This window comes from Halobacillus locisalis, assembly GCF_013694105.1.
GTDB classification, from domain to species: domain Bacteria; phylum Bacillota; class Bacilli; order Bacillales; family Halobacillaceae; genus Halobacillus; species Halobacillus locisalis.
The window spans coordinates 1-57,324 of record NZ_JACEFG010000002.1; the positions used below are offsets into that span (position 1 = coordinate 1).

At 44.8% G+C, this 57,324-nt stretch carries 58 protein-coding genes, 2 tRNA genes, 1 rRNA gene, 1 other RNA gene, 1 pseudogene and 1 other annotated feature (1 of these 64 only partly in view); of the genes and pseudogenes, 21 read left to right on the top strand and 42 right to left on the bottom strand.

The features are described 5' to 3' along the window. From H0266_RS07240 to tadA, 8 genes are all read right to left on the bottom strand, one after another. A 16S ribosomal RNA gene (locus H0266_RS07240) occupies window positions 1-82 on the bottom strand; the annotation flags it as partial. Between the two features lie 402 nt (window positions 83-484). Then, window positions 485-748 carry a pro-sigmaK processing inhibitor BofA family protein gene (locus tag H0266_RS07245; RefSeq protein WP_181471752.1) on the bottom strand — a complete coding sequence of 88 codons (264 nt, stop codon included), beginning with the start codon at window positions 746-748 and terminating at the stop codon, window positions 485-487. A 70-nt stretch (window positions 749-818) separates the two neighbouring features. Further along, window positions 819-1,037, bottom strand: a complete 219-nt coding sequence (locus tag H0266_RS07250; RefSeq protein ID WP_181471753.1) for a YaaL family protein — start codon at window positions 1,035-1,037, stop codon at window positions 819-821. 15 nt (window positions 1,038-1,052) lie between these two features. Continuing rightward, window positions 1,053-1,649, bottom strand: a complete 597-nt coding sequence (recR, locus tag H0266_RS07255) for a recombination mediator RecR (protein ID WP_181471754.1) — start codon at window positions 1,647-1,649, stop codon at window positions 1,053-1,055. 11 nt (window positions 1,650-1,660) lie between these two features. Next, window positions 1,661-1,978 (bottom strand): YbaB/EbfC family nucleoid-associated protein, encoded by a 318-nt coding sequence (locus H0266_RS07260; RefSeq protein ID WP_181471755.1) that lies wholly within the window; start codon window positions 1,976-1,978, stop codon window positions 1,661-1,663. Window positions 1,979-2,005: 27 nt separating this feature from the next. After that, window positions 2,006-3,730, bottom strand: a complete 1,725-nt coding sequence (gene dnaX / locus H0266_RS07265; protein WP_181471756.1) for a DNA polymerase III subunit gamma/tau — start codon at window positions 3,728-3,730, stop codon at window positions 2,006-2,008. Between the two features lie 155 nt (window positions 3,731-3,885). Then, window positions 3,886-4,151, bottom strand: an RNA gene (ffs, locus tag H0266_RS07270) — signal recognition particle sRNA large type. A 45-nt stretch (window positions 4,152-4,196) separates the two neighbouring features. Continuing rightward, window positions 4,197-4,682, bottom strand: coding sequence for a tRNA adenosine(34) deaminase TadA (tadA, locus tag H0266_RS07275; protein ID WP_181471757.1), 486 nt, complete (start codon window positions 4,680-4,682; stop codon window positions 4,197-4,199). Window positions 4,683-4,760: 78 nt separating this feature from the next. On the opposite strand from tadA, the gene H0266_RS07280 reads away from it, so the two are divergent. Continuing rightward, on the top strand, window positions 4,761-6,047 hold the full coding sequence (locus tag H0266_RS07280; protein ID WP_181471758.1) for a glycoside hydrolase family 18 protein: 1,287 nt from the start codon (window positions 4,761-4,763) through the stop codon (window positions 6,045-6,047). Between the two features lie 39 nt (window positions 6,048-6,086). Here the strand turns inward: H0266_RS07280 and H0266_RS07285 are convergent, their stop codons facing one another. The 10 genes and pseudogenes from H0266_RS07285 to acsA all read right to left on the bottom strand — a co-directional run bounded on the left by H0266_RS07285 (window position 6,087) and on the right by acsA (window position 14,863). Further along, complete coding sequence (locus H0266_RS07285) at window positions 6,087-6,860, bottom strand: DUF3891 family protein (protein ID WP_181471759.1); 774 nt, start codon at window positions 6,858-6,860, stop codon at window positions 6,087-6,089. 204 nt (window positions 6,861-7,064) lie between these two features. Continuing rightward, window positions 7,065-7,580, bottom strand: coding sequence for a type 1 glutamine amidotransferase domain-containing protein (locus tag H0266_RS07290; protein ID WP_181471760.1), 516 nt, complete (start codon window positions 7,578-7,580; stop codon window positions 7,065-7,067). A 93-nt stretch (window positions 7,581-7,673) separates the two neighbouring features. Then, window positions 7,674-8,993 carry a lysine N(6)-hydroxylase/L-ornithine N(5)-oxygenase family protein gene (locus tag H0266_RS07295; protein ID WP_246363805.1) on the bottom strand — a complete coding sequence of 440 codons (1,320 nt, stop codon included), beginning with the start codon at window positions 8,991-8,993 and terminating at the stop codon, window positions 7,674-7,676. 37 nt (window positions 8,994-9,030) lie between these two features. Further along, a pseudogene (locus H0266_RS07300) lies at window positions 9,031-10,322 on the bottom strand (purine/pyrimidine permease). A 147-nt stretch (window positions 10,323-10,469) separates the two neighbouring features. Then, window positions 10,470-10,634: a YvrJ family protein gene (locus tag H0266_RS07305; protein WP_181471761.1), complete on the bottom strand. Its 165-nt coding sequence runs from the start codon at window positions 10,632-10,634 to the stop codon at window positions 10,470-10,472. 26 nt (window positions 10,635-10,660) lie between these two features. Further along, window positions 10,661-11,209: an N-acetylmuramoyl-L-alanine amidase gene (locus H0266_RS07310; RefSeq protein WP_181471762.1), complete on the bottom strand. Its 549-nt coding sequence runs from the start codon at window positions 11,207-11,209 to the stop codon at window positions 10,661-10,663. An 18-nt stretch (window positions 11,210-11,227) separates the two neighbouring features. After that, the gene (locus H0266_RS07315; RefSeq protein ID WP_181471763.1) at window positions 11,228-11,863 is read right to left on the bottom strand and encodes a D-Ala-D-Ala carboxypeptidase family metallohydrolase; all 636 of its coding nucleotides are present in this window, start codon (window positions 11,861-11,863) and stop codon (window positions 11,228-11,230) included. A gap of 231 nt (window positions 11,864-12,094) precedes the next feature. Further along, on the bottom strand, window positions 12,095-12,223 hold the full coding sequence (locus H0266_RS19585; RefSeq protein WP_281374244.1) for a hypothetical protein: 129 nt from the start codon (window positions 12,221-12,223) through the stop codon (window positions 12,095-12,097). 105 nt (window positions 12,224-12,328) lie between these two features. Next, window positions 12,329-12,904, bottom strand: coding sequence for a sigma-70 family RNA polymerase sigma factor (locus H0266_RS07325; RefSeq protein WP_181471765.1), 576 nt, complete (start codon window positions 12,902-12,904; stop codon window positions 12,329-12,331). A 249-nt stretch (window positions 12,905-13,153) separates the two neighbouring features. After that, entirely contained in the window at window positions 13,154-14,863 is a 1,710-nt protein-coding gene (acsA, locus tag H0266_RS07330) for an acetate--CoA ligase (protein WP_181471766.1), read from the bottom strand. Window positions 14,864-15,208: 345 nt separating this feature from the next. On the opposite strand from acsA, the gene queF reads away from it, so the two are divergent. Next, window positions 15,209-15,703, top strand: coding sequence for a preQ(1) synthase (gene queF, locus H0266_RS07335; protein WP_181471767.1), 495 nt, complete (start codon window positions 15,209-15,211; stop codon window positions 15,701-15,703). A gap of 49 nt (window positions 15,704-15,752) precedes the next feature. On the opposite strand, the gene aldA is transcribed toward queF, so the two are convergent. Then, the gene (gene aldA / locus H0266_RS07340) at window positions 15,753-17,204 is read right to left on the bottom strand and encodes an aldehyde dehydrogenase (protein WP_181471768.1); all 1,452 of its coding nucleotides are present in this window, start codon (window positions 17,202-17,204) and stop codon (window positions 15,753-15,755) included. 119 nt (window positions 17,205-17,323) lie between these two features. Here aldA and H0266_RS07345 point away from each other — a divergent pair, with 119 nt between their 5' ends. Continuing rightward, window positions 17,324-17,521 (top strand): hypothetical protein, encoded by a 198-nt coding sequence (locus H0266_RS07345; protein WP_181471769.1) that lies wholly within the window; start codon window positions 17,324-17,326, stop codon window positions 17,519-17,521. Window positions 17,522-17,533: 12 nt separating this feature from the next. Here the strand turns inward: H0266_RS07345 and H0266_RS07350 are convergent, their stop codons facing one another. Both H0266_RS07350 and H0266_RS07355 read right to left on the bottom strand, forming a co-directional pair. Then, on the bottom strand, window positions 17,534-17,785 hold the full coding sequence (locus H0266_RS07350) for a hypothetical protein (RefSeq protein WP_181471770.1): 252 nt from the start codon (window positions 17,783-17,785) through the stop codon (window positions 17,534-17,536). Between the two features lie 818 nt (window positions 17,786-18,603). After that, window positions 18,604-18,711: a YjcZ family sporulation protein gene (locus tag H0266_RS07355; protein ID WP_181471771.1), complete on the bottom strand. Its 108-nt coding sequence runs from the start codon at window positions 18,709-18,711 to the stop codon at window positions 18,604-18,606. Window positions 18,712-18,874: 163 nt separating this feature from the next. Here H0266_RS07355 and H0266_RS07360 point away from each other — a divergent pair, with 163 nt between their 5' ends. Beyond that, complete coding sequence (locus H0266_RS07360; RefSeq protein WP_181471772.1) at window positions 18,875-20,152, top strand: transglycosylase SLT domain-containing protein; 1,278 nt, start codon at window positions 18,875-18,877, stop codon at window positions 20,150-20,152. Window positions 20,153-20,192: 40 nt separating this feature from the next. Here H0266_RS07360 and H0266_RS07365 read toward each other — a convergent pair whose 3' ends face one another. Continuing rightward, a complete protein-coding gene (locus H0266_RS07365; RefSeq protein WP_181471773.1) occupies window positions 20,193-20,849 on the bottom strand; it encodes a M50 family metallopeptidase in 657 nt (218 codons plus the stop codon). Window positions 20,850-20,930: 81 nt separating this feature from the next. Between H0266_RS07365 and modA the strand changes: the two genes are divergently transcribed. Genes modA through H0266_RS07385 form a run of 4 tightly spaced genes read left to right on the top strand, consistent with a single transcriptional unit; the run spans window position 20,931 to window position 23,612 of the window. Further along, a complete protein-coding gene (gene modA / locus H0266_RS07370; protein ID WP_181471774.1) occupies window positions 20,931-21,695 on the top strand; it encodes a molybdate ABC transporter substrate-binding protein in 765 nt (254 codons plus the stop codon). Between the two features lie 17 nt (window positions 21,696-21,712). Then, window positions 21,713-22,390, top strand: a complete 678-nt coding sequence (modB, locus tag H0266_RS07375) for a molybdate ABC transporter permease subunit (RefSeq protein WP_181471775.1) — start codon at window positions 21,713-21,715, stop codon at window positions 22,388-22,390. Between the two features lie 14 nt (window positions 22,391-22,404). Beyond that, window positions 22,405-23,019, top strand: coding sequence for an ATP-binding cassette domain-containing protein (locus tag H0266_RS07380; protein ID WP_181471776.1), 615 nt, complete (start codon window positions 22,405-22,407; stop codon window positions 23,017-23,019). Continuing rightward, a complete protein-coding gene (locus tag H0266_RS07385; protein WP_181471777.1) occupies window positions 23,016-23,612 on the top strand; it encodes a VanZ family protein in 597 nt (198 codons plus the stop codon). Before H0266_RS07380 ends, H0266_RS07385 begins: the two co-directional genes overlap by 4 nt. Window positions 23,613-23,616: 4 nt before the next feature. Here H0266_RS07385 and H0266_RS07390 read toward each other — a convergent pair. Then, window positions 23,617-23,689, bottom strand: a tRNA-Arg gene (locus H0266_RS07390). 211 nt (window positions 23,690-23,900) lie between these two features. Here H0266_RS07390 and H0266_RS07395 point away from each other — a divergent pair. The 3 genes from H0266_RS07395 (at window position 23,901) to H0266_RS07405 (ending at window position 25,862) form a co-directional block, all read left to right on the top strand. Further along, entirely contained in the window at window positions 23,901-24,542 is a 642-nt protein-coding gene (locus H0266_RS07395) for a deoxynucleoside kinase (protein WP_181471778.1), read from the top strand. Continuing rightward, entirely contained in the window at window positions 24,539-25,222 is a 684-nt protein-coding gene (locus H0266_RS07400) for a deoxynucleoside kinase (protein ID WP_181471779.1), read from the top strand. The genes H0266_RS07395 and H0266_RS07400 overlap by 4 nt, the downstream gene beginning before the upstream one ends. A 91-nt stretch (window positions 25,223-25,313) precedes the next feature. Then, a complete protein-coding gene (locus H0266_RS07405; protein ID WP_181471780.1) occupies window positions 25,314-25,862 on the top strand; it encodes a hypothetical protein in 549 nt (182 codons plus the stop codon). A 15-nt stretch (window positions 25,863-25,877) separates the two neighbouring features. Here the strand turns inward: H0266_RS07405 and H0266_RS07410 are convergent, their stop codons facing one another. From H0266_RS07410 to guaB, 8 genes are all read right to left on the bottom strand, one after another. Beyond that, window positions 25,878-26,357 carry an NUDIX hydrolase gene (locus H0266_RS07410; protein ID WP_181471781.1) on the bottom strand — a complete coding sequence of 160 codons (480 nt, stop codon included), beginning with the start codon at window positions 26,355-26,357 and terminating at the stop codon, window positions 25,878-25,880. Window positions 26,358-26,373: 16 nt separating this feature from the next. Then, complete coding sequence (locus tag H0266_RS07415) at window positions 26,374-26,988, bottom strand: NAD(P)-dependent oxidoreductase (protein ID WP_181471782.1); 615 nt, start codon at window positions 26,986-26,988, stop codon at window positions 26,374-26,376. Between the two features lie 178 nt (window positions 26,989-27,166). Then, window positions 27,167-27,259 (bottom strand) — tRNA-Ser (locus tag H0266_RS07420). Window positions 27,260-27,750: 491 nt separating this feature from the next. Continuing rightward, on the bottom strand, window positions 27,751-29,025 hold the full coding sequence (serS, locus tag H0266_RS07425) for a serine--tRNA ligase (protein WP_181471783.1): 1,275 nt from the start codon (window positions 29,023-29,025) through the stop codon (window positions 27,751-27,753). A gap of 52 nt (window positions 29,026-29,077) precedes the next feature. After that, window positions 29,078-29,301: a binding site (T-box leader), on the bottom strand. A gap of 39 nt (window positions 29,302-29,340) precedes the next feature. Further along, window positions 29,341-29,931 (bottom strand): pyridoxal 5'-phosphate synthase glutaminase subunit PdxT, encoded by a 591-nt coding sequence (pdxT, locus tag H0266_RS07430; RefSeq protein WP_181471784.1) that lies wholly within the window; start codon window positions 29,929-29,931, stop codon window positions 29,341-29,343. A gap of 594 nt (window positions 29,932-30,525) precedes the next feature. Then, entirely contained in the window at window positions 30,526-31,410 is an 885-nt protein-coding gene (gene pdxS, locus H0266_RS07435) for a pyridoxal 5'-phosphate synthase lyase subunit PdxS (protein ID WP_181471785.1), read from the bottom strand. A 126-nt stretch (window positions 31,411-31,536) separates the two neighbouring features. Next, window positions 31,537-32,868: a serine hydrolase gene (locus H0266_RS07440; RefSeq protein WP_425484295.1), complete on the bottom strand. Its 1,332-nt coding sequence runs from the start codon at window positions 32,866-32,868 to the stop codon at window positions 31,537-31,539. 104 nt (window positions 32,869-32,972) lie between these two features. Next, window positions 32,973-34,442, bottom strand: a complete 1,470-nt coding sequence (gene guaB, locus H0266_RS07445; protein ID WP_181471787.1) for an IMP dehydrogenase — start codon at window positions 34,440-34,442, stop codon at window positions 32,973-32,975. Between the two features lie 307 nt (window positions 34,443-34,749). Between guaB and H0266_RS07450 the strand changes: the two genes are divergently transcribed. Continuing rightward, window positions 34,750-35,457 (top strand): YaaC family protein, encoded by a 708-nt coding sequence (locus tag H0266_RS07450; protein WP_246363812.1) that lies wholly within the window; start codon window positions 34,750-34,752, stop codon window positions 35,455-35,457. Between the two features lie 19 nt (window positions 35,458-35,476). Here the strand turns inward: H0266_RS07450 and H0266_RS07455 are convergent, their stop codons facing one another. From H0266_RS07455 to dnaA, 8 genes are all read right to left on the bottom strand, one after another. Beyond that, complete coding sequence (locus H0266_RS07455) at window positions 35,477-36,571, bottom strand: HD-GYP domain-containing protein (RefSeq protein ID WP_181471789.1); 1,095 nt, start codon at window positions 36,569-36,571, stop codon at window positions 35,477-35,479. Window positions 36,572-36,647: 76 nt separating this feature from the next. Then, entirely contained in the window at window positions 36,648-39,218 is a 2,571-nt protein-coding gene (gyrA, locus tag H0266_RS07460; RefSeq protein WP_181471790.1) for a DNA gyrase subunit A, read from the bottom strand. Between the two features lie 82 nt (window positions 39,219-39,300). Next, window positions 39,301-41,223, bottom strand: coding sequence for a DNA topoisomerase (ATP-hydrolyzing) subunit B (gyrB, locus tag H0266_RS07465; protein ID WP_181471791.1), 1,923 nt, complete (start codon window positions 41,221-41,223; stop codon window positions 39,301-39,303). A 49-nt stretch (window positions 41,224-41,272) separates the two neighbouring features. Next, window positions 41,273-41,557, bottom strand: coding sequence for an extracellular matrix regulator RemB (gene remB, locus H0266_RS07470; RefSeq protein WP_181471792.1), 285 nt, complete (start codon window positions 41,555-41,557; stop codon window positions 41,273-41,275). Between the two features lie 9 nt (window positions 41,558-41,566). After that, the gene (gene recF, locus H0266_RS07475; protein ID WP_181471793.1) at window positions 41,567-42,685 is read right to left on the bottom strand and encodes a DNA replication/repair protein RecF; all 1,119 of its coding nucleotides are present in this window, start codon (window positions 42,683-42,685) and stop codon (window positions 41,567-41,569) included. 18 nt (window positions 42,686-42,703) lie between these two features. Then, a complete protein-coding gene (gene yaaA / locus H0266_RS07480) occupies window positions 42,704-42,925 on the bottom strand; it encodes a S4 domain-containing protein YaaA (RefSeq protein WP_181471794.1) in 222 nt (73 codons plus the stop codon). Window positions 42,926-43,292: 367 nt separating this feature from the next. Then, on the bottom strand, window positions 43,293-44,432 hold the full coding sequence (gene dnaN, locus H0266_RS07485; protein WP_181471795.1) for a DNA polymerase III subunit beta: 1,140 nt from the start codon (window positions 44,430-44,432) through the stop codon (window positions 43,293-43,295). Between the two features lie 173 nt (window positions 44,433-44,605). Beyond that, on the bottom strand, window positions 44,606-45,958 hold the full coding sequence (gene dnaA / locus H0266_RS07490; RefSeq protein WP_181471796.1) for a chromosomal replication initiator protein DnaA: 1,353 nt from the start codon (window positions 45,956-45,958) through the stop codon (window positions 44,606-44,608). Between the two features lie 657 nt (window positions 45,959-46,615). Between dnaA and rpmH the strand changes: the two genes are divergently transcribed. From rpmH to H0266_RS07530, 8 genes are all read left to right on the top strand, one after another. Then, window positions 46,616-46,750 carry a 50S ribosomal protein L34 gene (gene rpmH / locus H0266_RS07495; RefSeq protein ID WP_181471797.1) on the top strand — a complete coding sequence of 45 codons (135 nt, stop codon included), beginning with the start codon at window positions 46,616-46,618 and terminating at the stop codon, window positions 46,748-46,750. A gap of 203 nt (window positions 46,751-46,953) precedes the next feature. Then, window positions 46,954-47,310 carry a ribonuclease P protein component gene (gene rnpA / locus H0266_RS07500; RefSeq protein WP_181471798.1) on the top strand — a complete coding sequence of 119 codons (357 nt, stop codon included), beginning with the start codon at window positions 46,954-46,956 and terminating at the stop codon, window positions 47,308-47,310. Window positions 47,311-47,404: 94 nt separating this feature from the next. After that, window positions 47,405-48,166 (top strand): YidC family membrane integrase SpoIIIJ, encoded by a 762-nt coding sequence (gene spoIIIJ / locus H0266_RS07505; RefSeq protein ID WP_181471799.1) that lies wholly within the window; start codon window positions 47,405-47,407, stop codon window positions 48,164-48,166. Beyond that, a complete protein-coding gene (gene jag, locus H0266_RS07510; protein ID WP_181471800.1) occupies window positions 48,163-48,777 on the top strand; it encodes an RNA-binding cell elongation regulator Jag/EloR in 615 nt (204 codons plus the stop codon). Before spoIIIJ ends, jag begins: the two co-directional genes overlap by 4 nt. A gap of 682 nt (window positions 48,778-49,459) precedes the next feature. Beyond that, entirely contained in the window at window positions 49,460-50,836 is a 1,377-nt protein-coding gene (gene mnmE, locus H0266_RS07515) for a tRNA uridine-5-carboxymethylaminomethyl(34) synthesis GTPase MnmE (protein ID WP_181471801.1), read from the top strand. Window positions 50,837-50,863: 27 nt separating this feature from the next. Continuing rightward, window positions 50,864-52,750 (top strand): tRNA uridine-5-carboxymethylaminomethyl(34) synthesis enzyme MnmG, encoded by a 1,887-nt coding sequence (gene mnmG / locus H0266_RS07520; protein ID WP_181471802.1) that lies wholly within the window; start codon window positions 50,864-50,866, stop codon window positions 52,748-52,750. Window positions 52,751-52,767: 17 nt separating this feature from the next. Beyond that, on the top strand, window positions 52,768-53,484 hold the full coding sequence (gene rsmG / locus H0266_RS07525; protein ID WP_181471803.1) for a 16S rRNA (guanine(527)-N(7))-methyltransferase RsmG: 717 nt from the start codon (window positions 52,768-52,770) through the stop codon (window positions 53,482-53,484). Window positions 53,485-53,589: 105 nt separating this feature from the next. Beyond that, complete coding sequence (locus H0266_RS07530; RefSeq protein ID WP_181471804.1) at window positions 53,590-54,315, top strand: alpha/beta family hydrolase; 726 nt, start codon at window positions 53,590-53,592, stop codon at window positions 54,313-54,315. A 62-nt stretch (window positions 54,316-54,377) separates the two neighbouring features. Here H0266_RS07530 and H0266_RS07535 read toward each other — a convergent pair whose 3' ends face one another. Further along, window positions 54,378-55,013, bottom strand: coding sequence for an acetate uptake transporter (locus tag H0266_RS07535; protein ID WP_425484296.1), 636 nt, complete (start codon window positions 55,011-55,013; stop codon window positions 54,378-54,380). A 97-nt stretch (window positions 55,014-55,110) separates the two neighbouring features. Between H0266_RS07535 and H0266_RS07540 the strand changes: the two genes are divergently transcribed. After that, window positions 55,111-55,599 carry a YfcE family phosphodiesterase gene (locus H0266_RS07540; RefSeq protein ID WP_181471806.1) on the top strand — a complete coding sequence of 163 codons (489 nt, stop codon included), beginning with the start codon at window positions 55,111-55,113 and terminating at the stop codon, window positions 55,597-55,599. Between the two features lie 107 nt (window positions 55,600-55,706). Here H0266_RS07540 and nei read toward each other — a convergent pair whose 3' ends face one another. Together nei and H0266_RS07550 are read right to left on the bottom strand one after the other, a co-directional pair. Beyond that, the gene (nei, locus tag H0266_RS07545; RefSeq protein ID WP_181471807.1) at window positions 55,707-56,561 is read right to left on the bottom strand and encodes an endonuclease VIII; all 855 of its coding nucleotides are present in this window, start codon (window positions 56,559-56,561) and stop codon (window positions 55,707-55,709) included. 63 nt (window positions 56,562-56,624) lie between these two features. Continuing rightward, window positions 56,625-57,324, bottom strand: partial view of an SDR family oxidoreductase gene (locus tag H0266_RS07550; protein ID WP_181471808.1) — the 3' portion only. 167 nt of this gene lie beyond the right edge of the window; the window shows 700 of its 867 coding nt (coding positions 168-867); the start codon falls outside the window, past its right edge — the gene reads right to left on this strand; it ends in the stop codon at window positions 56,625-56,627.

The window sequence follows — 57,324 nt, forward strand, 5'->3', positions numbered from 1 at the left end:
CAGCTCGCTTCCCGCGCTCGACTTGCATGTATTAGGCACGCCGCCAGCGTTCGTCCTGAGCCAGGATCAAACTCTCCATAAAAGTTGAAGTTTGACTTGCTCATTTGCACACCGAATGTGCTTGTTTGAATTCCTTCTATAATAGAAAGAATATCTTGACGTACTGGTTGGTTCGTTCAGTTTTCAAAGATCAAATTGTGTGTGCCGTTCAAAACAGCGACTCAATTAGTATATCATGTTTTGTTGTTTTAAGTCAACAACTTTTTTCATGATATTTTGTTGTTTGCGTTGATGTCTTTCAACGCGACAAAAAATAGTATATCACGCATTCGCTGTTTAAGTCAACAACTAATTTTGTGTTTCTATTTATCTATGCCGTCGCCTCTTGAAGCGACAAATATTAATATACCATGCCAACGTAACCAAAACAATACCTAATTTCAATTAAATTAAAAAAGGAACAGGATTAGCTCCTGATCCCTTCTTATAAAACCCATAGATGTATCGCTGTTAATGATAATACACCTGGAACACCTAATATAGTAGAAACAACGGCTGTGAATCCATTGATCGGTACGTGCAATCCAAATTGAGCACCGAATAGATTGACGAAGAACAATAGGATAACAGCAACAATCACTCGCCCGAGCATATGCCCCACCCATTTGATTGGCGCAGCAGGCAAACCGATGATCAACAAAAGCGGAATGGCCAAGCCCAGCAATAATAGTACAAGAACCGGATTCATAAAAAACCCCCTGTCTGAGTAAAACTGCTTCTTTCACAGTCTATGTGTTCAGACAGAGGGTTAGTACAAGCTATTTGGAAAGGGCGCTTAGTTCTCTATTTCTCGCTTCCCTCAATAAATAGAAATACTTTGCTTTGACGAGTGCTAGATCTTGGAGCCCTTCGTCACTTGGATCGATGCTTTGTTCAATGATGCGATTTAATTGTTCCCATTCTTTTTTCAGCTTCTTAATGTTCACCAGCAATTGCTGATCGATCTCTTTTTGGATTCGCTTTTTCTTACCGAACATGATGAACACCCTCTACTATAGTTCTCTACGTCCTTCAAGAGCTTTAGATAATGTGACTTCATCTGCATACTCCAAATCTCCGCCTACAGGGAGACCGTGAGCAATCCGTGTCATTCGAATGCCTGATGGTTTAACTAAACGAGAGATGTACATAGCTGTGGCTTCGCCTTCGATATTTGGGTTCGTAGCTAAAATCAACTCTTCAACCCCTTCATCTTTAAGACGATTGATCAGGCTCGGAACATTGATATCCTCCGGTCCAATTCCATCCATTGGAGAGATTGCCCCATGCAGGACGTGGTATTTCCCACGGAAGTCCTTCATCTTCTCCATCGCTATGACATCTTTCGGATCTTGAACGACACAAATGAGCGTTGGATCACGGGACTCATCTTGGCAAATGGAACATGGGTCCTGATCGGTGATGTGACCACACGTGGAACAATGCGTGAGCTCCCGTTTGGCGTTCACTAACGACTTCGCGAAATCAAGTACATCGTCTTCTTCCATTTCTAAGACGAAAAAAGCCAGGCGGACAGCCGTCTTCGGGCCGATCCCTGGCAGCTTCGTAAAACTGTCAATCAGTTTTGATATTGGTTCCGGATAATACATGAGAATTCCTCCTAGAACATTCCTCCAGGCATACCTTTCGTGAATTGTCCCATAGTATCGTTCGTTTTGTCGTCGACTTGTTTAATGACATCATTTGTCGCTGTGATGATTAAGTCTTGAAGCATATCGACATCATCAGGGTCGACCACTTCTTCAGAAATTTGGACATCGGTGATCTCTTTCTTTCCGTTAGCGACGACCTTGACCATTCCGCCACCAGCTGATGATTCGAATGTCATCTCATACAACTCTTCTTGAGCTTTCATCATTTTCTTCTGCATTTTCTGCATCTGTTTCATCATATTGTTCATGTTGCCTCCGCCTTTCATGGCAATTCCTCCTTTTATTCTATCCAGTTATTCTTGAATTTCTATTAAGTCATCCCCGACGAGTTTCCGTGCTTCTGAGATTAACGGGTCTTCACCATTTGAGTTTGATGATGCCCCCTCTTCAGCACCGACACCGCCGTCTTCTCCCTCTTCCGTCCCTGGTTTCTGCTTGCGGACATATTCTTCTCGCAACTCTTGCCAGTTCTGTTCGGGAATAGGAATGATGGTTAATGGTTTACCTACGAATTCGGTTAACAGTGGCTCAATCGTATTCTGATGTTCCAAAGCCAAGGAACAATGAATGTCGTAACGAAAGGCTAATACAAGGGCTTTCGATGAAGCAGCTCTCGGCTTACTATTCAACAGCGTCGCATGAGCCGGCGCATTGTTTCTCTTCAACGCCTCCATGAAATCAGCCCATCGGTTATGGACACTTTTTATTTCATCTTTAGACGCTTCATTCAACACTTGGCGAATTCGTTCATATGGAATAGTATAACCTTTTCTTCCAGACCTTGCAGGTGCGCGCTTCGGTGCTGGCTTCGCACCTTCTGCTTGGGCTACCCCTTGTTGCTTGAGCGTCGCAAGATCCTTCTCCAGTTCGCCGATCTTCTGTGTCAGTTGACTCAGGGCTTCTGAATCGACTGGAGCACTTGTTCTTACAGTACCTTGAACTTCCACCATATTCAACAGGGCGATTTCAATGAACACTTTCGGACTCGTAGTCCACTTCATTTCCTGTTGACACTGATTCAATTCACGGATGGCTTTTTGAATCCAGTCGGCGGTTAACTGCTGGGATAGGTCGCGGAACGCTGCATCCGGAATCGCTCGTTCTAAATGATGTTCTAACTCAGGGGCTGTTTGGTATAACAACAAATCCCGCAAATAATAAATCAAATCAAAAACGAATCGTCCTGGATCTTTTCCTTGTTGAATCAAATCGTCTACGGCACTAAGCGCCGCTTTTACATCTTGCTGATCCAATGCTTGGATCACTTCTGCAAGTTTGGCTTGAGATACGGATCCTGTTACAGCGAGGACATCGTCAATGGTGACCTCTTCTTCACTGTAGGAAATTGCTTGGTCTAACAAGCTCAAAGCATCCCTCATACCACCTTCAGCTGTTAAGGCTACGATTTCTAAAGCATCTCGTGCAATCGCAATATCCTCTGCCGCTGTGATGGTTTCCATCCGATCGACCATCGCCTTTTGTGAAATACGCTTGAAATCGAAGCGCTGACACCTGGAAATAATGGTCAGAGGGATCTTGTGTGGTTCTGTTGTCGCCAGTATGAAAATAACGTGACGCGGAGGTTCCTCCAATGTTTTCAACAGGGCGTTGAATGCCCCCATCGATAACATGTGGACCTCATCAATAATATAAACTTTGTATGGAACCGCGCTTGGTGCATATTTCACTTTGTCACGGATTTCCCTGATCTGTTCGACTCCGTTATTCGATGCCGCATCAATTTCAATGACATCGGAAATCGAACCATCCTGAATCCCCAGGCAGGCGTCGCACTCGTTACATGGTTCTTTCGCAGGCGAACGCTCACAGTTAACGGCTTTGGCGAAAATCTTCGCCGCACTCGTTTTCCCTGTTCCACGAGGACCGGAGAATAAATACGCGTGAGAGAACTTGTCTTGCTCGATCGCATTTTGCAAGGTACGCGTAATATGGGTCTGTCCTACAACATCTTCAAAGCTTCTTGGGCGCCAGACACGATATAAAGCTTGATAGCTCATCTAACCGTTCTCCCTTTTTAGTCTCTTTTTTCATTATACCTGATACAAGGACAAGATGTGAACCTTCGCCTCTTATTAATCCATCGTCTATATAAATAGAAAAAAGAGTCGCTATGATTTTCATCACAACGACTCTTTTTGAAAAGCTATGTATGCCGTGCACCCACCTTCGATGGTGGGGCCCCAAGCGTTACTCATGATCATGGCTCAACCCAGGCACTCCCGCGGCACACGAGAGGTACAGCTTACTGCTGCTTCCTTCCGGACCTGACAGGGTTCACTGGTTCCCGTTGCGCAGGACCTGAGTGTCAACACCACTTTCATAAGGCAGACCTTGAGGCCACACCACCTCGGGTGGGGATTCGGCCTCGCTATAGCGGATTGCGAGTACAGGGCACCGCTACCTCCCCGCTTAGCACGACATTACTAGTATAGCGACTTTTCGTGAAAAATGCAATGGGTTGTCCTATGATTTATCGATCGACTTCTTACTTTTCTTTCGCTCTCTCAAAGATTTGAAGAAATTCGTCAGCATCATTGAGCATGTTTCTTCCATTATACCGTGTACAACTTCAGACTGATGATTAAAACGTTCGTCTCCCAACAAATTCATCAATGTTCCCGCACATCCAGCCTTTGGATCTTTTGCTCCGTATACGACGCGTGGAATCCTCGATTGTACAATCGCTCCGGCGCACATTGGACACGGTTCTAGCGTGACATATAACGTACAATCTTCTAAACGCCAGCTACCGATTTTTTGATTAGCTCGTTCAATCGCAATGAATTCAGCATGGGAAGAAGCGAGTTGTGACTGCTCCCTTTGGTTATAACCTGTCGCAATCACTTCATGATTATGGACGATGACCGCTCCGATCGGGACCTCGCCTTCTTGTTCCGCTTTCTTAGCTTCTTCAATCGCAAGCTTCATGTATTGTTCATCAAAACTCATAGAGACACCTCTATATTATTAGAATAAGTTCGCTCCCCGTTTTCATACATTAGTAAAGATGAGAAAGGAGGGACGGTCATGCAGATCCATGTCGTCCAGCAAGGAGAGTCTGTATTTTCAATTGCTCGTCTCTATGATAGTACGCCAAATGCTATTATCGAAGCAAACGAATTAGAAACTCCAGGTAATCTTGTAGTCGGGCAAGCACTGGTTATACCGATTGTCGGCCAATTTTATTTCGTTCAGCCTGGTGACAGCCTCTTTTCGATTGCTCAACAATTTGGTACGACGGCGGAAGAGTTAGCTCAAATCAATGGGATATCTCCGAATAGCACGCTCTCAGTAGGATTCAGGTTGTATATTCCAGACCAACCCCCTACACCCATTACGTCGAATGCTTATATTGAACCCTATGGAGGCGAGGTTTCGGATACACTGCGAACCTCAGCAGAGAACAGAGCTGTATTGTTAACGTACTTAGCCCCTTTCAGTTATGAGATTCAAACCGATGGGTCCCTTAAAGCACCGCCATTGGATAATTTCAAACAAATCGCTACGAATAATGACACTTCTTTAATGATGGTCGTGACAAACTTAGCGGATGGAGAGTTCAGTGCGGAGCTTGGCCGTAAAGTATTGACGGATGAAAACCTTCAGAACAAATTGCTCGATCGAATTGTTTCAACGGCCAAAGAAGTCGGATTTAGTGATGTCCATTTCGATATGGAGTTTCTGCCAAGAGAACTGAAAGAGAACTACAACCAATTTTTAAGAAAAGCCAAACAAAGGTTGTCCAATGAAGGATTACTCATGTCGACAGCGCTCGCCCCCAAGACTAGCGCCGAGCAAGAAGGGGCTTGGTACGAAGCGCATGACTATGCAGCTCATGGGGAAATTGCAGATTTTGTAGTACTGATGACGTATGAATGGGGATATAGTGGCGGTCCACCTCGTGCCGTGTCGCCCATCGGTCCCGTCACCGAAGTGGTGGATTTCGCTTTATCCGTCATGCCTGCCAATAAGATCCTACTTGGTCAAAACTTGTATGGCTATGATTGGACATTGCCTTATGAGCCCGGCGGGGAATTTGCGAAAGCCGTGAGTCCTCAGCGTGCCATCCAAATTGCACGGGAAAACAACGTCCCTATTTCCTATGATGAAGAAGAGCAAGCCCCTTACTTCACCTATACGAGTCAAAGTGGCGAAGAACATGAGGTGTGGTTTGAGGATGCACGGTCGATTCAACAGAAGTTCGACTTGATCAAAGACCGTGGATTGTTGGGGATCAGTTACTGGAAGCTCGGACTTTCTTTTCCACAAAACTGGGAACTGCTCGAAAATCAATTTACGGTTACGAAAAACTAATCCATGAAGTGGTCCTCACCCGGCCACTTCATGATTCGTTTAGTCACCATTTCCAGGGATGAACGTGACAAACCGTTGATCTTCTTCTGCTTGATGATAAGCTTCACGGAGGCCTAATCGTTCAATCTCGGTTTTCTTGACGACTTTAAGAGGGATTGTTGCGTCAAAAGGGCCTTCGAAAGGAAACGGGTTCACAGATACTTGTTTATCATCCACCCAATTGGCGATCATTCCGGATGGGGCGAAGTCGAATGTCTGACGGAATCCATTCTTAAACCAGGAGATTTCATCTTCTTTCGAAATACCAGGGGTTTGCATACAGACATATAAAGACAAGTCATCACAGAACTGTAGTCGGTCGAAGTGAAGGTCATAAATATCCCTTGGAACATCCATCTCCATCGCAGCAAATAAGTCCTCTTGCCGCTTCTTTTCTTGTGCAACGAAATCACGGATCACCGCTTCTTCACTATCCTCAGACAAAAAAGACTGATAGTGCATGCTACAGAGCATACCAGCATACAACGACCGGCTGGCCACTTCTTCGATTCCCCTTTGATAGGCGGCGAGCTTTTCTTCTAGCGGAAAATCGATAAATGAATAGGGGCGCTGTTTCTCTTCATTCCAACGGGGATGTTCATCCAAGGGAATCCAGGCGCGATCATGTTGAGCCGTTGCCCAGTCCGCTTCTTCCCTCAACTTCGAACGTAACAAAAAATTCTTCTTCCATTCCCACACCATTTTCCCAGAAAGCAAGGCATGGTCATGTTGTCGCATCATGATAAAGTCATTTTCTCTCTCCAAAACGATCATCGTTTTCCTCCTTCAACCTTATGTAAACAGAACGGACGGCAGCCATGGTTATCATTACTTTTTTCCCTTTTTCAATACTGTTTATTCAGAGGATGTTTCATACATCATACACGGATATGCTCCCTCTTTTCCAATAGGATGAATCGATTTTTCCCGTGACCATAAAAAAAGCGCGTGCCTGAGATCAGGACGCGCTCTTCTCGTTTATGCTTCGAGTAGCTTGATCGCTTCATGGTTGAAGGCAGGAATATCATCTGGTTGACGGCTTGTCACCAATTGATTCTGGCAAACGACAACTTCTTGGTCTTTGTAGTTCACACCCGCATACTCCATATCAACAGCAATCGATTTGAAACCTGTTGCCGTACGTCCCTCAAGGGATTTCGCTGTAATCAACAATTGAGGTCCGTGGCAGATCGCAAACACCGGCTTGTCTTGATCCATGAAGTGTTTCGCGAAAGATACGAATTTCTCATCGCCTCGTAATTGGTCAGGTGAAAATCCACCAGGAATGAATAAAGCATCGAAGTCTTCAGGCTTCACATCGTCTATGGACGCATCAATCTTGACGGTCGCTTGACCTTGCTTACCGGTTACTTCTTTACCTGCTTCCCATTCGATCGTCGTCACTTCATGTCCTTCTTTAGTAAAAGCTTCATTCGGTTGTGTGTATTCGACATCTTCAAATTCTGACGTTATGACACATGCAATCTTACTCATGTTTGATCATCTCCTTGAAGTTTCGTTAATTTTTTCACATAGGATATCTTCCCCTTTTACATGAAAATAAACGCCCGAACTTCAATAAAATGGTTATTCATTGCCATAGTGTTTCATCGAAAATTGTTGGAACGTTGTATCCTGCTGGTTTTTATACAACGTTTTTCCAGCAATGGTATTGATAATATGCACGTTCCGGTGAACCGATAACCCTAAATTCGTCGCGCCAGCCCCGTGCGAGTGTACGAGATTCGTCAATGTGAAAAAGTGGTGATTGCGATCGTCATGAAACTCCAATTGATAATCACGGCTCACTTGATACATACCGTCCTCTTCCCACTTCACTTTATCTTTGAATCGTGTGCTAAACCAATCCGGAATATGAGGTTTATAGCCGGTTGCCAAGACCACTTTATCGGAATGATACGTAAAATCATGCTCCTCCTGCCACTGCCTGCAGTTCAATTGATAACCATCGTCTACCGCTTCTATATCCTTCACTTCCGTCATTGGCTGAATGAGCACACGTGACGCTTCACCTGCTGTTGTTCGGTGATAGAGCTTCGTGTACAGACGGGTCAACGTTTCTGGATCAATTCCTTTGCGAAGCGGCTTCAGTGTGTCGAGCGCCTCTTTTCGTTGATCCAAGCTGAGCCCGTGAAAGTAGTCCACATACTCTGGCGTGAACATTTCCTGAGCGAATTTCGCCTGATCCAATTGAAAAAGTCCGCCCGTACGAGTAAACAGTGTCACTTTCATATCTTGACGTTCTTGTTCTTCCAGCAAATCCAAGAACACTTCAAGCGCACTCTGACCGGAACCTACGACCGTCACATGCTTCGCTTTAAGCAAATGGTCCTTTTCAAAGAGGTAGCGACTTGAGTGAATGATATCTTCATTCGGGAGGCCGTCCATTCCATCGAGGACTACCGGTTCATTGCCCGTTCCCATGACGACATGTTTCGCCTTCACGTATTTCTTCTCTCCAGTAGCCGTTTCCTCTGCGACCACCTGGTAATGCGGAATATCATCATCTTTATGATCGATCACATCAATCACCGTATGACCAAACCGAAGATTCGACAGTTGATTCGCCACCCATTGCAAATAATGATTGTATTCTTGTCTCGGCACTTTAAAATGCTGGTGGAAAAAGAAAGGAAACATGCGATCGTTTTCGTACAAGTAGTTCATAAATGTGTATGGGCTTTTCGGATCAGCGAACGTCGCTAAATCAGCCAGGAAAGGAACTTGCAAATCCATTTTCTCAACGAGCATCCCCGGGTGCCACACAAAAGATGGCGTTTTCTCAAAAAAGACGGCATCCAGTTCACCTGTCTGCTCCAATAACGCGGCCAACCCTAGATTATAAGGTCCAACGCCGATTCCGATGACATCATACATTTTCTCCATTTGATCTCTTCCTTTCCATCTTCTCACTGAACCGTTCTTATTCTTTCCATAATTGTTCTAACACGATCACGAGCGTAGTACCGACCAACAAGCCATTGCTGGCGAGGTTCCTTACGATTCCAGGCATCCCTTGGAACACTTCAGACGGCAGGAACATCAAACCGATGCCAAGTAAAAACGACACACAAAGAATCGTCCTTCTCCGTTGGTTGAGTTCCTCACTCGCGATATTCCCCAAACCGAGTCCCATCAACTGAACGAATGTCGCCAGTAAAGCGGCATTCGCAACGGGGGCTGGAATCCCTGATATAAAAGCGACCAGTGGTGGGAAGAAAGCAATCGCGACTAATAAAAGGGAAGCATATAAAACGGCTGTTTCTTCTTTTGTCCTGTTAAATCAATAAAACCGGATGACGAAGCAAGCGGTACGTTCGCAATCGCTGAATACATCGCCGTAATAGCATGTGTTACGCCAAGGAAGCTGCTCCCCCGGTTCACCTGACTATATGTATAGGACGGTTTCCCTTCAATCGACTGACTGACAGCTACCACAGAGGCGACAATATTCGATAATAAAATGACCGCTGTAATAAACGCCAACGGAATGACGCTCCACTCGAAGCTAGGCGGCCCCCATGCGAGCCACTCTGGCGCTTGGAATACCGAAACATCAGAAGAGACTGTTCCTTTATCAGAAATCGTCAATACATAGATGATCCAACCGAACATAATCCCTAAAAGGACGGCATATCCCTTCAGCCATCCTTTGCCGAAGATCGAGAGTCCAAGGACTAAGAAAAAGGTGATGAACGCGATCAGCGCTTCCCAGCCATGAATCGCTTCGACTTCTTGTTGAATGCCGAGCATCCCTCTTAGAAACGTCCCACTTAATTGTACGGTCAATAAAAATAGAAAAGACCCCGTTACAAGAGGGGTAAAAACGAACAATACACGGTGAGCCAACTTGAAGACACCAAATAACAGGAGGAATCCTCCTGTCCATAACATAGCCGCTTCAAGTGTTTGTAAGGTTTCTATATAACTTTTTCCCGATTCAGCGCCGGAATATGCCATCACAGCGAAAATACTGATCCAAATCCCGGCGGGTCCTTCTAAAATCGGGAGCCGGTGACCGAAGACACCTTGCAAGAACGAGGTCACGCCGACCGCGAAGAAGGTCCGCTGCATCAGCCCGGCGACCTCGTTAAAATCCAAATTGAAAATCGATCCAATCACAATAGGGAGAGCCACTGAACTCGCCAATAGGAAAACGAACCATTGTGTCGTCTCTAGTGTCGTGCCAACGAAAATACCTGATTTTGATTTCATTTCATTCACCTGTTCCCGTTCATTCCGTCTATTTTTCTACATCGTACCACAGCATTTTACAAATTGTCGCACGATTGGTTTCATGTGAAACATCCAGCAAAGAAGGCAAAGAAAAGAGGACCCTAAAAGATCAGGGTCCTCCTCTTCTTAACGTCGTTCTTTTGCCTTTATAGCCGTAACGGCTTTGGATAATGTGTGGATCGCAGACTCTAAATGCTCCATTTTTTTCTCTAATTTCACGAGTAAGAAAAGAGTAACGGCAATCGGAAAACCGAAGTTCCCCAATAGCTGTGCAAAGACAGGATAATCCATGTAATCCCCCTCCTCCTCACAGAAACTTACGATTGCAATGACAAGGCTTGTGCGATCCCTCTCGTAATCGCATCAGCCAATGAAATAATAAATGACTCATCCTTCAAGAAGTTAGCATCCGTCGTCCGATCAAGAAATAAATGTTCTAACAAGATGGCAGGCATCGCGGTTTCTCTCACGACCGCAAAGTTCGATTCTTTTTTTCCGCGATCAAAAAGCCCGAATCCTGCAAAGAAATCAGCTATTTCCCTGTGCAACACATCTTGCAAACGCCCCGTCTCCGTATTTCTCGTGCCGGGATACACATAGCTTTCAAAGCCTGTGCCGCCACCAGCATTATGATGGAGAGAGACAAAATAATCGGCACCGATGGAATTAGCATAGGAGGCTCGAGTCGACAACCCTACTGCTGTATCCGATTCCCTCGTCATACGGGCGTCGACAATATATTGACTTTCCAACTTTTCTCGAACGAGCAAACCGATCTCGAGCGATAGGTCTTTCTCTTGTAATCCATTCGCCACGGCACCGGGATCTGTGCCGCCGTGGCCTGGATCAATCACAACAATTGGCATATACTACTTCCCCCTTCATTATGCATTCCAGTAAAAGGACGGTGCTCCATATGGGTACTCTACACGGCTGTCATTATGAACGAAGGTGTTATATTCAATAATGCCGCTGAACCCACACGTCTTTGTCACCTCTGCCACTTGAGAGGGATACTTTCCTACTGGATCGATATCTGCAGCGATTCCATACGTATGCTGGCTATTTGATGCGCCACCCACGTTCGCGTTGTGTGTCACACTACGGAAACCGGAGTTGATCACGACCGCTGCATTACCCAGCTTTTTGCGCGTCGCTTCCAGCTTATACATGAGGCGTCGTACGTTCTCTTTCACCTGCGTTGCCCCAACATTCCCCCCAGAAAAGCCACTTCCATCTTTTGAGTAGAATTCGCTGAATGCAAAGTTGGCTGTCGAACCATCCGATGATTCTAAGGCATTCAATTGATTTTGTGTTTGCGGACCGACAATACCATCCGCCGATAATCCGTAGGCTCGCTGAAAACGAACAACTGCTGCTTCTGTACCGTTACCAAACACTCCATCGACGATCACATACGTTTGAGAAGGCGAATCGGCCGCCCACCCCGCAACACGAATTTGCGCTTCTTGAACATCGCTTCCTGTATCACCGTTTTGCAAAGTTCTTGTCCAATCCATTTGAATCTCTCCTTTAATAGATGATGAGAGACAATCAAAAGGGATGCAGTTCGCATCAGGTCATCCCTGCCTGATTCAAACTGTTTTGTTGTCTTACACGATATAAAGAAACATGAAGATCAAAAAACACAACCTGTGGGAAAGATATTTTTCATGAATCAACCTCAGAAGAAGTAGTGAGTTCTACAAACAAAAAAATAACAAAGCGCACCTCCCCAGGTATGCGCTTTGTTATTGGGCTTTCTGTCTATTTAATTCAAATAAACCTGGCACGTCATCGAGTTTATAGTTTCGAATGTAATGGATGACGTGAAGTTTCAGTTCCTGCTCCAGATCCTCTCGATTTTCTCTGCTGGTCAAACGAAGCGAAGACTTTATTTTAGGCTCAAATGTGTCAATAACACTTGATTTAACTTGATAGGCAGATTGCGACTCTTTTACTAAATGATATAAATTGGACATGCTTTATCCATCACCTTTCGCAAGAATGTACTTCATTTTTTCAAGTGCTTTACGATGGTTCTTTGAAACGGCCTGCTGGGAGACACCCATTTTCTTCGCAATTTCTGTGTCACTCCACTGATGAACGTACGCAAGGTCCATGATTTGTTGTTGCTTAATTGTGAGAATGCGATAGGCTTCCAACAATCGTACATCTTGAATGTATGATTCTAACCCTTGTCCTCCCTCCTCATGGTGCCTTTCATGTTGATTCACCAATTGATCCTTGTGTGTTGTACCTTCCCCATCGCCAATGGATTGGTCGAGCGTCAGTACATTCCGGTCTTCAAACCTTCTCGCACGCTTATCATAATTAATACTTTGAAAATACAAAGACGTACTCAGATAAGAAGTAAAACGCATATCAAAATAATGCGCTTTGAAAGCCTGGTCCAATTGTTCTTGTCGATGCTCATCAGGATTCGTAAGGTAGCGTTCAATCAATTGGCGGTGTTCGCTTTTCTGAATAAACGATTCCACGGCACGGTTCCCCTTTAAATCAGGGAACGCTTCATAAAACCATTCGGTCAATCGATCCATTTCCATCACCTCAAATAGAACGTATGTTCGGTTTAATGTTAAAAAAAGAAGCAATAAGAGATAAGACTCTTCTGCTTTATCTATTACTATATAAAGAACATCAACCGAACATAATCACAACCATGAAGGGAAATATCGTTCCTTTTCCCTATCTATTACACCACAGCAACATCTGGAAAGAAAGGGGGAAACGTCCTAATTTGTTAAAGAAGGCCCACAGTGATAGTACTGTGGGCGCCCTTTATATTTCTATTCTTCTAGTGTCGACGTATCACCCGTCGGGAGACCAAGCTCCCAAGATTTCAATAGACGACGCATGATTTTACCGCTACGCGTCTTCGGAATCGTGTCTTTAATTTCAATCTCTCGAGGGGCAGCATGGGCACTCAACCCTTGTTTGACGAATAAGCGAATCTCTTCAAGTAGTTCATCTGATTGCTCATAGCCATCACGAAGCGTAATGAACGCTTTGATGATTTCTCCGCGCTCTGGATCCGGCTTCCCGATGACGCCCGCTTCCGCAACGGCTTCATGCTCAATCAATTTACTCTCTACTTCGAAAGGACCAACCCGTTCGCCTGATGTGTTGATGACATCATCAAGGCGTCCCTGGAACCAGAAATAGCCTTCTTCATCTTTATAAGCACTATCTCCAGATACGTACCAGCCATTTAAAAAGTAGCTTTCGAATTTACCTGGGTTGTTCCAAATTGCACGCATCATGGACGGCCAACCTTCGCGGATTGCTAAGTTCCCCATTTGATTGGCAGGAAGTTCGTTTCCTTCATTGTCTACAATGGCCGCTTCAATGCCAGGGAATGGTTTACCCATCGATCCTGGGCGCATCTCCATCGTAGGGTAATTACAAATGAGCATGCCCCCTGTTTCCGTCATCCACCATGTATCGTGAATACGTAAATCGAAGGCTTTTAATCCCCACGTAATGACTTCAGGATTTAACGGTTCGCCTACACTCAATACGTGTCTGAGCGTACTGAGATCATGTTTCCTCACCGCTTCTTCACCAGCGCTCAACAACTTACGGAAAGCCGTTGGAGCCGAATACCAGACGGAGACCTGTTTCTCCGCAATCGTTCCGTACCAATCATCTGGACTGAATCGACCTCCGCGGACCACATTCGTCACGCCATTCAACCACGGAGCAAAGATTCCGTAACTGGTTCCGGTTACCCATCCGGGGTCTGCGGTACACCAGTAGACATCGTTCTCCTGCAAATCGAGCACCCATTTCCCCGTTTGATAATGCTGGATCATCGCATTGTGAACGTGGTAGACACCCTTCGGTTTCCCTGTCGAACCAGAAGTATAATGAAGCAGCATGCCATCCTCTAAATCGACCCATTCCATGTCAAAGGATTCGGATGCCTGGTTCATCTCTTCTTCAAACGAAATATAATTCCCAGGTGCATCGCCCCCAACGAGGACAATTTGTTTCAAATCTGGCAACTCATCAACCGGGACGCGTTCTAATAGCTCCGGTGTCGTAATCAGCATTGTCGCTTCACTGTCTTCCAGGCGATCACGCACCGCCTGTTCCATGAACGCTTCAAATAAAGGACCAGCAATGGCACCCGTTTTCAATATTCCTAGAAACGCAGCGTAGAATTCAGGACTTCTAGGCATGAATAAAAAGACGCGGTCGCCTTTTTCGATGTTATGTTTTTTCAATACATTCGCGAATTGATTACTTTCCTTTTTCAAATCTTCAAATGTTCGCTTCTCCTCACGATCGGGTGAGGAATACACCAACGCGACTTGATTCTTTTTCTGAGGATCTTCGGCATGTTTATCGATTGCTTCATAGGCAATGTTGACTTGACCTGTTTGACTCCAAGAGAAGTTCTTCTTCACTTCATTCCAATCAAACAAAGCATAAGCTTCTTCGTAGTTCTCCATATTGTGTTGGCCGGAACGTGCTGGAATTGGTTTCATATCCATCTTCATCACCTCATCAAAGTTTTTTGCAAGCGTTTTCTAGCAAGAGCTGAAGAAAGCCCTGAATCATCCAGAGCCACATGCGTCATATATTTTCTGAAAATTTTATGAATTACTTTCTATTTTAGTGTAAAGTCCCACTTTTTTAAAGTGTTATGCCAGACTTTTACAAAAATCGTACGTCCGTCCCCTTCATTGACAGGGGTTCACCGGACGAATATAATGAAAATGTCATATAGAGGTTTCTTAGCCCATCCCTCTTTAAAAAACTAAGGACGCTGACAAGATTCAAAACCACAGCCCTTAGGGTTGTGGTTTTTTTATTCTAATTAGATTGAGGTGCCATCTATGACTGGACGCAACGAAAATAGCTTGGATTTATCATTATTGGGGAACCAAGAGAATGAGTATTCTTTCGAATACGACCCTGACGTACTCGAAACGTTTGAGAATCAGCACCCGAACCGGGATTATTTCGTAAAATTCAATTGCCCAGAATTCACCACGCTTTGTCCAAAAACGAGACAACCGGACTTTGCGACGATTTATATCAGCTATATTCCGAATGTGAACATGGTAGAAAGTAAGTCGTTGAAGCTGTACTTGTTCAGCTTCCGTAACCATGGTGACTTTCACGAGGATAGCGTCAATACGATCATGAATGACTTGATCGAACTGATGGACCCTCGTTACATTGAAGTGTGGGGCAAATTCACACCTCGTGGCGGGATCTCCATCGATCCGTTCTGTAATTACGGGAAGCCTGGGACGAAGTTTGAACAAATGGCTGATCACCGATTAATGAATCACGATCTGTATCCAGAAAAAATCGATAACCGGTAACCCAAACACGAAAGGCGAGCTCACCTAAGAGCTCGCCTTTTTGTTCGTTTTATTGTTTATCGTTTTTATACTGCATGTACACGACTTGGGTGACTAGGAAGTCTTCCATTCCGTGCTTACCGTCTGCCCCACCGAGACCGGACTGACGCATACCCGCATGGTAACCCTGAACGGCTTCAAAGTTCTCACGGTTGACGAATGTTTCACCGAACTTCAGCTCATTCACGACACGCATCGCTTCGTTCATATCATCTGTATAAACAGAAGAAGTGAGTCCATATATCGTGTCGTTTCCTTTTTCAATCGCTTCGTCTAACGTCTTGAATGTCGTGACAGGGATGACGGGTCCGAAGATTTCCTCTTGCATAATCTTCGACTCGTGCGTGACATTAGTCAGAATGGTTGGTTTATAGAAGTATCCTTTCTCAAGATCCCCACGTTCACCACCGATTTCGACTTTTGCTCCATCTTCAACCGCTTCTTTTACCATGTTTTCCACTTCTTTTAAGCGGTCTTCACTGACAAGCGGCCCGACATCGGCTTGTTTGTTTTCTCGTGGATCCCCAAGTGTAAGCGACTCGAAGCTGTTGCGTAGCTTCTCAACGAATTCATCAGCTAAACTATCGTGCACATACACGCGCTCAGCATTCGTACAGGCTTGTCCATTATTGGCTACGCGTGATGTCGTAATGGATTTTACAGCCACATCTAAATCGGCATTGGATGTTACAATGGCCGGAGCCTTCCCTCCAAGCTCTAAGTTGACCTTCGTGATGTTTTGAGCGGCTGCTTCCATCACTTTGGTACCGGCCTGAATACTACCCGTCATCGAGATCATATGGACATTCTCATGAGAAGCAAGCGCATTTCCGATTTCTGAACCTGTTCCGGTTATAAGATTATAAACACCGTCTGGAATCTCATCCATCGAATCGATAAGCTTAGTGAATTCAATCGCCGTATTCGGTGTCTGCTGACTAGGCTTCAGTACAATTGTACAACCCGTTACAAGGGACGTTGCGACTTTACGCGCTAAGATAAACATCGGGAAGTTCCATGGGACGATTCCGCCGACAACACCGATCGGTTTTTTATAAACGAATATGTTTTCATTGGCACGGTCACTCGGAACAATTTCACCCTCTATGCGACGCGCCCATTCGGACATATAGCGGAAGTAATCAATAGCTAGATCGATTTCCCCGCTTGCCAATTCATAGTCTTTCCCTTGTTCTTCTTGCAACAAATCAATAAAGGTATCACGGTTTTCTTCAATTTTGTCACCCAAAGCACGAACGATTTTCCCCCGTTCAATATTAGGTGTCAATTCCCAGCCCTTTTGCGCCTGTAAAGCTGCTTCAACGGCTCGGTCAACATCTCCTTTGGTCGCTTTCGGAGTTCTAGAAATAATCTCCTCTGTCGCAGGATTCTCTATATCGATCCATTCATTTCCTTCCGATTCTGTGTATTTCCCGTTAATATATAATTGATGTGTTTTCATTATTCGAACCTCCTAGTCATTCGTTATCCATTGATTTCCACGATTTAGATTTCCATAAACCATCCAATAGGTTTTCTAATACGAAGAACGTGAAACATAACAACAGAAAGAGGGATAATATGAAAAAACAAAATCAAATGCTCATCATTCTCGGAACGATCGGTGTATGTAACCTGATTGCCGCTCTTATTCTATTCGTTGCCACTCCAGATCCGATGGCTCCGCTGGTACTTATGGCTTCGGGTATTCTTCTTATTGTTGGAGGGTACGCCGATCGCAAAGAGCGAATAAAACGAAACCAACAAAAAAAGTCCTGAATTCAGGACTTTTTACCATTCAAGGACGAACCCTTTCACTTTCTTCGACTCGCCTTCTTCATCGCTCTGTTCCGCTTCAAAATAAGGATCTTCCTCATTCAAATGGTAGGTGATCGTCTCCGGATCCAAGTACAACTTGTATTCCAGATCGGTCACTTTGTGCAGGGTAATATCTGGAACGGTCGTTTGATTCGCTTCCTCATCTACTAACAAAATATCGATGTGATCATACCCATGAGTGAGCAGTTTATCTTTTAAATTCATCGGTTATTCCTCCGTCCAACTGGTGTACTTTTTCCTTACCCATTTGAAGCCCATTACAAACAGAAACTTGATGACTCAACAATGTATCGCATTTAAATAGCTCTTAGACATTCTGGTGATTTCCGTTGCCATAGTCAGCGTTTGAAGGGCCGGGAAATCACTCGCTTTCCGCGGGCATGTGCTGAGCTTCCTCAGGCTTCGCCTTGCGGGATCTCACCGATCATGTACATCCCGCAGGAGTCTCGCAATCTCCCGGCCCTTCTTGCTTTTGTTAGGATAACGGAAACATGAGGTGAGTTTTTGTGAATAACAAAAAAGTCTCGTGTGCGAGTGTTATGTTGATCAATGCTGTTCTCTTACTTCGCACGACGTATTCAATTTCCATTGGGTTCGTCCATCTACATGTCAAAAGGGGTGGTTTTGAAACGACGCCCATTCAATTATAGATAGTTGGACCACTTTTATGAGAAGGTTTCTACGTGATCATCATTACCAATCACGGCGAGTCTTATAGAATCTCACTATTTGAATGCGATTTCGAACATCTATTCATGTAAGGGGGAGATGGGGAACGGGGAGACCCCGCAGAGAGGGAACGACTTGAATAAACTTCCTTGATCCCTTGCGCCGAGAAAGCTTTCTACAGAGCGATACGAGCAGACGCACGCGCACGTTTTTTAGCTCGAGGAGGCTCAGCGCCCACCCCACGGAAAGCGACTCGTTCCCCCCACCTCCCCTCTCTCCATACAAAAGTTTCGAAATCAGGTGTTTGAACGATTATATGTAAAGAAGCGGGAGAAATCCCGCTTTCGTTGCGATTAGTACCCGTATCCACCGCGACCTCCAACATAAGAAGCCCCAATGATAATCAAAAGAATGAACAATACAACCAATAGCGCGAAACCGCCACCGTATCCTCCGCTCATTTTCATTCCTCCTTTCGCTTTACTTTACTACCTTATGCGTTTCGCCCTTTGTAGTAAGGGCGGATGCGGAGTTCCATTGAAATTTATTTTTTCTTATTTATGGAAAATAATTAAGTATTCCTTTACCATTAAACTAGATATCTATGAAAGCGGAGGGGAATATATGAAAAAGTTATTACAAGTATTTAGTTTGTTGTTTCTTACTGGATTGTTGTTTACAACTCCAGTACTAGCTGAAAACTCAGATGCGAATGAAAATTTAACAAAGAATGAGGTTAAGGAATTAATAGTTAAGGTTGCACGAGAATACGAAATTCCTCCAGAAGTATTAATTGCCATAGCATTTGAAGAATCAAAGTTTGAACAATTCAATGATAAAGGTGAGCCACTTCAGTCTGGTGACAATGGATACGGGGTTATGCAGATTACGGATGAAGTCGACAATCTTGAAGAAATAAAATATGATACAGAAGCTAATATCAGAGCTGGAGCGGAAAAGTTGTTAGAGAAATGGAATTGGCAGATCAACCCTAATATCGACATCTTGCCTGATGTTGTTGAAACCATTGACTCTAAGAATAACCGTAATATTATTGAACATTGGTACTTTGCAATTATGGCCTACAACGGTCTAGTTGAGGTGAACGTCCCCAAAGAAAAAAATATAGGTGTGGAACTTGACACTGAAGATATGACATACCAAGACAGAGTATTTGATCATATTGAGGAATATGGTGAACTTGAGTTAGCTGATACAGAATTTATCAAAGGTATAGCGTACGAAGTTATCAATGATGAAAGTGGTCAGGTTAAATTTAAAGAGAATGCCCTCACTTTTGAGGAAGAGGGAACATATAGCCATATGAACTTCAAAAATGGAGACAAAGTTTATGTAATCAATGAAAACTATCCTAAATATATGTTTGGTTTTAAGTATGATACAAAAGATATTTCAAGTAGATCTGAAATTCCGTATTATACAACTTTTGAGATTACAGACGATAGTCTATTTTTCAAACCATCCAACACTCTCTACTCACACTATCGCTATTATGAAGTTGAAAGAGAGGGAATGACAGGTTACATTGCATCTTCCAATCTTGAACTTGTAAGTAATAATGATACAAGCTTTAGTGATTCTAACACTCTCACAGATTCAAGCTCACCTAAGAAAGTAAATCCTGATAAAACCTTCACTGTTACATTAGAGCCCAGTGAAATCAATAAAACGTCTATTAACAATCGCAATATTTATATTGTTAGAGAGGACGGATTAGGGGTAGAAGTAGAACTTGATTTTGATCAAGACTCAGATAAGGTTAAAGTGGACCCCGTCAAGGACTTGCAATCTGGGCAAACCTACTCTCTTTACGTAAAAGACGTTTCATCAGATGCTGGTGTTATGACTACACCAATCCAACACACCTTCACCGTTCAATAAGCACAAAAGCGCCGATCCTGAAAAAGGAACGGCGCTTTCTTTATATTGTAAATACACGCCTCATCGCAAGCGATGCAAAATAGAGCGATTGGACAAAGAAGGCGACTCCCCAAATCGGGGCAGGAATGATCTTTGTTGCTCTTGATAAATTTGCTGCATCTCCCGCTTGCATCGGAGAAAAGAAGCTGATCCACATGATTTCAAAGGCACTCGTGACCGATTCCACTAAAATCAAACAAGCGAAAAAGACGAGCACATATTGAATGACGGCTTGGTTTCCACTTCTTAATAAGAAAATGAATCCTGCGCCGAACGTGACAATCCAGAACAGTCCATATACATTGCGGACCCAAAATACTAAATTGATCGATAGAAAGGCGAGTAAAATATAGATCATCCATTTGTATTGCCCTTTTGAAATCAGATAGAAGAATAGAAAACCGAAAAAGGAGGCAAACACATACCCGGCAATGCTAGTGAAAAAGTGGCCGACCCACGATGTGTGGCCGGTTAATGTGGTACCTGCTGTATTGGGGAACAAAGATATCCGGCGCACCTCGCCCCCTGTAATGAGAGCCATTAAGGAATGGCCACTTTCATGAATCATCGTATTTAAAATCGCAAAATACTTCCCGACTACAGGCATCTGAGTCAAGAGTAAAGCGATGACCAGTCCAATGATGACTTGTGTTTTCATCTATTTGTCCTCCCTTATCTTTTACTTCATTTTTCGCAGGCGGTATAATTATTTTAAACATACAACGAGAGGGGCTTCATCATGAATGCTAGATTGATATGGATTTGTTTACTAGCTCTCGTGTTTCTGATCAGCTGCTCGAACTCGAAGGAATCTACGAACTCGTTAACCATATCTGCAGCTGCCAGTTTAACCGACGCCATGGAAGAAATCGTGGACATATACGAGCAGTCCCATGACATTTCGATAACGCTGAATCTAGCGAGCTCAGGAACGCTTGCGCAGCAAATTGAACAAGGAGCCCCTGCAGATGTGTATATATCGGCTAATCAATCATGGATGGACAAACTAGAAAAAAAGGAAAGAATCATACCTGAAACCAAAGTCCATCTCGTCGAAAACAACCTTGTCGTCATTGCTCAGGAAGGATCGGCACCTTTATCATCCATAGAAGATATCGCTGACCTCGGTGAAAACGAACAACTAGCTTTAGGACAACCGGGAAGTGTTCCGGCTGGTACATATACGAAACAGGCATTAGAAAAGATTCAACTCTGGAACGACTTAGAACAAAAAATGGTGTATGCGCATGATGTCAGGCAAGTACTCGCCTATGTCGAGTCGGGAAATGTCACCTATGGCTTCGTTTATGGGAGCGATGCGACAACTTCTGACAACGTATCGGTCGTATCGCAGATCGATACGCACTTGCACGATCCGATCATCTATCCAGCCGCCATCATCTCGGACAGTGAAAATCAATCAAGTGCCCAGTCTTTCCTGGATTTTTTACAATCAGACGAAGCACAAAGCATATGGAGAAAGACTGGATTCCAAACTAATTAAGAAAGCGATGACTGTCTATGAGCTATTCCCCACTATTTCTTTCATTAAAAATAGCATCGATTGCAACGATTATTGTCTTTGTCGTCGGAATTGCTCTCGCCAGGGGGATATCAAGAAAAGTATTTCCCGGGAAAAGTATCGTCGAGTCCATCATTTTGCTACCACTGGTACTTCCACCAACCGTCGTCGGCTTCGGGCTGCTTTATTTATTGGGGGTGAACGGACCAATTGGACAATGGCTGCTCGACTGGTTCGAATATAAGCTCGTATTTACATGGGTGGCGGCCGTTATTGCAGCAACCGTCGTATCGTTTCCTTTGATGTATCAAAGTGCGTCGGCTGCTTTTCAGAACTACGACCGAAATGTCGAAAACGCGGCCCTTACGATGGGGGCTTCAAGAATCAAAGTGTTCTTCACTATTTCATTCCCACTCGCTTGGCCCGGCCTTTTGGCTGGGCTCGTTCTTACCTTTGCTCGTGCTTTAGGAGAATTCGGAGCGACGCTTATGGTTGCGGGAAACATTCCAGGGGCAACCTCCACCATCCCCCTCGCGATCTATTCAGCTGTGGAAGCAGGTCGTATGGAACAGGCGTACACGTGGGTCATCATTATCATTGCCCTCGGATTCAGCTCTGTGCTTTGGTTGAACTGGTGGACGAAGCGAAATGTCATATCACCGAATCAAAATTCGTAAAAGGTGGAAACGCTATGCTTACTGTCGATATAAAGAAAACATTGAAGACATTCACTCTGGAATTGTCCTTCACCATGACAAATGAAGTCGTTGTCCTTTTCGGCCCCTCTGGTTCCGGGAAAACAACGACGCTCCAATGCCTCTCTGGACTGACACAACCGGATCAAGGATTAATTGACCTTAATGGTAGAGTTCTTTTCTCAAATCGCCAAAAGCCTGTTCCTGTTCAGAAACGTGGAATCGGTTATGTATTCCAAGACTATGCGCTTTTTCCCCATATGACCGTGAAAAAGAACATTCTTTACGGCGCTAAAAACGCGGACGAAGCGATGAATATTGTCGATACATTAGGAATTCAGCATCTATTGGAAGTATATCCGAACAACATTTCCGGTGGAGAAAAGCAACGTGTGGCCTTAGCCCGTGCTTTTGCTACAGAGCCAAGCCTTCTTCTATTAGACGAGCCATTCTCTTCGCTAGATGAACAGGTGAAACAGGAATGCCACCGAGAGCTCTTGCGGCTTCATCAAAAATGGCAAATCCCCGTCATTCTCGTTACACATGATTACGAGGAAGCTGAAAAACTGGCTGATCGTATGATTCATATCAACAAAGGGCGTAGCCGATGAACAAGAGTTTAATCATTGCCCTCATTCTCTCTCAGTCCGTCTTTTGGGTCCTGTTCCCTTGGCTTTCCACCATCACGAACTACCTTCATCCCTTAGCGCTCTTTGTGATCAATATGGCTATTTTCTTTATCGCTGTTATCGTCACAGCCATCGTTCAGCGCGTGAAGTATGTAATCCATGCCTATTGGTTTCATATCATTTTCTTGTTGTACATGGGTGCTTTACTCATTTTATTATTCATCAGACCAGGGGATCCGGGATTACGTCAGGCGAATTTTGTTCCTTTTGACACGATTCAGATTTACTTATCGGGGAACGTCGACAGCCTGATCAGCATGTACAATCTATGGGCAAATGTCGGGTTATTTCTACCGCTTGGAGTTTATTTTGCTTTTTTCATGTACAGGTGGAGTGTGAAATGGCTTCTTCCATTCGGCGTGATCGGTTGTATTGAAGTCGGGCAATTTGTGAGCAATCGTGGGAGTCTCGATATCGATGATTTGATCTTGAACATGGTAGGTGTTTGGTTAGGATACGGAGTCGCTCCGTTGTTAAAGAGGATTTTCGTAGTGAAAGAGAGGCATAATCAATAGGTAGCGCCCCCGGCAGGATTCGAACCTGCGGCACACGGTTTAGGAAACCGATGCTCTATCCCCTGAGCTACGGGGGCTCAATGGGTATGAACCATATTATACAAAAAATGTGAGCAAATGCAACAGTAAAATCCTCTTCAAAATACCCCTTATCTGTTACTTCACACCTATGTATATGATAAAATGTTATTTGTCTGTAAAAAAGTATCGTATTATGTCTATGTGAATAACGCACGCACGACCCGCGTGCAGCACGTCTTTTTAAAAGAGGTTGAAGGAGGAGAAGAGATGGGACAACTACCTTTCATTGCCGTTGAAGGGCCCATTGGGGTTGGGAAAACGTCTCTGTCTAAAAAGCTCGCCTCCCAGTTTGATTTTCATTTACTGAAGGAAATCGTTGAGGAGAATCCGTTTTTAGGCAAGTTTTATGACAACATTGAAGAATGGAGCTTCCAGACCGAGATGTTCTTTTTGTGCAATCGGTTCAAACAACTGGAGGACATCGACCGTGATTTTCTACAACAAGGGAAGCCGGTAGTCGCCGATTACCACGTTTCTAAAAATATGATCTTTGCTCGTCGTACGTTAAGAGAGGATCAGTTTCATAAGTATTCTCAGATTTTCGATATACTCACACACGATATGCCACGCCCGAATATGGTTGTGTATTTACATGCCAGCCTGGATACGTTGATGGAACGCATACGCATGCGCAATCGTGATGCTGAATCGAACATCCAACCTTCTTATTTAAAACAGCTCTCTCAAGACTATGAAGACTTCATGGATCATTTCGAGGCCACTCACCCAGATATTCCGGTCATCCGTTTGAATGGGGACAACCTTGATTTCGTGAAGCACCAAGATGATTTAAATCAAATTGTTGATCAAGTGAAGCAACATTTAAATAAAGGAGAAGTTATCAAATGAACGCACGTGAACGCTACGGAATTCCACATGACAGCGTCATAACGATTGCCGGAACAGTCGGTGTCGGTAAGTCAACCATGACCAATGCCCTCGCTGATGCTCTGAAGTTCCGCACATCTTTTGAAAAAGTAGAAACGAACCCTTATCTGGATAAATTCTATCAAGATTTCGAACGATGGAGCTTCCACTTACAGATTTACTTCTTAGCGGAACGCTTCAAAGAACAGAAGAAGATCTTCGAGTATGGTGGAGGATTCATTCAAGACCGCTCGATCTATGAAGATACGGGTATTTTCGCCAAAATGCACCATGAAAAAGGGACGATGTCTGAGACGGATTATGAAACGTACACGAACCTTTTCGATGCGATGGTCATGACGCCTTACTTCCCTCATCCCGATCTTCTCATTTACTTGGAAGGATCGTTCGATGATATCTTGGACCGTATCAAAAAGCGCGGACGTCCGATGGAACAAGAAACCCCTGTCGAGTACTGGGAGGAAATGTTCAAGCGCTATGAGAATTGGATCGACAATTTCAATTCTTGCCCTGTCCTTCGTTTAAACATCGCGGATTACGATGTATTAAAAGATGAGAAAAGCGTGGAGCCGATCCTTGAGAAAATCGGACACTTTATCCAACAATCACGCAAATGGCGTTCCAGCCGTTTGCTGACATAAGTTGAAGCATCCTGCAGCCACCCGCTGCAGGATTTTTTATTGTTCGCCTTCCCCCATTTTGACATAATGAAAGAAGAAGGGAGAGAAATAAATGGAAATGCCTAAGAGGAAGATGTGGTTGATCATCATCTCTACTGCGCTTGGTTTCTCCTTGTTTTTTCATTACCAGTCATTTCACGAACAGCGTGAGGAGAAACGGGAAGTGGGGAGATTCATGGAATGGACAACATCGAAATCACTGAGTGATGTTGGAATTATGAACGCGAATGTATGGGAAGATTTGATTGAATCAGATGATGGGGATGTTCAATTTGCTATTCGAACAGGGATGATTCAAAACGATGCTGGACGTTGGGAAAGAATGGAGCACACGGATGAAATCGTGAATCTCCTTCATGACTTGAACGAAGATCTCTATCAGTTCAAAACCGGCATGGAGACGGAAGAAGATGTCACGGATCTCAAAGAAGAGATCAATCAAAAGGTACAGGCTTTAACCGGAATCTTTACATACTTGCAAGAAACGATTCCTGAAGAGGATTCTATTGCGTGGTACGACACGTTAGACGATCTTTCCGATAGAGATTCAGAGTTAAGCGAGCGGGTTGAGGAGCAATACGAAACGGTGTATCCGAACTGATTCAGGCAAGGCAGATTACGACTGCCTTGCCTGAATAATAGAACCAAATTTGTCTATAAACTCGCCAATCATCATCCGGTGACTTCCGATCATTTTTTCAGGTAAATCGCGCACGTCGATAAATTGACATTCAATCGCTTCGTCCCGATTAACTTGAAGTGCTCCATCATAGTCTGTTGTAAAATAAGCGGCCGTCACCGAATAAAACTGGTCGCCATTTGCAGCGGTCGAAAATTGATCTTCTCCTGAATAAATGTTGATCAGCTTCAATTGTTTCACCGTGAGGCCTGTCTCTTCATACACTTCCCGGATTCCCACTTCTTCCGTGCTTTCACCGAGCTCCATCAAACCACCCGGCAAGCCCCAAACACCTTCTGGATAGGTGCGTTGTTGAAGCAGTATGTTCCCTTCATCGTTCACGACAATCACAACCGTTCCGACGAGAATGACAGGACGATGTCCGACTAAAGATCGCAACTCCTCTATATATCCCATTGCCCTCTCCTAACAATCAATATGCCAGTCCAACGGTTTCTCGTACCCATCGATTCTCTTCTAAGGATGTTAATAAGAAGTGAGCGACATCGCTGCGGTTGATTTGCTTTCCGTTCTCCGGAACCCCAACATCTGTCTGACGATACTCGCCTGTTACGTCTCCGTCTAGAAGTCGTAATGGGCGTGCAACCGTATAGTCTAGTTCAGCAGCTACGATGGCGTTGACTGCGTTTCTGTGATCTTTCAGTACGTTTTTCAAGATACGCTGAGACATCCAGCCCAGAAATCCTGGAATCTCTTTCTGAATGCCTGCAGAAGCCACATAAACGATCCGCTTCAGTCCGTGCTTTTGCATCCCCCGGACGATGTTTCCTGTCATTTGCTCCAGTACATCCGACTTCTTCAGGTTCTCAGACCCTAAACAAGACACGACACTTTCATGTCCTTCGATCGCTTGTACGACGTCCTCTTCATTTAAGGCATCTCCTTCGATCATATGTAGACGGTCATGTTGTATAGCTAGCTTGGACGGATTGCGAACAAAAGCCGTCACTTCGTGTCCATTTGCCATTGCCTGCTCTACAAACGCATGTCCCGTTCCTCCTGTTGCTCCAAAAACGATCATTTTCATAAAATGGCCCCCTTTACTCTTTCCCCTATTATAACGCGGACATACCAAAAACGCCCACACATAAGTGCGGGCGTTCATCTAAAGAAAGGGTTATAAAATACAAAAAAAATCGTTACGCGATGTAACGATTTCTGTTCTATAAATCTCCAATATTTATGCGCTATTGTTGATAATAAAATGGCGGAGGAGGAGGGATTCGAACCCCCGCGGGGCGTTAACCCCCTGGCGGTTTTCAAGACCGCTCCCTTCAGCCAAACTTGGGTACTCCTCCGTGTGACGACAAGTTATATAATATCACGCTTGTCTGATGTCGTCAACATTTTTCGATAACTTTTTTTCAAAAGGCATTCGACAAATGACGACGTGTTTTTTTCCACTACGCTAGTATAACCAATAACAAGAATAGATGTCAATGATAATTTCGTGGATTGGTCTGTTAATAAACTATGGTATAGGAGGGAAAGGAAAACCGTTCGCTTCTGTTCTATACTTAGCGTCATTTTAACTCTAATGTGAGTGAGCATTATTAAAATATGTTTCGTCTTCTAATACATAGTTAGGTGGTCGGGGGAAATGGGGAGACTCCTGTGGGATTAGTGGGACAGGTGAGACCCCACAGGGAGGAACGACCGAGGAGGCTCACCGCCCGCCCCACGGAAAGCGACTCATTTCCCTACCACCTTCTTCTACACCTTAATGACGAAACGGTTAAAGCTAATCAAAAAAGAGAACCATCTTTGTTTGATGGTTCCCTCTGTATGATTACTTGATGACTTCTTTTCCGCCCATGTACGGACGAAGGACTTCTGGAACGACAAGAGAGCCGTCTTCTTGTTGGTAGTTTTCCAGGATAGCGGCAACCGTACGCCCGATTGCGAGGCCAGATCCATTCAATGTGTGAACGAATTCAGGCTTCCCTTTTTCTTCGCGACGGAAGCGGATGCCTGCACGACGTGCTTGGAAATCTTCAAAGTTAGAGCAAGAGCTTATTTCACGGTACGTGTCTTGGCTTGGAATCCAGACTTCAATGTCGTATTTCTTCGCAGCTGTGAAACCAAGATCGGCTGTACACATGCTCATGACTCGGTATGGAAGCTTGAGGAGCTGCAAGACTTTCTCCGCATGTCCTGTCAGTTCTTCCAACACATCATAAGATTCTTCCGGCTTAGCAAGTTGGACGAGCTCTACTTTATTAAATTGGTGCTGACGGATCAATCCGCGAGTATCACGACCAGCAGAACCTGCTTCAGAACGGAAATTCGTGCTGAACGCTGCAAACTTTTTCGGTAAGTCTTCAGCAGAAAGGATTTCTTCACGGTGATAGTTTGTGACCGGAACCTCTGCTGTTGGAACTAAGAAGTAGTCCCAACCTTCAATCTTGAAGGCGTCCTCTTCGAATTTCGGAAGCTGACCTGTACCTGTCATCGCGCTGCGGTTGACCATTTGTGGCGTCAACATCTCTTCATAACCATGTTCATCAGCATGAAGGTCCATCATGAAGTTCAACAAAGCACGTTCAAGGCGAGCTCCTAATCCTTTATAGAATACGAAGCGGCTACCTGTCACTTTAGAAGCGCGTTCGAAATCAAGAAGACCTAGGTCTGTCGCAACATCCCAGTGCGCTTTCGCTTCAAACGTGAACGCTGGCTTATCTCCCCAAGTTCTCGCCTCTACGTTATCCTCTTCATCCGCTCCGACAGGGACGCTGTCATGTGGGATGTTCGGGATAGACAAAAGCATCGTTTCGAGCTTCTCTTCGACTTCTTTCAATTCTGTATCTAACGTCTTAATACGATCGCCGACATCGCGCATCTCTTTAATTTTATCGTCTGCATCTTCTTTCGCTTTTTTCAATTGAGAAATTTCTTTAGAAACCTCATTACGACGAGCCTTCAACTCTTCCGTTTCTTGAATCAACTCACGACGGCGGCTATCCAGATCCCCGAAGGCATCCAATTCAGAAAGGTCTTCCCCGCGGTGTTTCAACTTCCCTTTCACTTCATCAAAATTCTGACGCAAATACTTCATGTCTAACATACTAGTTCCTCCTTTATTTTATAAAAAATAAAAAAGCTCCCGTCCCTTGTTGAAAAGGGACGAGAGCTTTTGTTTTATGCTTCCCGCGATACCACCCAAGTTGAAGGTACAATGACCTTCCGGCTTATCTCATAACGGTGAGTCGCCGGTCTGACTTCCTTACGTTCCGTCAGACACTCAAGGATGGATTCATAAGTTCTTTTCATCAGTTTGCACCAACCACTGACTCTCTAAAAGAAAAGAGGGCTTACTACTAGTTCCTGTCATCGCGTTAAAATTTCTAGTTTATGTTACATAAGATTAGCTGAAATGAAATTATAATGCAAGGGTTTTTTTAGATTCTTCTACCATCTTCACGAAATGAGCGGTAATACGATGATCATCCGTCAATTCAGGATGGAAGGAACAAGCTAAATAATGCCCTTGTTGTGCGGCAACGATATGGCCATCATAACGCGCGAGTACCTTCGTGTTCTCCCCTACGTCTTCTACATATGGTGCACGGATGAAGACGGCATTGAAGCCTTCCGCTACACCTTCGATATCAAGGTCCGCTTCAAAGCTATCTCTTTGCCTGCCAAATGCGTTACGGCGTACTTTGATATCCATTACACCTAAGTGAACGTCATAAGAGCCATCAATTTCTGAAGCTAATAAAATGAGGCCGGCGCACGTACCGAAGATCGGTTTACCTGAGTTTCCGAATGCACGGATCGGTTCGAGAAAATCATATTTATCAATCAGGCGGCGCATCGTCGTGCTTTCGCCTCCTGGGATAATCAGTCCATCGATTTCGTCTAATTGTTCTTTCCTTTTCACTACGACGCCTGTTGCGCCGGTAGCTTCTACAGATCGAACATGCTCACGAAAAGCACCTTGAAGTCCTAAAACACCGATTGTCGTCATGATGCATGTCTCCTTTTTCTCATAGGCTTTATTACGGTTTATTAATGATAGCTATCCAACCATAGAAACGTGTGATTCTTAGGTCCTCCATGTTAGAAAATGAGGCTGGGGTGGGAAATAACTCGCTTTCCTGCGGGGGAACCGGCAAGCCTCCTCGGTCGTTGGCACTCCCTGTGGGGTCTCGCCTGAGTCCTTCTCCCGCGGGAGTCTCGTCATTTCCCACCCCAACCATCCACATATACTTAACGAACCTTTCACTGGTGATACATTGGCAAATATAACTACTGTATTTACGTTATTTCGAGAACCTATTTGAGCAAGGGATGTGGGGAACGGGGAGACTCCTGTGGGATTTAGCGGGACAGCTGAGACCCCACAGGGAGGTACGACCGAGGAGGCTCAGCGCACGCCCCACGGAAAGCGACTCGTTCCCCACATCCCATATCCTCCTCAGAACATCTCGAAATCAATTGTTACCGATTACTACAACGTGTGTAGACGAGTTTCTATAAAAATATAAAACTGTGGCGACTCGTCTTGGGACGGTCGCCGCAGTTGTTTTCTATTCTATTAAGGCTTGTCCACACTTATTGTTTACTGTGAGCGATCTTGCATGCGTTGGTCGCCTGTTACGGTGGACATTTCCATGCCTTTCATCGCTGTTCCAAGGCCTTTAGAAAGTTCGCCGATTAGTTTGTAATCGTCATAGTGCGTTGTAGCTTCGACAATCGCACGAGCGAATTTCTGTGGGTCGTTGGATTTGAAGATTCCAGATCCGACAAAGACACCGTCAGCACCTAGCTCCATCATAAGAGCAGCATCCGCAGGAGTCGCGATTCCGCCTGCTGCGAAGTTTACGACAGGAAGGCGGCCTTCTTCACGGATTTCCATAAGAAGGTCGAATGGTGCACTGTTATCACGTGCAAATACCATCACTTCGTCTTCAGACAGACCACGCAAATGACGGATTTGAGCTTGGATTTGGCGCATGTGACTGACCGCTTCTACAATGTTACCTGTACCAGGTTCACCTTTCGTACGAAGCATGGAAGCTCCTTCACGAATTCGACGAGTTGCTTCACCGATGTTACGGCAACCACAAACGAATGGTACCGTGTATTCATCTTTTTTGATGTGATAAATTTCGTCAGCTGGTGTCAGCACTTCACTCTCATCAATGTAGTCTACACCCATCGCTTCCAACACACGCGCTTCGGTAATATGACCGATACGTGCTTTTGCCATAACCGGGATGGATACAGCATTCATTACTTCTTCTGTAATCGTTGGATCAGCCATACGGGCTACTCCACCAGCGGCACGGATATCAGCTGGTACACGCTCAAGAGCCATAACGGCTACAGCACCTGCTTCTTCAGCAATCTTTGCTTGTTCAGCGTTGACGACGTCCATGATGACGCCACCTTTTTGCATTTCTGCCATTCCGCGCTTTACGCGATCAGTACCTGTTTGAGACATAGTAAGTTCCTCCCTATAATTCGCTCTATTGATTAAGCAATTATTCATGAATATTGTGATTTCCTATCCCTTATTGTAACTCATAAAATAAGTAAATCCTACTCATTTAATTGGGTAAAGGTGAGATTAGAACCAGCCTTTAACCATATCAACCGCACCTGTGAAAATGTCACTGAAGAATTCGCCGATATTTCCCAGCATCAACATGAACCAATTGGACTTTTCAACAGCGGATGTTGTCACGAGATCAACAGTATTCGGATTACTAGCTAATAGGTTGCCGTAATCATCTTCTCCGTTATAGACAAGTTCAGCTGTCCCGATCTTCTGTCCTTTTTTGACAGGGGCGACAAGATTACCTTCTTCGTCCAGTTGATCTTCAGAAATGTTGTATTGAACCGTGTATTGCTCTTCTTCTCCGTTTTTCACAAGCGTTTGTAAGGCCTCACTTGTCTCGACTTGAACACGGTCTTCTTTCCCTTTAGCGACAGGCATGTCCTTTTGCTCTTCTTGTTGGTAACCCGCTTGGAACAGTTCCTGTTTTTCAAACTGCTGGAATCCGTAATCGAAGAGTTTGCCCGTTTGTTGGAAGCGGGTTTCTCTCGTTTCAGATTTCATCACAACCGCAATCAAGCGTTGGCCATTCTGTTCAGCCGTACCTGTGAAACAATTCCCGGCAAGTTCGGTGTAACCTGTCTTCAATCCATCTACACCTTCATAGCTGAATTGTGCTAACTGCCCTGGCATTCCTGGAAGCATCCAGTTCCAGTTCGTAATCGTTTGACCATCGAACTCGGCTGTCGGCATGCTAGAATAGTCCAAAGCTTCCGGATAATCATTCGTCAGGTGGTACGCAAGCAATGCAGAGGAACGAGCAGACATAAGGTTCGTCGCGTCTGGAGCTGTTCCTTCTGGAAAGTTGTCACCTAAATGGGAGTTATTTAGTCCTGTAGAGTTGACGAACTCATAATCAGGCAACTCCATTTCAGCGGCTTTTTCATTCATCATCTTGACGAATTCGCCTTCTGTGCCAGCAAGTAGCTCGGCAAGCGCAATGGTTGTCGCGTTATCTGAATTAATCGCCATCGCTTTATAAAGTTCACGGACGGTATAATCTTGATTTTGTTTAAGACCTACTCCGGAGAAATTCGGATTGGCCGATATATCGTAAGCGTATTGACTAATTTGTGTCGTCGTATCCCAGCTAATGGTACCTTCTTCAATAGCCTCAAGGATTAAATATTCTGTCATCATTTTCGTCATGCTTGCTGGAGGTAGGGTCAAATCTGCCTCTTTCTCAAATAAAACCTTCCCCGTATCAGCATCGATCAAAATCGCTGACTTTGCTCCTACATCAACGGTAGCAGCGTATGTATGGTCAGGACTTGCGAAAACAGATGTCATACTCAGAATCAAAACCAGTGTCACGGCTACTGATGCTTTCAATTTTTGTATCAACTTCTCAACCTCCACCCTTAAAATATGCATCTTCGTTATTTTATCACATGGTTTAACAAAAAAATAGACAGGGAAAAGTCCCTGTCTATCAAAGTTTTACCGGGTCAAACGGAGTAGTTCGGCGATTCTTTTGTGATCTGTACATCATGCGGATGACTCTCACGTAGACCGGCATTGGTGATGCGGGTAAACATCGCATCATTCCGAAGGGCTTCAATGCTAGCTGTTCCGCAATATCCCATACCAGATCGCAATCCACCAAGCAGTTGGTGAATGGTATCATTCAAAGGTCCTTTGTACGGCATACGGCCTTCGATTCCTTCTGGTACCAACTTCTTAGACTCTGCTTCGTTCTGGAAGTAACGGTCTTTTGAGCCGGATTCCATTGCACTGACCGATCCCATTCCACGATAGACTTTGAAACGGCGACCTTGGAAGATTTCTGTATCTCCTGGGCTTTCGGATACGCCAGCAAGCATACTTCCGATCATGACGGCATGTCCACCGGCAGCCAAGGCTTTTACAACATCTCCGGAATACTTGATCCCACCGTCAGCGATGATTGTTTTGTTATGTTTTTCCGCTTCTTCGGCACAATCGAATATCGCTGTGATTTGCGGGATACCGACACCAGCGACGACACGTGTCGTACAGATGGAACCAGGTCCGATCCCGACTTTCACGATGTCCGCTCCAGCTTCGTAAAGTTCACGAGTCGCTTCCGGTGTTCCCACGTTACCTGCGATGATGTTCACATCCGGATACTTCGAACGGATCCGCTTCACTTGATCGATGACCCCTTGAGAATGTCCGTGAGCTGTGTCCACGACAAGAGCGTCCACTCCTGCTTCGACCAGTTTATCGATACGTGTCATGGCGTCCGCCGTCACCCCAACAGCCGCTGCGACAAGTAAACGTCCTTGTTCATCTTTGGCTGAATGAGGAAACTCAATCACTTTCTCAATATCTTTAATCGTAATTAAACCTTTTAGTACCCCTTGATTATCAACGAGTGGAAGTTTTTCGATTTTATACGTCTGCAAAATCTTCTCTGCTTCATCCAGTGTCGTTCCTACAGGTGCCGTCACAAGATCTTCGCTCGTCATCACTTCACTGATTTTCATGGAATAATCTTCAATGAAGCGCAGGTCGCGATTGGTGATGATTCCGACGAGAACGCAATCTTCCACGTTATTGACAATGGGTACACCCGAGATGCGGAATTTCCCCATCAGATGTTCGGCATCATACACTTGATGCTCTGGAGTAAGGAAGAATGGGTTCGTGATGACACCACTCTCGGAACGTTTCACACGGTCCACGTGTTCAGCCTGATCTTCAATCGACATATTCTTATGAATGACACCGAGACCGCCTTGTCGGGCCATTCCGATTGCCATACCTGCTTCTGTCACGGTATCCATTCCTGCACTGATAATCGGCATATTCAGCTTCAGGGTGGGAGACAACTCGGTAGCTAATGAAACATCACGTGGCAACACATCTGATTTAGCCGGCATTAATAGCACGTCATCAAATGTTAAGCCCTCTTTTGCAAACTTATCTTCACGCATGCTCAATCTCTCCTTCTCATTTCAAATAGTATGGGTAAAAGGTGGGTAACCTATGAAATAAAACACATCCTGACGAATCGCTCGCACGGGATGGTATATAACCATGAAATTCTTTCCAGATCCATTGATGAAGCTTATCTTATTGTTATTTACAATACGATAAGAATTGGGCTTTTTCAACCTAAAAAATCATGGAAATCGACAAAAAATCTTGAATAAAAGATGATAGCGTTATCAAAACGAAAATGCTCTCTTCCTGCAGATTTCGTAATCGTTGAACAATCCATCAGAAAGGAGAAAAGCGTTGATGAAGAGACCCACCTTCCTAACCTATTTGCAAGTCACGTCTCATACACGACCGTTCCTGAAACAGTGTTATGAGAAAAGTGAACACCCGAAAGCGGATCATCATGCTTATCAGAATGCCGAACGATTCATTCATGGATTGATGCTTGCAGAAGATTTCTTTCAGACAGCTCGTTCAACACCCTTAAGTGTTCAGCCGCTTCTGTTCTATTATGGGCTGAATCATTACTTGAAGAGCTGCTTGTTGACGGTAGACCCCGGCTACCCTGCTACGGCTAAAGTGCTTGCGCATGGTTTATCAACGAGAAAAAGAAAAAAGCAGCACTATCGCTTTCTTGAAGATGATATCCGAATTCAACCCCACGGACTCTTTCCTTATGCTTCTCACCATCTGTTCAACTTTGAATCCTCCAATGAGAAGGTCTCTATGGATGAACTACTTCGGCAAATCGCCAGCATGACCGATTTGTACAAGTTGAAAGGGGAGGATGTAAGGGGTTCTGGTGAAACATGGCCGCCGCTTATGGCGTACTTTGCCGTGCTTTATAACTTGAGTATGCTTGTTAGGTATGAGGGGGAGTGGTGGGGAGAAATGCAACAATTGAGGGATCGTGACGACTATGTCTTCATCGCTCATTTCCTAACAGCTGTGGCGGAATATGTTCCCCCGTTAGTCGCTGAATGGTTAAAGGACCAGTTCACGTCATGATCACGTCAACTGGTCCTTTTTAGTCTAAGACTTCTTCTATATGCAGTTCGGTATGATCTTTAAGAGCATAAATATGGTCATCCTCAAGTCTCACCATAGGTCTCGTCGGATGGGCTGCTTCGACAAAAATGATTTCTGCTTTTTGGTTATTCGAAAGGCGTACGTTCGTCCCTTGAGAATAATTCGTCATTTCTTTAATGAATAATTGGACAACGGTATGATCATATCGACCGAACTGCTCCTTTTGAATCTCCTCCAAGACACGAAATGGAGAATGCTTCTTCCTATAGGCCCGTTCGGACGTCATCGCATGGTACATATCGCTTACCGCGATGATTTGACTGTATGTGTGGAGTTTCTCTTGTCTTAAGCCAAGCGGATAGCCACTCCCATCGAGTCGTTCGTGATGCTGGAGAATCGCCAGTTTCGCATTGGTACCAAGCGTCGGAATTTTTTCAACGAGACGATAAGATAGCGTCGGGTGGGTACGAATTTGATTGAACTCCTCTTCTCGGAGGGCCGTTGTTTTATGTAAAATATTCTGGTTGATTTTAGCCATCCCGCTATCACTGAGTACAGCGGCCAAGCCTACTTGGATCCAGTCTCCATAGGCGTATTTCATCTTAGAGGCAAGAAACGCCGCAATTAAACTCATGGCCACACTATGATGGTAAAAATATTCATTCTTCGAAGAGAAATGGTGCAAAAGGAAAACATCACGTTTCGATTCGATTACCCTCTCCAATAAAGGTACCATCACTTTACGCACGGCGTTCATATCTATGGGAGCACCACCGCGCCAATCTTCAAACCACTTCTTATACGATTGAACGGCTTCTAAGTATTGATCCTGGAAAGAGACTTTGGCTTCTTCTTTTGGTTTCTTCGTGGTTACCGTTTCTTGATCATCTTCTATTTTTTCATCGGGTATGAACGGGGAACCATCAGACAATTTGTTGGCGACTTCGACGACTTGTACCTTGAACTGTTTGAGAACTTTTATATGTATCGGGTGAATGACTGTGTTCTTTGGAATAAGGGGACGATGGGTCATGCCCATGACGTCTTTGGTAATAATACAACCCGTTGTGACTTGGGAGGGATGCACCTTCATACCTGTTCCACCTCTCAAAATTAGGATAAAAATAGTCGCCTGCCGCATGAAATCGACAGGCGACGATGGAAATGACTTATGATTCTTCGTCAGGGTTCTCTAGATCATCTTGGGTGTTAGTCGTTGTAGTATCTTGGTTATCTTCTTGTTCATTAGATTCTTCGTTTCGAGCCTCTTGCTCAAGCGCCTCTTCAACGATTTCTTCTTCTTCTTTTTCAGATTCGACACGGGCGACCGTAGCTACTTCTTCACCGTCTCCTAAGCGAATCAGTCGAACGCCTTGTGTATTCCTCCCTGTTTCAGAAATACTTTCCATCGGCATCCGGATCAGCACACCACTCTCGGTGATGATCATAATGTCCTCTTCACCGTTGATGGCTTTAGTCGAGACCACTTTACCGTTCTTGTCGGTCAAGTTACACGTAATGATCCCTTTACCACCCCGATTGGTAATGCGGTACTCGCTGGCTGGTGTACGTTTTCCGTACCCTTTCGTCGTCACCGTCAACACTTGCAGGCTGTCATCGAGGATTTCCATCGATACGACATGGTCGTCATCACGCAAGGAAATACCCTTCACTCCCGCTGCGGTACGGCCCATGGCACGGATTTGATCCTCATTGAAACGGATCAGATATCCATTTTGAGTACCGATCATGACGTCCTTCTTACCATCTGTCATACGGACAGAAATCAGTTCATCATCTTCGCGCAATCCGAGAGCGATCAGACCGCCACGGCGAATGTTTGCGAATTGGGATAATGTCGTCCGTTTCGTGATTCCGTTTTTCGTCGTGAACACGAGGTACCAATCATCTACGAAGTCTTCCACCGAAATGACCGCATTGATCCACTCATCACGCTCAATATTCAACATATTGATAATAGGAATGCCTTTCGCTGTACGACTGAATTCAGGCACTTCATAGCCTTTTGCTTTATACACTTTCCCTTTGTTCGAGAAGAAGAGCAAGGTATTGTGTGTAGATGTAGAAAGAAGATGTTCGACGAAATCTTCTTCATGTGTGCCCATCCCTTGCACACCTCGTCCACCTCTTCGTTGCGAACGATACGTATTCGCAGGCAGACGCTTCACGTATCCTTGGTGAGTCAACGTGACAATCACCGTTTCTTCAGGGATCAAGTCTTCATCTTCAATGAAGTCTGTTCCACCGAGAAGGATTTCTGTGCGGCGCTCATCGTTATAACGCTCTTTAATATCAAGCAATTCTTCACGGATGATTTCTAACACTTTCTCTTCATCTGCTAAGATCGCCTTCAATTCAGCAATCAGCTGCATGATCTCTTGGTATTCATTTTCGATTTTTTCACGTTCTAGACCCGTCAAACGCTGCAAACGCATATCCAGGATCGCTTGGGCTTGTTTCTCGGATAAGCCGAAACGTTCCATCAACCCTGTGCGGGCGATTTCGGTCGTTTGAGATTCACGGATCAACTTGATGACTTCATCCAAGTGATCCAGTGCAATACGCAGTCCTTCTAAAATATGAGCACGTGCTTCCGCTTTATTCAACTCATACTGTGTACGTCGACGGATGACGACCTTTTGGTGTTCTAAATAATGCTCTAAGCACTGCTTCAAGTTCAGCACTTTCGGATGTCCATTGACGAGTGCGAGCATATTGATGCCGAACGTCGATTGTAGAGCTGTCATTTTATAAAGGTTATTCAATAACACGTTCGGATTAACGTCACGGCGAAGTTCAATCACGACGCGCATTCCATTACGGTCAGATTCATCACGCAGATCGGTGATGCCATCAATCTTCTTATCACGGGCGAGATCCGCAATCTTCTCAACGAGACGCGCTTTGTTCACTTGATAAGGTAATTCCGTCACGATCAATCGTGATTTTCCGTTCGCTTGTTCATCGATTTCCACTTGGGCACGGACCGTAATCGAACCTTTCCCTGTTTCATAGGCTTTACGGATGCCACTTAAGCCAAGGATTTTACCGGCAGTCGGGAAATCGGGCCCTTGAATGTGGTTCTCCATCAGTTCCTGAATGGTCATCTCAGGATCTTTACTTAATGCTAAGACCGCATCGATCACTTCACCAAGCTGGTGAGGGGGTATGTTTGTCGCCATACCGACAGCGATTCCTGATCCACCATTGACGAGTAAGTTCGGGAATTTAGCCGGTAATACGCGTGGCTCACGTTCTGTACCGTCATAGTTATCATCATAATCGATGGTATCTTTGTTGATATCACGCAGGATTTCCATCGAGATTTTGGACATGCGGGCTTCTGTATAACGCATGGCTGCGGCAGCATCACCGTCGACTGAACCGAAGTTTCCGTGGCCATCAACGAGCATGTAACGATAGTTGAAATCCTGGGCCATACGAACCATCGTATCGTATACGGCAGAGTCACCGTGTGGGTGATACTTACCAATCACTTCACCGACAATACGTGCCGATTTCTTGTATGCTTTATCGGCGTGCATACCCAAATCGTGCATCGCATATAAAATACGGCGGTGTACAGGCTTCAAGCCGTCACGGACATCAGGAAGAGCACGGGCGACGATGACACTCATCGCATAGTCAAGGAATGACGTACGCATCTCTTCGCTAATATTGATTTCCTGTACGCGGGGGCGTTCGGGTTGATCCACCATTCTAGTTACCTCCTACTTTATCTCACAAGAGGAGTCGGGCGCTGAAAGCCCTCCTCCATTCTCTCTCTATTTGTCGACTCACTTACACGTCCAAGTTCTGGACATATTGAGCATTCTCTTGAATGAAGTTTCGACGAGGCTCGACTTTGTCTCCCATCAGGATATCAAATGTCTCATCCGCTCCGATCGCGTCCTCTAGACTCACTTGCAGGAGCGTCCGGGTTTCAGGGTCCATCGTCGTTTCCCAAAGCTGTTCAGGGTTCATCTCTCCTAGTCCCTTATAACGCTGGGTACCAGGCTTTGGCTGTTTCGGTAGTTCAGCCAGAATCTTATCGAGTTGCTTATCGCTATACGTATAGTAAATCGCTTTTCCTTGTTGCACTTTGTACAACGGCGGTTGAGCGATGTAAATGTAGCCGTGTTCGATCAGTGGTCTCATGTAACGATAGAAGAACGTAAGAAGGAGCGTACGGATATGGGCTCCATCGACGTCTGCATCGGTCATGATGACGATTTTGTGATAGCGGGCTTTAGAAATGTCGAATTCTTCCCCGATCCCTGTTCCGAGCGCCGTAATGATGGCACGGACTTCATTGTTGGAAAGAATCTTGTCTAAGCGCGCTTTTTCAACGTTGATGATTTTTCCTCGTAGTGGCAAAATCGCTTGGAAATGACGGTCACGCCCCTGCTTCGCTGAACCACCGGCAGAGTCACCCTCAACGATGTACAACTCTGAAATGTTGGCATCCTTCGACGAACAGTCAGCCAGTTTACCGGGAAGGTTGGACACTTCAAGCGCATTTTTGCGACGCGTCAGTTCACGTGCTTTCTTCGCTGCCATACGGGCACGGGATGCCATCAATCCTTTTTCGACGATGATCTTGGCCATGTTCGGGTTTTCAAACAAGAACTTAGAAAAGCCTTCAGAGAATAGCGCGTCCGTTACCGTACGGGCTTCGCTATTGCCGAGCTTCGTTTTTGTTTGTCCTTCGAACTGAGGATCCGGGTGTTTGATGGAAACGATCGCCGTCAATCCTTCACGGACATCATCGCCCGTCAAGTTCGGGTCCGTATCTTTGAACATATTATTCTTTCTGGCGTAATCATTGATGACACGCGTAAGCCCCGTCTTGAAACCAGACTCGTGTGTACCGCCTTCATACGTGTGAATATTGTTGGCATACGTGTAAATATTACTAGCGAAGCCATCATTGTATTGAATGGCGATTTCAATCGAAATTTCATCCTGCTCATCTTCGACGAAGAAGGTTTCGTGCAGCGCTTCACGCGTTCGGTTCAAGTGCTCGACATACGAAACGATTCCGCCTTCGTAATAATAATCGACAGGTTCTTCATCTGTACGTTTATCTTGAACTGTAATCGTCAATCCTTTGTTCAGGAATGCCAGTTCACGCAGACGATTGGCTAACGTCTCGAATTTATATTCTTGGGTCTCTGAGAAAATCTCAGGATCCGGCTTGAATTGAATCCGTGTACCTGTCACGTCTGTTTCTCCGATGACTTTCAAGTCCGCTTCTGGTACTCCGCGGTGGAAGGATTGATAATGGATTTTTCCATTCAAGTGCACATAGACTTCCAATTTCGTGGATAGGGCGTTCACGACAGATGCTCCGACACCATGCAAACCACCTGATACTTTATAACCGCCACCACCGAATTTACCGCCTGCGTGTAGAACCGTCATGATGGTCTCGACAGCCGGACGTCCGGTTTTCTCCTGGATCCCTACAGGAATTCCGCGGCCGTTGTCCGTGACGGTGATGCTGTTGTCTTCTTCGATCATGACGTGGATATGGTCACAGTAGCCACCCATCGCTTCGTCAATACTGTTATCAACAATTTCCCACACTAAGTGGTGCAATCCTTTTTCATTCGTCGAGCCGATATACATACCAGGTCGCTTTCTAACGGCTTCTAAACCTTCTAGTACCTGTATCTGACTTTCATCATAGGACTGCTGTTCTCCAATAGTTTCTTCCTTCATGGTACTCACCTACATTTCTCAAGTGGTTTGACGCTGAACATGCAACGCTCTACTCCTCAGTTTCTTCTGAGAAATCTTCCAATTTATTTAAAGTCGACATCATATTCGCTCTTTTTTTCAATGTAAAAACAGATAAAGGACTGAAATAAATGACGTCATTGGTGATAACGATCGATTTCGCTTCATAATCGTCCGTTTCAACCACTTGTCTATTTTTCCGTTGATTGAAAAGCATTTCCTCAATAATCGACGACGAGGCTACTAGACTATTGTCAATGATGGCTACGACGTCTTTCGATTGGATTACATGATCATCACCGATGTGAATGAACAATGGGCCACCTCATTTCTGTACGTCTATCGTACCTTCTTTGACGTGAAAAATTTCTGCTTCCTTCAAGGCATCATGCTCGATACCATCTATGCTTGTCGTTGAGACGAAGGTTTGAACCTTACCTTGGATGGTATGAAGGAGGTGGGACTGGCGGTAATCATCCAGCTCACTCAGGACATCGTCCAATAACAGGATCGGATATTCTCCTACCTCACTATGAATCAGCTCAATTTCAGCCAGTTTCAAAGACAGAGCGGTCGTCCGTTGCTGCCCTTGGGAACCATAGGTCTGAACATCTTTTCCATTTACAAAAAAGACGAGATCATCACGATGTGGACCAGCGAGTGTCGTCCCGCGTTCTACTTCTTTCGTCTCGATATCCGTAAACTTTTCCTGATACGTACTCTTTAGTGTTTCCAAATCCATAGCCTCTGATACTTTGACACTAGCATCATAAGCAATTTCCAACTGTTCCAGGTTACGACTGATCCCTTCATGGATCGGGGTCGCCCATTCGCGGAGCAGTTGCAGGAAACGGAACCGGCGATCTACAATGGTCGCCGCATGCTCAATCAATTGGTCAGTCAGTACTCTAAGCATCGTCAAATCAGCTTCGCGCTTTCTTTGAAGCTCTTTTAATAGATGATTTCGTTGTCTGAGTATCTTTTGGTACTGTCCTAAATGATAAATATACGTCGGTTGGATTTGACCGATTTCCATGTCAATAAACCGACGACGCACCTGAGGACTGCCTTTCACTAAGTTCAGATCCTCAGGTGCAAACATGACGACATTTAAAGCACCTATGTAATCACTCAGGCGCTTTTGTTCAATATGATTCAATTTCGCTTTTTTCCCTTTATTTGAAAGCACAATCTCTAGTGGAAAACGTCGATTGCGTTTAAATATACTCCCTTTTATTTTACCATACTCAGCGTCCCATTGTATCAACTCTTTATCACGAGGAGTGCGATGTGATCTGGCAAAAGCTAATACATAAATGGCCTCCATCAAATTGGTCTTACCCTGGGCGTTCTCACCAATAATGACGTTGATCTTATGGTCGAATGAAAGAGACAGTTGATCGTAGTTACGATACGACCTCAGAGACAGTTCTTGGATATACATAGGTGAGGTCAGCTCAGCCTATTCGTCACGGACGACTTCAAAAGTTCCAAATTCTTCAATCTCCACGGTATCTCCCAGGTAGAGTTTACGACCACGGCGATTCTCTAGCTCCCCATTGACCAAAACATCAAACTCAGCAAGGAATATTTTTACCATACCGCCGGATTCAACGACGTTAGCCAATTTGAGGAATTGCCCTAGAGGTATATATTCAGTAGATATTTCAATACGTTCGCTCATATTATTCACCCTATTTCATGAATTCACCTTCTTCTATTTTACTAAAGATGAAGGTGTAAGAAAAGCCTAGCTATTTAAGAAAAGCGCAAGCGCCCTGAGAGCCCCGATGTGCATAAGTAAAACGGCCGGATGGAGACGATTTTTTCTACCGCAGGACGGATTACTCATGACACGAGGGGGGTGGGCGCTGGAGCCGGACGTGGCTAAACCAGTTAAATCCTCTGATTTCAGTTGTCCACAAGTGGATAACTTTTCAAAAAAAGAAAAGGTGCCGTTATGAAACGTCATAACCGCACCCTTTCTTATGGTGTGTTGATTTTATTATCTCATACATTTTCAATACGTGCTCTGAAAAAAACGAATGACTTTAATACGTTCGAACGGGCAGGATCAACTGCAGGATTTGATCGTCATCAACAGGACGAATCAAGAACGGACGCATAGCCCCCGTAAATTCGACTTTCACTTGATCATAATCCACGGCTTTCAGGGCATCCATCATATATTTCGCACTGAAGGAAATTTTCAGGTCTTCCCCGTCAACATCGCTCGCAAGGACTTCTTCTACCACATTTCCGACTTCTGGAGAATTACCGGTGATCTCCAGGTGATTGTTTTCTTTTGTAATCAGACGAACGACATTGTTGCGATTTTCTTTCGCAAGAAGAGACGCACGGTCAACGGATTGAAGTAATTCTTTAGCATCGATTTTGACGATCGTTTTGCTTTGTTCAGGAATTAATCGAGATGTTTCCGGATAGTTTCCGTCGAGCAATCGAGATAAGAAGTATAAGTGCTTAGTACGGAAAAGGACCTGATTCTCCGTCACACTGACTTCGATCGTGTCTTCAGAATCATCCAAGATTTTATTCAGTTCCGTTAAACTCTTTCCTGGAATGACAACGGATGGAAGAGCTTTTCCTTCCGGTTGTTCTAAAGGAATCTTGCGAGAAGCTAAACGGTGACTGTCTGTCGCGATGAATTCCAGCTCTCCATCCTCCATTTTCACATGAACACCTGTCAAAATCGGACGCGTTTCAGACGTAGATACCGCAAACACCGTCTGACGGATCAGGTTTTTGAGTAGATCGATCGGCAATTCAAAGCTGTCTTCTGTATGAAGTTGGGGCAGCTGTGGATATTCTTCCGGATCTTGTCCGTTCAAATGGAATTCCGCATTACCCGAACGGATCGTGACATTGCGGTTATTGTCACTTTCTATTTCAACCGTTTTTTGTGGAAGTTTACGGACGATATCTGGGAAGTATTTCGCTTGTAGTACGATGCTTCCTGGTTCGATATGTTCGACATATACGATGCCGTCTTCTTCCTGAGGTATGAACGACTCGATAGAAATATCAGAGTCACTACCTGTTAATTTGATTCCCTCTTCTGAAGCTTCTATTTTCATTCCTGTCAATATAGGAATCGTCGTTCTTGATGAGATGGCCTTCATGACATTTTGTACGCTCTCAATCAATTGATCGCGTTGAATGATAAATTTCATAACTTACAATCCTCCCAGTAGGCATATATTAATTATATTTTTATATAAAAGACCGTAATAGTACTAGTATGCGCTGTGGATTTGTGGATAACTGCATTTATCCCAACACACCTAAGGTTATACACATGTGGACAGCTTGTTGACCAACCTGCAACCATTATTCACATTATCCACTAATGAGATTTCAGTTGTTCTCTTATTTCATCAAGCTCCCGCTGCAATTGTTGATCATCGGCAACCATTTTAGAGATCTTCTCGTGTGCATGTATAACAGTCGTGTGGTCACGCCCTCCGAACTCTTCCCCGATCTTCGGTAATGAGAAATCCGTCAATTCTCTAGATAGATACATTGCGATTTGTCTTGGAAAAGCGACGGATTTCGTACGCTTTTTCGCAGGGAAATCTTCTAAACGTACATTGTATCTCTCTCCTACGATCTCTTGTATGCCTTCAATCGTAATCACTTTCGGTTTCGAGCTAGGAATAATATCTTTCAATGCTTCGGCAGCTAAAGAAGCGTTGATATCACGATTGATCAACGAAGAATAGGCCACAACACGGATCAAGGCGCCCTCTAGCTCACGGATGTTGGTGTCGATTTGATTGGCGATATAGAGCATCACTTCATTCGGAATATCGAGACCTTCCGCTTTCGCTTTTTTACGCAAAATCGCAATACGCGTTTCTAAATCAGGCGGAGTGATGTCAGTGATCAATCCCCACTCGAACCTGGAGCGGAGTCTGTCTTCTAGTGTTGGAATCTCTTTTGGAGGCCGGTCACTGGAAATGACGATTTGTTTGCTTTCTTCGTGCAACGTATTAAACGTATGGAAGAACTCTTCCTGTGTTTGTTCTTTTCCAGCTAAGAATTGAATATCATCAATAAGAAGCACGTCCACACTCCGATATTTATTTCGGAAGTTGACCGCTTTGTTATCTCGGATCGAGTTGATGAATTCGTTGGTGAACTTCTCGGATGAAAGGTAAACGACTTTGGCATTTGGATTATGATCTAATACATAATGACCGATTGCATGCATCAAGTGGGTTTTTCCAAGTCCTACCCCACCATAAATGAACAGCGGATTATAGGCTTTGGCTGGTGCTTCCGCTACCGCGAGTGATGCGGCATGGGCGAAACGGTTTCCGGATCCGATGACAAAGGTATCGAACGTGTATTTTGAGTTCAACATACTTTGAGGGGACTCTTCATTGTCGTTGTTTTTGACATCCGGTACTTTCTTAGGAAGTTTAACGTCATCAACCGCTTCTTCTTTCGTTTCAGGAATGATGAACCTCGTTGAAAGCTCTGCCCCTGTGACTTCATGAAGCGTTTCCGTGATCAATCCCTCATATTGATTCTCAAGCCAATCTCTAGCAAATTCATTTGGAGCGACGATGGTCAAGGTGTTTTCGCTAAGAGAATCAGCTTTTGTCGCTTTCAGCCATGTTTCAAAACTCGGCTTACTGATCTTCTCTTTAATTTTCTCTAAGGTGTTGTTCCAAAGTTCGTGGATGTTCTCCAAATTTTTCACCCCTTTCTCTCTCAATGGAAAACAAAAAAGCCTTTCGTTCTCTTTTTCGAACGTATCAAAAGGATCGAAAGGCTGTTGTGTAAGTTTTGTATAAATATTTAGTTAGTAAATCGTTACTAGTAATGTGGACATATAAAAGCTGACAATACTAGAGTTAAAGATGGTTATTTTCATTATCCACAATCCTGTGCATAAACACATAAACAATCGTGTTAATAAATGTCCACACGTTATCCACAGTCTGTGGAAAAGATTTTATAGCTTCAAATGACAATCACAGTGAAACACAAATATAATACCAGATAAAATCTAGACTTGCAACGGGTTATAGGAAGTTATCCACAATGCCCACACCTTGTAGACGATTCCTATCCACAACACTATATTTTGTGATTATCTTGTCGATATTTGGTGTGGATAGTCGATTTGACCATAAAAAAATATACACAGGACCTGTGAATGTACTCAAAAAAGTATGTTTTTTTGTTGTAGTACAGCAGCTGTTATATAACGGATTGTGCGGGTAAGATCGTGTACGGTCGGAATAAGATTTACGAAGCGCGTTGACAAATTGTATGGATTGCCCTTATAATTATCGGGACTGCCTTTTAAATGTTATTGGAATTTTCCTCAGGAGGTGTATATATAATGAAACGCACATTTCAACCAAATAATCGTAAGCGTAAAAAAGTACACGGCTTCCGCTCTCGTATGAGCTCTGCGAATGGACGTAAAGTTCTTGCTCGCCGCCGTCGTAAAGGAAGAAAAGTATTGTCCGCATAGACCACTGAGAACAATCAGTGGTCTTTTTTCTAGTATAGGTTAGATAGAAGAAGCCGATCCTTATGGGGTCGGCTCGCTATCTTTCTTATCCAATAGAAAGAGAAAGACCGATGGAATTTTCCATACATCTTTTTGTCATGTAAGCTCAAGGGTTCCTTTCCATTACGGAGCGCTTGCGCTTTTGTAATTTTGGAGGGTATTCCATGAAGAAAGTGAACCGTATTAAAAAAAATGAAGAGTTTCAAAAAATATTCAAGCATGGACAGTCGTTTGCCAACCGCCAGCTCGTTCTTTATTTTTTAAGGAAACCGGAGCAATCCCATTTCAGAATCGGATTGTCGGTTAGTAAAAAAATCGGGAATGCGGTCATGCGCAATCAAGTGAAGCGCTATTTAAGACAAGCCTTTCACGAGCTTGAAGAAGATATTCGGCAAGACTATGACCTCATTATCATAGCGAGGAAGCCGACCAATCAGATGAACTTCCATGAAATGAAACAAAGCTTGAATCACGTGTTGAAGCGATCCAAGCTTTTTAAAAATAAAAAACGAGCCCAATAGTATAGAATTCATAGATGAAAGAATGCTACACTGTTGAATGAAAACTCAAGTCCTATAAATCGAGAAACATTGCTTTACTAAGGAGGAAGGAACGTTGCGTAATAAGATGATTGCATTGCTTGCCATGGCAGGCGTGCTTACGTTCCTATCCGGGTGTACCCAGGTCAACCAAGACATCACCTCGGATAGTACAGGTTTCTGGAATGAATATGTTGTTTATCCATTGTCCCAAACATTGATGTTTTTTGCGGATAGTACGGGAGGAAGTTATGGTTTATCGATTATTATCGTGACGATCATCATTCGTCTTCTACTATTGCCTTTGAACGTCAAGCAACTAAAGAGTTCTCAATCGATGCAAGAAATTCAACCGGAGTTGAAAGAACTTCGTGAGAAATATTCTTCAAAAGATGCCCAAACACAACAAAAGCTACAGCAAGAAACGATGCAACTTTTCCAAAAGAATGGTGTCAATCCGTTAGCGGGTTGTTTACCGATTATCGTGCAAATGCCGATTTTGATAGGTTTCTACCATGCGATCATGCGTACGGCCGAGATTCAGACACATAGTTTCCTATGGTTACAACTTGGCACAGCGGATCCATTCTTAGCGATATTGACAGCAGCCACGACGTTCCTACAGCAAAAATTGATGATGGCAGGCGGAGCAGCAGCACAAAACCCGCAAATGCAAATGATGCTTTATATCATGCCGCTTATGATCGGTACCTTTGCATTCTTCTTCCCATCCGCACTAGCGCTGTACTGGATTGTCGGTAACATTGTGATGATTCTTCAAACGATATTCATCCGTAAACCTATGATGAATAAAACGACGGGAGGAGCAGGCGAGTGAAGCAAATAACTGCTACGGGAACTACGATGGACGAAGCGGTCCAATCAGCACTAGAGCAATTACAAACTTCGAAAGACAAAGTCGATGTTCATGTTATTGATGAAGGGAAAAAAGGATTTCTTGGCTTTGGGTCAAAACCAGCCATTGTCAAAGTATCCATTCGCAAAACCCCAGTGCAGGATGCCGAGTCTTACATCTCAGAAGTAGCAGCGCAAATGGGTGCTCCTGTCGAAATAAAAACAGATGTCCGTGACCGTGATATCACGATGGAACTCGTAAGCGACAAAGTCGCGATGTTGATCGGAAAACGTGGACAAACACTGAACTCATTGCAATATTTAGCTCAACTTGCGGTCAACCGTGAGTCGGATCAATTCTATACCGTCATGATCGATGCCGAAGGGTACCGTGAAAGACGCAAAGAAACCTTGCAAAACTTAGCCGAGCGTCTTGCTGAGAAAGCGATTCGTACCGGCAAAGATGTAAGGATTGAGCCGATGCCTTCTTACGAACGGAAGATCATTCATGCCGCTTTACAGAATCATAAACAGGTTGAAACGTTGTCTGATGGAAAAGAGCCACGCCGCTTTGTGGTCATTCGTCCGTCGTAACCGTTTTTTCTTCTACTTCTGCCTTTCTCGGGCAGAAGTCTTTTTTTTGTTGGCTCATAGGAAGACGAGATTCCTTAATTTTCTCTGGAGAGAGGGTAGCTGGGAAATGGATCGCTTTCCGCGGGGCGGGCGGTGAGCCTCCTCGGTCGTACCTCCCTGCGGGGTCTCACCTGTCCCGCTAAATCCCGCAGGAGTCTCACCATTTCCCAGCTATCCTCGTCATGGAAAGGATTACGGAATCTAAAGGATGGTCAAAGAAAGTATTGGTTTCACACTATATCTGGTTCCTTTAGGCTTCATAGGGTTGAAGAGTTTTGGGGAACGGGGAGACTCCTGCAGGATAAAGGTGCATCGTGAGACCCCGCTGGGCGCAGCCCGAGGAGGCTCACGGTACCCTGCGGAAAGCGACTCGTTCCCCAGAACTCTTCCGTACTCACAATAGAAAAGGAACCATAGTGGATTAGTAATGAGTGGGGATAATGGTTACAATGAGAGTAGGTATAAGTTATTCACATGTGGATAACTGAATAGCGCGATTTGCACCTTACTTGCTGTGTTGATATCTTTTCAAAACACCAGGGTGTGTGGTATTCTAAGTTGTTAGTGAATACAAACAACAGCATGTTTTTAATAAACGACGTTTTTATAGAGAAAAGACAAAAAATATAGGAGGTGAGCGCGTGTGGAAACAGATACGATAACCGCCATTTCAACCCCTATGGGGGAAGGTGCGATTGCCATTGTCAGACTGAGCGGACCAGAAGCGGTCGCGATCTCGGCGAATCTATTTCAAGGGAAAAATCTCAATGAAGTCGATTCCCACACGATGCATTACGGAAAAATTATCGATCCAGAAACGAAAGAAATGGCGGAAGAAGTCATGGTTTCCGTCATGCGAGCGCCAAAAACGTTCACGCGAGAAGATATCGTCGAAATCAACTGCCATGGTGGCCTCGTTTCGGTGAACCGTTTGCTTGAAATCGTCTTAGCCAGTGGAGCTCGTTTAGCAGAGCCGGGCGAATTTACGAAGCGAGCGTTCATGAATGGCCGGATCGATTTGTCGCAAGCAGAAGCGGTCATGGATTTGATCCGTGCGAAAACCGACCGTGCTATGAACGTGGCGCTGAAACAGATGGATGGCCGTCTATCTCGATTGATTCAAGATTTGCGCCAGAAACTACTCGAGACGCTTGCGCATGTCGAAGTGAATATTGATTATCCAGAGTACGACGATGTCGAAGAGATGTCGCATGACATGATGGAACAAAAGACGAAAGAAGTGCATGAAGAAGTGACCCGTATTTTGGATACGGCGCGCCAAGGAAAGATTTTGCGTGAAGGTCTTGGAACAGCCATCATCGGACGCCCGAACGTCGGGAAGTCCTCCCTGATGAATGCGCTCGTTCATGAGAATAAAGCGATTGTGACCGAAGTTCCCGGTACGACGCGTGATGTCATTGAAGAGTACGTCAATGTCCGAGGGGTTCCTCTTCGATTGATCGATACAGCAGGTATTCGTGAAACGGAAGATATTGTTGAGCGAATCGGTGTCGAGCGCTCCAGACAAGTGCTGAAAGAGGCGGACCTGATCTTATTCGTATTGAATTACGGTGAGGAATTGACGGATGAAGATGAGCAGTTACTTGAGGCGATTTCCGATATGAATGTGATTACGATCGTGAATAAGATGGATTTGGAACAAAAGCTTGATATCGATCGTGTGAAACAATTGGCAGGAGACCATCCGGTTGTCACGACGGCGTTGATTCGGGAAGAAGGCATCGATCAGCTGGAGAATGCGATTTCAGATACCTTCTTTGAAGGTGATCTTGATGCTGGGGATATGACCTATGTATCGAACGTGCGTCACGTGCAGCTTTTGAAACAAGCCAAAGAGTCCCTGGAAGATGCACAGAACGGTATGGCCATGGGTGTGCCGCTCGATGTCGTTCAGATCGATGTTACCCGTACGTGGGAAATCCTCGGTGAAATCGTCGGGGATACCGTAAATGAAAGCTTGATTGATCAATTGTTCTCTCAATTCTGCTTAGGGAAATAATTTTACTATAAAAGGAGAGTCATCTACATGACATATGATGCAGGGCATTATGACGTAATTGTAATTGGTGCCGGTCATGCAGGAGTGGAAGCTGGTTTAGCTGCAGCAAGACGTGGAGCGAAAACCTTGATGCTTTCATTGAACCTTGACCTGGTCGCCTTCATGCCATGTAACCCATCCATCGGTGGTCCGGCCAAAGGGATTGTCGTCCGTGAAGTCGATGCACTAGGTGGAGCCATGGGGAAAGTCATTGATAAAACGCACATTCAAATGCGTTTATTGAATACACGAAAAGGTCCAGCTGTAAGAGCGCTACGTGCGCAAGCAGATAAACCTTTGTATATTAAAGAAATGAAGCGTGTGCTGGAAAGCCAGGACAACTTGACGATGAAACAAGGTATGGTGGAAAAAGTGATTGTCGAAGATGACCAAGTCAAAGGGGTCATCACTGAAACGAAGGCAGCCTTTTATGCGCCGACGGTTGTTGTGACAACTGGAACCTTCATGCGTGGACGCGTATTGATCGGGGACTTGAGTTATGAAAGTGGACCGAACAACCAGCGTTCTACCGTATCCCTATCCGAGCAATTGGAAGAGATGGGCATCGAAATGGTTCGCTTCAAAACGGGTACACCGATGCGTGTGAATAGTAAAACGGTCGACTATTCGAAAACGGAAATTCAACCGGGAGAAGAAGAGCCACGCTCATTCTCTTATGAAACGACCGAGTTCATCACCGATCAAATTCCGTGTTGGTTGACGTACACGAATGAGCACACTCATAAAGTGATCGATGATAATTTAGGATTGTCCGCGATGTATTCAGGTGCGGTCAAAGGGACGGGGCCACGTTATTGTCCTTCGATTGAAGATAAGATCGTTCGATTCAATGACAAACCGCGTCACCAAGTGTTCCTAGAGCCTGAAGGTCGCGACACAGAAGAAGTCTACGTACAAGGGCTATCCACGTCCTTACCAGAATACGTTCAAAATGAAATGATGCGTACGGTACCTGGACTTGAAAACGCCGAAATCATGCGTGCGGGCTATGCAATCGAGTACGATTCCGTTGTACCGACGCAACTATGGCCGACGCTTGAGACGAAGCAGATCTCCGGTTTGTTCACAGCTGGTCAATTAAACGGTACGTCTGGTTATGAAGAAGCAGCCGGACAAGGTCTGATGGCGGGAATCAACGCCGCTGCGAAAGCTCTAGACCTTGAAACGCTCGTCTTAGACCGCTCACAAGGGTATATTGGCGTCATGATTGATGACCTTGTGACAAAAGGGACAAGCGAACCTTATCGTCTCCTGACGTCTCGTGCTGAGTTCCGTTTGATGCTTCGTCATGATAATGCGGATCTTCGTTTGACCGAAATCGGTTATCAGCTTGGATTGATTCCGGAAGAGCGTTATGAGCGTTTCCAAGAGAAGAAACGCCAGATTGAAGTGGAGAAAAAGCGTCTGAATAAACTCGTTTTGAAGGCAGATGAGGTGCAAGCTGTGATCGAGGAAGCGGGCGGATCTCCATTGAAGGATGCGCTGCATGCGGTTGATCTACTGAAGCGCCCAGAAATGAAATATGAACACATCGACCGTGTATCTCCGAGCGAGGAGAACTTGAGCGATGATGTGAAAGAACAAGTCGAAATCCAAATCAAATATGCGGGTTATATTAAGAAAGCTCTCGAGCAAATCGACCGCATGAAGAAGATGGACTCGAAGAAAATTCCAGACAATATCGATTATGACGCGATCAACGGTCTCGCAACAGAAGCTCGTGATCGTCTGAAGAACGTGCGTCCACTATCTGTCGGCCAAGCTTCTCGTGTATCAGGCGTAAACCCGGCGGACGTATCAATTTTGCTTGTTTATATTGAACAAGGAAATGTTGCCCGTGTGTCTGGTGAATAAGCTAAGGGGATGAAGCTATGGATACGAATACGTTTGTGCAAGCCTTGCAAGAACAGGGGATCGAACTGAATGATAAGCAGATCGATCAATTTCAACGCTATTTCGATATTCTCGTCGAATGGAATGAAAAGATGAATTTGACAGCGATCACGGATCAGGAAGGTGTTTACCTTAAGCATTTCTATGATTCGCTGACAGCTGCTTTCTATCACGATTTCACGAAGGAACTACGAATTTGCGATGTGGGGGCGGGCGCTGGATTTCCTAGCCTGCCTCTGAAGATCGTCTTTCCACAATTGAAAGTGACAATCGTCGACTCTTTGAAAAAACGAATCACGTTTTTGAACCACTTAGCCCACGAATTGGAGCTGGATAATGTCGCTTTTTATCACGATCGTGCGGAAAACTTCGGGAAAAACGACGGATTCCGTGAAGGATACGACCTTGTCATGGCTCGCGCAGTTGCTCGAATGAGCGTCCTTAGTGAGTTGTGTTTGCCACTTACGGCGAAAGGCGGGCACTTCATGGCGATGAAAGGTCCGAACTTGAAAGATGAAATGGAAGATGCGAACGTGGCCATTCAGACGGTCGGCGGAGAAGTGAAAGATGTCTTCACGTTCCATTTGCCGGAAGAGGACAGTGAGCGAAACATCGCGATTATTGAAAAACGAAGAAAAACACCTAAGAAATATCCTCGTAAAGCGGGTACACCGAATAAGCAACCGATAGAATAAGAAGAAGACGACTCTCGTTATGGGAGTCGTTTTTTTGTTTGCAATCCCTCAGCACAACTACAGAGTCTCTTTTATAGTATGATGAAGAAAAAGGGGGCTGATGCGATGAGACGATTCATCAAGTATGCTTCAATCAGTCTTGGAGTCTTACTCCTCGTTGGAGTGCTCGGTTTCTATATATGGAGTCAGCAGACATATGAAGCATCAGGGAATTTAGAGGAATGGGTCGTTCAGGTCGATCAAACGGATTTCGGTGTTGTGTATGAGCCGAACGGTGAACCTGAAGGTGGTGTTGTTCTCTATCCAGGAGCGAAGGTTGAACCAGAGGCCTACAGCTACATAGCTGAGAAGCTCTCAGAGAATGGATTTGTAACAGGGGTCCCGGATGTTAGGCTGAATCTAGCTCTGTTAGATACGAATAAAGCGCAAGAATTGATGGACCAATATCCATCCGTTGAAAAGTGGTATATCGGAGGGCATTCTCTCGGGGGAGTTGCGGCGGCTTCCTTTGTGAGCCAGCATGAGACAGATGGTTTGATTTTGCTTGCTGCTTATCCGACGGAAGGAAATAGCTTCGAGAATACGGACTTTCCGATTTTATCGATTTATGCAGAGAATGATGGGTTAACGACGTTAGGTAAAGTAGAAGAAACGGAAGAATATCTGTCTGATCAGACGACGATGTACAAAATCGAAGGAGGAAATCACGCTCAGTTTGGCGTGTACGGAGAACAGAAGGGGGATATGGCTGCTGATATCTCGGTGATGGAGCAACAAGATGAAATCGTTCAGGTGATCTTAGAATGGTTGCGTCAATCAGATGATTCATAGTCTCTTCTCGTTCGCTTCTAAAAAGAGAGCCCGATTCTGGTATGAATCGGGCTCTCGAATGTTTATTTAAAAACGCCAAATGGTTGGCCAACGGGAAGTGTCACTTTACCGAAGTGTGTGTTCAACACACTCGCAGCAGAACCGTAGAAACTGAGCAGGGCAATACCGAGTTCAGAAACAGCAGCAAGCGTGTGCATCGCTTCCGGCATAATGCCTAACGTCGATAGAGATAGTCCTATAAATAAGAAATCGATGAGAACGAAAATATAGAATAGGACTTTGTGCGTTTCCATCGCACCGATCGTCATAAACACACTGAAAATCAAGTAACCGACATAGGCGATCCCTAGTTGTTTCGGGTCAACGGCTTGAGCTGCAGCTTCACCGAACACACCGAACTGGATCAGCCAAGACGTTCCGACACCAAGCCAGAAGAGACCGAAGGCTCCAAAAGCGGTTGTTCCGAACGTATTGTTATGTTTAGCATCAAGCATACTTGCGATCAACTGTGCGATTCCACCAAGAAAAATAGCCCACGGCAATACGAAGGATACGCCTTCTGTCCACCCTAATTTGGCTGACGAAGCGACAAGCGTAACCATGGCTAAACCGAATAATCCGATGGCGGACGGATCAGCCGATACCATTTGTACTTTTTGCGTTTGTGATTGATTCATGTTGCATTCCTCCTTACACATACCTAGCTAATTTACATAAGAAAAGAGGGGAATGCAAGACTAAATCAGATGTAAGCGAAACTTTCATTTATAATCGATCGTTTAAGGAGGACATACAGTGAAAATCGTCGTTTTATCCGATACACACATGCCAAAAAAAGCCAAGCATCTCCCTGATCGATTGCTTAAGGAATTGCCGGATGCTGATCACATCATCCATGCCGGAGATTGGCAGACGCTTGAGGTTTATGACCACTTGAAAACATTCGCTCCTGTTCATGGCGTTTATGGAAACGTCGATGGAGAAGAGATCGAATCTCAGTTTCCCTATAAGCAAATCCTAGAATTTGAAGGAAGAAGGATTGGACTTATCCACGGCCACGGCGAGAAGAAAACAACCGAAAAAAGAGTCATAGAGGCATTCGAAGATGAAGAGCTGGATCTCATCATCTTCGGTCACTCCCATCTTCCCCTTGTGCGATACGTGAACAAAATGATGCTGTTCAACCCGGGATCGGTCACAGACAAACGTAAACTTCCTTGTTTTTCGTTTGGAATCATCACAATCGATGAAGACCTTCACACCGAGCATGTGTTTTATAAGTAGCTCTCTTGTTTCCCATGAAAAGGGGATTCGGACAAAAGATTTGCTTTATCGGACATCCACACGCGTTATTCAGACATGGTACGCAGCAATCCGGACATCTGTTTGGGTTAATCGGACAAGCCGCGACCTTTTTCGGACAAATCCTCATCCTGACAGGTTGGGCAATAATAACAGCGTCTTGAGCCCGCGCGGAATTTGATGATTTCCGTCCCATCGATCCGACAAGGTTGTCCTTCACGATTGAACACCCAGTGCCTGTAGTCTCGCCGCTTCACGCCTTCCGCTTTCAAACGTTCGGCAAGCTCCAAATCATTGGTGATGCCCTTGTGCTGATAGGATTGCCACATCAGATCGATGCTTGCTTGTGCTGCTTTCTTTAATTGCTCTTCTGTACAATCGATGGGGCGTAACTCAGGGTGGATTCCCGCAACGAATAAAATCTCGCTTCTCAAGTAATTCCCGATTCCACCGATGAACGCTTGATCAAGCAGAAGCGTGGTCCATTTCCGCCGTTCGAAGCGGCGTTCATGAAATCGGTCCACGAGTTGCTCAGCCGTCACGTCTTCACTTAATAGGTCAGGTCCTACTTTTGATACAAATGGATGGTCAGGAACTTCCTCATCACGCATGACTTCTATATCAGAAGCGCTGTACAGGAGTGCCGATTTCTTTTCATTATGGATGGCCAGACGTAGCTGTCGGTTGGTCTTCGGGTAGTTGTAGGCATTTCGGGTGTACCATTTTCCGTATAGTTGATTGTGAGAGTAGATCGTATAGCCATTATCGAAGCGGATCAGCATGGCTTTTCCTTTCGTATCGACCCTGAGAATATAACGTCCTTTCAAAAGATCTTCGTAGTCTTGCAAGTGTTCAAAGGCAAAGGATATGTCGAGGACGGGTCTTCCGACCATGGCTTTTTCAACAAAATCAGCGGCTTTTCTTATTTCAGGACCTTCTGGCATAGCAAACGCTCCCTTCTACTTCTTTATTTTGAGAAGGAAGCGTTGAAATTGCAACGTTCATGCTTAGCTCGATGTGTACAAGCCGCCGTCGATATGAATGACTTGGCCGGTCATATAGCTTGAATCATCAGATGCGAGCAATACGTAACTCCCGACGTGTTCAACAGGTTGTCCAGGTCGTCCCATCGGGGTATCGGTTCCGAAATTCGCCACTTGATCGGCTTCGAAAGTGGATGGAATCAGTGGTGTCCAAATCGGTCCTGGCGCGACTCCGTTGACGCGGATGCCTTTTGAAACGAGCTGTTTGGCAAGTGATCGTGTAAATGCGACGACAGCGCCTTTCGTTGCGGTGTAATCGACGAGCTGTTCATTCCCTACATAAGGTGTCACAGATGCGGTATTGATGATTGAGCTTCCTTGCTTCAAGTGCGGAAGGGCGGCCTTAGTCAAATGGAACATGGAGAAAATATTGGTCTTGAATGTACGTTCCAGCTGCTCCGCTGTGATGTCCAATAAATCATCGGTCGGGTGCTGTTCTGCGGCATTGTTGACGAGAACATCCAACTTACCGAATGTATCGATCGTTTGCTGGACCACGTGTTTGCACACATGCTCTTCTCCGATATCCCCAGGAATTAAGAGGGCGCGCTTCCCTTCTGCCTCGATCAGCTGTTTCGTCTTCTCTGCATCTTCATGTTCATCTAAGTAATTAATGACAACGTCGGCTCCTTCTTTCGCAAAACCAATCGCGACCGATTTTCCA

Excerpts from the sequence above, each read along its gene's own strand:
- H0266_RS07245 (WP_181471752.1), bottom strand. The coding sequence starts at position 748 with ATGAATCCGGTTCTTGTACTATTATTGCTGGGCTTGGCCATTCCGCTT.
- H0266_RS07250 (WP_181471753.1), bottom strand. The coding sequence starts at position 1,037 with ATGTTCGGTAAGAAAAAGCGAATCCAAAAAGAGATCGATCAGCAATTG.
- recR (WP_181471754.1), bottom strand. The coding sequence starts at position 1,649 with ATGTATTATCCGGAACCAATATCAAAACTGATTGACAGTTTTACGAAG.
- H0266_RS07260 (WP_181471755.1), bottom strand. The coding sequence starts at position 1,978 with ATGAAAGGCGGAGGCAACATGAACAATATGATGAAACAGATGCAGAAA.
- dnaX (WP_181471756.1), bottom strand. The coding sequence starts at position 3,730 with ATGAGCTATCAAGCTTTATATCGTGTCTGGCGCCCAAGAAGCTTTGAA.
- tadA (WP_181471757.1), bottom strand. The coding sequence starts at position 4,682 with ATGAGTTTTGATGAACAATACATGAAGCTTGCGATTGAAGAAGCTAAG.
- H0266_RS07280 (WP_181471758.1), top strand. The coding sequence starts at position 4,761 with ATGCAGATCCATGTCGTCCAGCAAGGAGAGTCTGTATTTTCAATTGCT.
- H0266_RS07285 (WP_181471759.1), bottom strand. The coding sequence starts at position 6,860 with ATGATCGTTTTGGAGAGAGAAAATGACTTTATCATGATGCGACAACAT.
- H0266_RS07290 (WP_181471760.1), bottom strand. The coding sequence starts at position 7,580 with ATGAGTAAGATTGCATGTGTCATAACGTCAGAATTTGAAGATGTCGAA.
- H0266_RS07295 (WP_246363805.1), bottom strand. The coding sequence starts at position 8,993 with ATGGAGAAAATGTATGATGTCATCGGAATCGGCGTTGGACCTTATAAT.
- H0266_RS07305 (WP_181471761.1), bottom strand. The coding sequence starts at position 10,634 with ATGGATTATCCTGTCTTTGCACAGCTATTGGGGAACTTCGGTTTTCCG.
- H0266_RS07310 (WP_181471762.1), bottom strand. The coding sequence starts at position 11,209 with ATGCCAATTGTTGTGATTGATCCAGGCCACGGCGGCACAGATCCCGGT.
- H0266_RS07315 (WP_181471763.1), bottom strand. The coding sequence starts at position 11,863 with ATGGATTGGACAAGAACTTTGCAAAACGGTGATACAGGAAGCGATGTT.
- H0266_RS07325 (WP_181471765.1), bottom strand. The coding sequence starts at position 12,904 with ATGGATCGATTGACCGAATGGTTTTATGAAGCGTTCCCTGATTTAAAG.
- acsA (WP_181471766.1), bottom strand. The coding sequence starts at position 14,863 with ATGGATATGAAACCAATTCCAGCACGTTCCGGCCAACACAATATGGAG.
- queF (WP_181471767.1), top strand. The coding sequence starts at position 15,209 with ATGACTGGACGCAACGAAAATAGCTTGGATTTATCATTATTGGGGAAC.
- aldA (WP_181471768.1), bottom strand. The coding sequence starts at position 17,204 with ATGAAAACACATCAATTATATATTAACGGGAAATACACAGAATCGGAA.
- H0266_RS07345 (WP_181471769.1), top strand. The coding sequence starts at position 17,324 with ATGAAAAAACAAAATCAAATGCTCATCATTCTCGGAACGATCGGTGTA.
- H0266_RS07350 (WP_181471770.1), bottom strand. The coding sequence starts at position 17,785 with ATGAATTTAAAAGATAAACTGCTCACTCATGGGTATGATCACATCGAT.
- H0266_RS07355 (WP_181471771.1), bottom strand. The coding sequence starts at position 18,711 with ATGAGCGGAGGATACGGTGGCGGTTTCGCGCTATTGGTTGTATTGTTC.
- H0266_RS07360 (WP_181471772.1), top strand. The coding sequence starts at position 18,875 with ATGAAAAAGTTATTACAAGTATTTAGTTTGTTGTTTCTTACTGGATTG.
- H0266_RS07365 (WP_181471773.1), bottom strand. The coding sequence starts at position 20,849 with ATGAAAACACAAGTCATCATTGGACTGGTCATCGCTTTACTCTTGACT.
- modA (WP_181471774.1), top strand. The coding sequence starts at position 20,931 with ATGAATGCTAGATTGATATGGATTTGTTTACTAGCTCTCGTGTTTCTG.
- modB (WP_181471775.1), top strand. The coding sequence starts at position 21,713 with ATGAGCTATTCCCCACTATTTCTTTCATTAAAAATAGCATCGATTGCA.
- H0266_RS07380 (WP_181471776.1), top strand. The coding sequence starts at position 22,405 with ATGCTTACTGTCGATATAAAGAAAACATTGAAGACATTCACTCTGGAA.
- H0266_RS07385 (WP_181471777.1), top strand. The coding sequence starts at position 23,016 with ATGAACAAGAGTTTAATCATTGCCCTCATTCTCTCTCAGTCCGTCTTT.
- H0266_RS07395 (WP_181471778.1), top strand. The coding sequence starts at position 23,901 with ATGGGACAACTACCTTTCATTGCCGTTGAAGGGCCCATTGGGGTTGGG.
- H0266_RS07400 (WP_181471779.1), top strand. The coding sequence starts at position 24,539 with ATGAACGCACGTGAACGCTACGGAATTCCACATGACAGCGTCATAACG.
- H0266_RS07405 (WP_181471780.1), top strand. The coding sequence starts at position 25,314 with ATGGAAATGCCTAAGAGGAAGATGTGGTTGATCATCATCTCTACTGCG.
- H0266_RS07410 (WP_181471781.1), bottom strand. The coding sequence starts at position 26,357 with ATGGGATATATAGAGGAGTTGCGATCTTTAGTCGGACATCGTCCTGTC.
- H0266_RS07415 (WP_181471782.1), bottom strand. The coding sequence starts at position 26,988 with ATGAAAATGATCGTTTTTGGAGCAACAGGAGGAACGGGACATGCGTTT.
- serS (WP_181471783.1), bottom strand. The coding sequence starts at position 29,025 with ATGTTAGACATGAAGTATTTGCGTCAGAATTTTGATGAAGTGAAAGGG.
- pdxT (WP_181471784.1), bottom strand. The coding sequence starts at position 29,931 with ATGACGACAATCGGTGTTTTAGGACTTCAAGGTGCTTTTCGTGAGCAT.
- pdxS (WP_181471785.1), bottom strand. The coding sequence starts at position 31,410 with ATGTCTCAAACAGGTACTGATCGCGTAAAGCGCGGAATGGCAGAAATG.
- guaB (WP_181471787.1), bottom strand. The coding sequence starts at position 34,442 with ATGCGTGAAGATAAGTTTGCAAAAGAGGGCTTAACATTTGATGACGTG.
- H0266_RS07450 (WP_246363812.1), top strand. The coding sequence starts at position 34,750 with ATGAAGAGACCCACCTTCCTAACCTATTTGCAAGTCACGTCTCATACA.
- H0266_RS07455 (WP_181471789.1), bottom strand. The coding sequence starts at position 36,571 with ATGAAGGTGCATCCCTCCCAAGTCACAACGGGTTGTATTATTACCAAA.
- gyrA (WP_181471790.1), bottom strand. The coding sequence starts at position 39,218 with ATGGTGGATCAACCCGAACGCCCCCGCGTACAGGAAATCAATATTAGC.
- gyrB (WP_181471791.1), bottom strand. The coding sequence starts at position 41,223 with ATGAAGGAAGAAACTATTGGAGAACAGCAGTCCTATGATGAAAGTCAG.
- recF (WP_181471793.1), bottom strand. The coding sequence starts at position 42,685 with ATGTATATCCAAGAACTGTCTCTGAGGTCGTATCGTAACTACGATCAA.
- yaaA (WP_181471794.1), bottom strand. The coding sequence starts at position 42,925 with ATGAGCGAACGTATTGAAATATCTACTGAATATATACCTCTAGGGCAA.
- dnaN (WP_181471795.1), bottom strand. The coding sequence starts at position 44,432 with ATGAAATTTATCATTCAACGCGATCAATTGATTGAGAGCGTACAAAAT.
- rpmH (WP_181471797.1), top strand. The coding sequence starts at position 46,616 with ATGAAACGCACATTTCAACCAAATAATCGTAAGCGTAAAAAAGTACAC.
- rnpA (WP_181471798.1), top strand. The coding sequence starts at position 46,954 with ATGAAGAAAGTGAACCGTATTAAAAAAAATGAAGAGTTTCAAAAAATA.
- mnmG (WP_181471802.1), top strand. The coding sequence starts at position 50,864 with ATGACATATGATGCAGGGCATTATGACGTAATTGTAATTGGTGCCGGT.
- rsmG (WP_181471803.1), top strand. The coding sequence starts at position 52,768 with ATGGATACGAATACGTTTGTGCAAGCCTTGCAAGAACAGGGGATCGAA.
- H0266_RS07530 (WP_181471804.1), top strand. The coding sequence starts at position 53,590 with ATGAGACGATTCATCAAGTATGCTTCAATCAGTCTTGGAGTCTTACTC.
- H0266_RS07535 (WP_425484296.1), bottom strand. The coding sequence starts at position 55,013 with ATGTGTAAGGAGGAATGCAACATGAATCAATCACAAACGCAAAAAGTA.
- nei (WP_181471807.1), bottom strand. The coding sequence starts at position 56,561 with ATGCCAGAAGGTCCTGAAATAAGAAAAGCCGCTGATTTTGTTGAAAAA.